Below are 56,095 nucleotides of genomic sequence, written 5' to 3'. Positions count from 1 at the left end.
TTTTCAGGCGGACGCTCGTACCAACTGAGCTACCTAGCCGCGGCGCCGATTCCCTCGGCGACGCACGCGGTCCTGACGGGATTTGAACCCGCGGCCTCCACCTTGACAGGGTGGCGAGCACTCCTAACTGCTCCACAGGACCTTGTTCAGTTGTCACGCCCGGCCTCGCGGCCCTGCGTGTCGCTGCGGTTCTCATTCTGCCAGACGCCCGGCAGTGCTCTGACCGCTTCGTACCCCCAACGGGATTCGAACCCGCGCTACCGCCTTGAAAGGGCGGCGTCCTGGGCCGCTAGACGATGGGGGCCCGTGTAGACAGCCCAAGCATAGGGGAGATTCCCACCAACGCCAAAGCGAATGCCCGAGTCAGCCCAAACCCTCCGGGACCTGCGACGACGCGGGGCCTACGACGACTCCTCCGTCGGGGTCGCACGCTCGTCCTCGCCCTCTTCCGGCTCACCGATCCGCCGGTCGGGGTCCGCCTCGATGTGCCGCTCGACCTGCGCCGACGTGAGCCCGATACCCCCGAGATCGATGTCGTCGCGGGCCTGGAGGCGGCCGGTCTCCGCGTCGAAGTACAGGACCGACGCCTGGTACGGCGTGGGACGACCGGAACCGTGATCCAGGCCACGTAGTCCCGCGCCGCCGGTGGACCCCTGGACGAGGAACCTGGTGCCCTGGTCGGTGAGTTCGGTGGAGCGCAGGTGCTCGTTCCCGGCCAGGACCAGCGGAACCACGCCGTCGAACGGCCGCGCCTGGGTGCGCGTGTGCAGGATCGCGACGTCCACGTCGTCCCCGCCGCCCCTGATCGACGCCGCCTGCTCCTCGCCGAGAGCGGCCACCCCCGCGGCGTCCGGGTTGAGCCGGGTGGCGTCCGGAGTGAACCGGGGGTCGCCCGCCCCGTAGAAGGTGAGGCCGCCGACCTCCTCGACGTCACCGTCCAGCACCACCGCGTTGGACTGGGCCGCCACCGCCCGCTGGGTTCCCATGGAGTCGTGCTGGCCGCGCACCCACACGTAGGGCACGTCCAGCTTCCCGATCTCGTCGGCGAAGACGTCCTCCGCCGCGCTGCCGCGATCGGTGAGGTCGCCGGAGTCCACGATCACGTCGACCCCGTACTGCTCCCGCAGCGTGCTGATGATGCTCCACGACGCCGGGTTGAGCTGGATGTCGGACACGTGCAGCACCCGGATGACGGACTCGTCGTCGTCGTACACCGGCAGCGAGGACGTGGCCTCGTAGATCATCGACACGTTGCCGACCAGCCCGGCGAGCTGTTCCTGGTACTCGCTGAACCTGCTGACGACGTCGTCGGCGCTGCCCACCACCTGCGGGGCGCCCGCGATGAGCCCGGTGTAGCGCGGCTCGGCGATGGCGCTCGGGTTGAAGGTGAGCCCCGCCAGGCCGCCGAAGCCCACCAGGACGAGCAGCGAGGTGGCCCCGCTCGCCAGGGCGCGCCAGGTGCTCCGGAACAGCAGCAGGCCCATCAGGGCCGCGCCGAGGGTCGCCACGAGCAGGGAGCGCAGCAGGAGGGCGGTCACACCGCTCGTGAGGTCGGCGCCGATCCCCGCGGCCATGCGGTTGATGGCGTCGGGGTCGGCGAACATCTCCTCGGCCGCCGAGAGCCGGATGTCGGTGATGGTCGCCTCGAGCCTCAGGGGCGCCGTGTGGGTGTCGAAGGCCAGCTGGCCCAGCGGGGCGACGTTGACGACGGTCTCACCGTGCCACTGGGGGCTCAGGGCGAAGGTGACGTCGGCCGGTCCGATCGGCGTGACCACCTGACCGCCCAGGGCCAGCCCGAGCCAGCCCCCGACCAGTCCCGCGACGACGACGCAGCTCCACCGCCACACACGTCCGGCACGCCACCGGCGAAGGGTCATTCGGGACCGTTCGAGGGCCCCCCGGTAGTCGTAAGCGCGGATCTCTCCCCAAGACAACACACCCCCATCATGCCGTTGACTGGAGCCGTTCCCAATGTTTCCTCCCGTCCAGAGTGTTATGTCTCTTCCTCGCCGCCCCGGGAAGGCAGCACAATGGCAGGCGTGGTTGAACTGACACGCAGGGACTTCGAGGAACTGGTGGCCGACGCCCTGGACCAGATCCCGCCGGAGCTGGCCCGACTCATGGACAACGTGGTGATCACGGTCGCGGAGGAGTCCCCGGAGGGCCTGCTCGGCCTGTACGAGGGGATTCCGCTGACCGAGCGCGGCGACTCCTACTTCGGGGTGCTCCCGGACCAGATCTTCATCTACCGGCGCAACATCTGCGCGATGTGCGAGACCCCCGACCAGGTGGTGGAGGAGGTGCTCGTCACCGTCATCCACGAGATCGCGCACCACTTCGGGATCGACGACGCCCGGCTCACCGAACTCGGTTGGGGCTGACCCGGCCGTTGGGGCTGACCCGGCCGGAAGTGCTCACCCAGAGCGATATTCCGAGGGAATAGAGGTCCGAAGATCCCATAAATTCTGGCATCTGGGGACATGATTCCCATTCGTGACACCATTTCGGCGAGTAACGACCCCCCTCCCCGCCCAGCACCCCCGGAGGACACACGAAGCTCTCCCTCAACGGCACCCACCTGGGAAAACAATCCGGACAGCAACCTTCGGGGGCGATACCGAATCACACCGGGAGACATTACTCGGAGCAACGAATCAGACACGAATTCACCCAACCCGCTTGCCAGTGCGACCCTCTTCCGGAACCGTTGGTCATGGGAGCACGACACAGCGTGATTCACCCCTGTGACAGTAAGGGAGTGCCTGGTGGGCAATCCGAGCCTCGACAAGGCCGCCGACGGCGGGGATCACGGATCTCCGAAGGCGCGGGACGACAAATGGCGGAGCAGTTACCGCGACGTCATGGCGATAGCCGAGTTCCGTTCCATGTGGTTGGCCCACGCCCTGTCGGTGATCGGCGCCAACCTGCTGAACATCACTTCCAGCGTCCTCGTCTACCAACTGACGGACTCGGCCTTCGCCGCCGGGGTCACGCTGGCCGTGATGTTCCTGCCGCCGATCATCGCCGGTCCGCTGTTCTCCGGACTCGCGGACATCCTGCCGCGCCGCCAGGTGATGGTGGCCTGCGACGTGATCCGGGCCGTGGTCATCGTCATCGTCGGAATCCCCGGCATGCCGGTCTGGGCGGTCTGGGCGCTGCTGTTCCTCTCGATCCTGCCGTCGATCCCGTTCTCGGCGGCCCGTGCGGCCCTGCTCAGCCAGATCGTCCAGGGCGAGCGCTACGTGGCCAGCACCGCGATCATCCAGCTGACCGCGCAGGTCGGGATGCTCCTCGGTCTGATCGCGGGCGGTGTGATCGTCACCTTCGTCAGCCCCAACATCACCCTGATGTCCACGGGCGTGCTCTTCGTCCTGTCGGCGCTGATCGTACGCCTCGGTGTGAAGGCCCGCCCCGCTCCCGCGCGTGAGGAGAGCGGCGAGAAGCGACCCGGACTCCTGGTGATGACCAGGGACGGCGCCAAGCTCGTCTTCAGCGACCCCAAGCTGCGCGTGCTGGCCCTGCTCGCCTGGCTCGCGGGCCTGTACTCGATCCCCTACGGGCTGGCCAACCCCATGGCCGCCGAAGCGGGCGCCGGGCCCGCCGCGGCCGGGTTCATCATGGCGGGCCAGTCGATCGGGGCGCTCGTGGGCGGTTTCGTCCTCACCCGACTGATCGCCCCGCCGACCCGCACCCGTCTCCTCGGCCCGCTGGCGATCCTCACCTGCGTGCCGCTGCTGCTCTGGGTGCTCCAGATGCCGCTGTGGATGATGATCGCCGCCCTGACCCTCTGTGGGGCGGCCGGTTCCTACCAGTTCGTGGCCAACGCGGCCTTCGTCCTCTGCGTGCCCAAGGAGGGCCGCGGGCTGGCCTTCGGCCTGGTCGCCTCGGGGCTCCAGGCCGCGCAGGGAATCGGCATCCTGCTGTCCAGCTACTTCGTCGAGCTCACCAGCACCAGCACGGTGATCGTCGGTGCCGGTCTGCTCGCCCTGCTCTCCGCGATCGCCCTCTCCGTCCCGTGGGCACGGATGTCCCGGGAGGTCGCCGAGCGAATGGAGGCGACCGAGTCGGAGTCGGCCTCCTAGGGCCGGTGAGCGCCGAGCACGCCCTGGCGCTCGGCGCGGTGCTCCGCGGGCTGGTCACAGGACTGGTCGGTCTCTCGATCATCCCGTGGGGCACACAGCTCGCGCCGCTGCCAACCGGGATGTGCGCGCAGGGTCCACATCAGTTGTCACTCGACTTTCCCTGGAAGTTACGGATGATCTGCTCCAGCAGCGAACGCTGCTCGCTCTCGGCCGGCATGAGCAGCCAGGCCAGGATGTAGATCGGGATACCGGCCATGCCCAGCAGGGCCAGGACCACGAAGACGATCCGGATGATCGTGGAGTCCACACCGGTGTAGGCGGCGATGCCCCCGCAAACGCCGGTCAGGAAGCGGTCGGTCTCGCTGCGCTGGAGTCTCTTGCTGGCGAAGTTCTCGTTCATACCTCCACCTTGCCCGCTGACGACGACGATTCCCATCGGGGAGAGCCCTGGGCGGTCCCTGATCTCCGTCCCCGAAGGTCCGACGGCGTCGAACCCCGGGACGTTCCTGAGACGTGGCGCACATCAGCCCCGGCGTTCGGGGGCGAAGACCTCTCCCAACGTCCGGAAGGCCTGGCCGAGGTGGGCGCGCAGTTCGTCGATGCCCTCCTCCGCCTGTTCCGGGACCATCTTCATGGACTGGCGCATGGAGGACATGGCGGCGGCCGCCGCCACCTGGGATCGGGTGTCGTCGGCGGGGACCCCCGCGCGCTCGGCGATCGCGGCGGCCACACTCCGCTCGACGTCGTGGAAGCGCCCCAGCAGACCGGGGAGGAGGTGGGGTTCCCGGTCGATGAGCTGCCTGCGCAGAGCGATCTCGGCACGCTGCTTGCCGAGGTCGCCCGAGACCACGAGGGAGGCCATCAGGAGGGAGCCGAGGTCGTCGGTGAACACACCGGTGGGACCACCGGCCACGAACGCCGCGTGCGCCTCCTCGTCCAGGGACACGGGGACGTCGTCGAGGAGCGCGTCCTCCTTGGTCGCGAAGTAGTTGAAGAAGGTCCGGGGCGAGACGTCGGCCTCGGCCGAGATCGCCTCCACGGTCACGTTCTCCAGACCGCGCTCCAGGGTGAGCCGCACGGCGGCCTCCCGCAGAGCCCGGCGCGTGGCCAGCTTCTTGCGTTCTCGCAGCCCCATAGGTCCTCCCTTGCACGGACAACTATTACAGCCCGCGCAATATTTCTCCATGTGTACTTTTGCACGCTTCCGACCCCTTCAGGGTCGCCCCCTCCGGGTTCCCTCAGGGACACGGCCCGCCAGCGCCCGGTGATCATCTCACTCCCCCGCGACCTTCGAACCTGGCCCGTCACCCCCGAGAGCGGTCCCGCATGTGCGCGCTGACAGGCGAATCCACTGCTCCGCAACTCCTGTGGTATCCGGTAGGATGTCGTCTTGTGTGACGTTCCCCCAGTTCACCTGGGCACGCCACGGGGCCTTAGCTCAACTGGCAGAGCAGCGGACTTTTAATCCGCGGGTTCAGGGTTCGATCCCCTGGGGCCCTACCACCCTTCACCTGGAACAACGCCCGCCGAACCCCGGCGGGGCGTTGCCGTGGTGGGACCCGGACGGGACGCGCGTGGGCCCCCTCCGCTTCCTTCGACGTCGGAGCGCGCGGTGCCGACCGGGCGCCGACCGGGCCTCTCTCAGCACCAACGCCGCCGCCTCATGGGCGACCTCGGGCAGGACACGCGTGTACGTGCCCGCGGTCAACACGACCTGCCCCAGCATCGCCCGCATCGTCTTCAGGCACACCCCGCCTCCCAAGCGAACGCGGCCCGCGCCCGCCGCAGATCACGCAGCCGCACCGACGGCAGTCCGCTCTCCGGCCTTCCGGAACACGCGGCTCAGCCGGTCCGGAGCCGGGCAGCCTGCCTTCATACGGGCGGACACCAGGTCCGGGTCCGCACGCCCCGTTCCCGGCTGCCCACTCTGGCGCCCCTCCAGCGGCGGACGGCCGCGGCGGGGCGGGCGTTCAGCGCGAGCAGCACGGCACTTTCTGTTTCCGCACCATTTTTCTGGCACTCCGCGATGCACCGGATATCGGGAGAATAGAATTTTCTGTGCTACTGTCTACGAAGTTGCAGTAGTGGCCCCCGTGGAACCTCGCGTTCCTGGGAGATCACCGCAGTGACGGGAAAATCGTCACCTGCGGTTTTCTTCATTTTCGAGCGAGAGGTGCCACCATGGCCACCGGTACAGTCAAGTGGTTCAACGGCGAAAAGGGCTTCGGCTTCATCGAGCAGGACGGCGGCGGCCCGGACGTCTTCGCCCACTACTCGAACATCCAGGCCACGGGCTACCGTGAGCTGGCCGAAGGCCAGGCCGTGCAGTTCGATGCCGTCGCCGGGGCCAAGGGCCCCCAGGCTGAGAACATCACCCTGCGCTAAGCCTGATCCGGGGAGAGCACACTCTCCCCCGCGACGGGGTCCGCCCTCCAGGGGGCCGGACCCCGTCTTTTTGTTTCTCCGCCTGATTTCTGGGCTTCGTTTTTCCAAATAGCTTGCTTTACTCGCCCCGGAAATTCTCCAGTCGGGCGTGCAGGTTTCATTCATCCGGTGTACCCGGTTTTCCCTGTGAGGCCGTGAGGCCTCCCGCCCGGCGAACTCCGACGGCGAAAGGCCATTCATGAGCCATCCCCACCCCACCAGCAACCGTGCGCGACCGGCCCGGAGCTACGGTCGACAGCGCCCGGGCGGCGCCTCGCGCCCTCGTAACGCGGGCCCCTCCGGGGAGTTCGCGCTCCCCGTCACCGTGACTCCGGCGCTCCCGCCTGCGGACTCCTTCGCGGCATTGGACATGCCGTCGGCCCTGAAGCGGACTCTGGACCGCCAGGGACTGACGACCCCGTCCGAGATCCAGGCTGCGACCCTGCCCAACTCCCTGGCCGGACGCGACGTACTGGGCCGCAGCCGGACGGGTTCCGGCAAGACCCTGGCCTTCGGCCTGCCCCTGCTCGCAGGCCTCGACGGGCGCCCCGCGGAACCGCGGCGCCCCCTGGCCGTGGTCCTGGCCCCCACCCGGGAGCTGGCACAGCAGGTCGCTGAGTCCCTGGAGCCCTACTCGCGTTCGGTGGGGGTGCGCATCACCACCGTCGTGGGCGGCATGCCCATCCGCCGACAGGCGCGCGCCCTACAGCAGGGAACGCACGTGGTCGTGGCCACCCCGGGGCGGCTGCGCGACCTGATGGAGCGCGACGACTGTGTGCTGGACCGGGTGGAGACCACCGTCCTGGACGAGGCCGACCAGATGACCGACATGGGCTTCATGCCCCAGGTCACCGCGATCCTCCAGGAGGTACCGAAGGGTGGGCGGCGCATGTTGTTCTCCGCCACCCTGGACCGGAACGTGGACCAGCTGGTCCGACGTTTCCTCAACGACCCGGTGGTCCACTCGGTCGACCTGTCCGAGGGCGCCGTCTCCACCATGGAGCACCACCTCGTGCACGTCTCGCCCGGCGAGAAGAGGTCCGTCGCCACCAGGATCGCCGCTCGACAGGGCCGGGTGATCATGTTTCTCGACACCAAGCGCGCGGTGGACCGTATGGCCGAACACCTGCTGGCCAACGGGGTGCTCGCCGCGCCCCTGCACGGCGGACGCAGCCAACCCCAGCGCACCCGTACCCTCGACCAGTTCAAACGGGGCGACGTGACGGCGCTGATCGCGACCAACGTCGCGGCGCGCGGCATCCACGTGGACGGGTTGGACCTGGTCGTCAACATCGACCCGCCGACCGACCACAAGGACTACCTGCACCGGGGCGGGCGCACCGCCCGGGCCGGTGAGTCCGGCAACGTGGTCACGCTGGTGATGCCCGCCCAGCGCCGCGACATGACCCGCCTGGTCGCCAGGGCACGGATCGAACCGCGCACCCTGGGCGCCGGAGCGGACACCCCGGAGCTGGCCGAGGTGACCGGGGCCCGCGAACCTTCGGGACTGCCGGTGACCGTGCGGTCCGCCAGGCCACAGGAGCGCGCCCGCACGCAGGCACCCCACGGACGTCGCCGCCCGCGCCGCTGACCCGGGTTCCCCTCCGGAGCTCTCCCCCTCTCTCCGGAGGGAACAGCTGAACCGACCTGGAGGCGTCGGCCGGTCCCGGGACGGGGCAGGTGCGTGTCCTTCTTCTCCTGAACGCACGTCGAGGGCCCCAGCGCCGTACGGCGCTGGGGCCCGAGAGTTCAATACCACCTACCGGCCGCTGCCGGTCTTCCGCATCCCGAGGTCAAGCTGGGCCGGGATCGCGGGGATCGCGGTTGTGTGACCGTGGACCACCTTCTTCCGAACCGGGGCCTGCGGTACCCGAGCGGAACATCTCCTCGCCCAGGCGATCCTGATGGCATCTACTCCTCTCGTTCTCACTTCGTGCACTGCTTTCGACTGCGGTCCTACCGGCCCCCGGCGCCTTGACGCACGTGCGCACCGTCGAGCCGTCCTTCCCTCCACCGGCGTATCCGGTGGTCCAGCCCTTGTGTCTCAGTGGCTACAACAGAAAACGTAGCACCACCAGACAGCCATGTCTACTCTGACCACTGCAAGTTTTCGCCCGTCTGAGGGGAAGACTAGTTCCCGTAGCGAAGACCGACCCACAACCGGAATCCGTGCATCAGAAGTGGCGGAGCGGGTTCTGACCGCGCCCGGTAGCATGACCGCGCCCAGGCCGACCGGAACGAATCACCACACAACTGGACCAAGCGAGCGGTATCCCGTGGACCTTCCCTCCGCGGGTTCGGGGTTCGACCCGCTCGGGCCTGGGGTTTTCGCGTCCGTGGACCCGGTGGAGGAGCTGCCCGTTGCTGAGTAGCGAGCTCGCCGCGCTGGCCGGCGTCACCGTCCGCACGCTGCGCCACTACCACCAGATCGGGCTGCTGCCCGAGCCACCGCGGTCGAGCGGGGGCCACCGGCGCTACGACGTGGGTCACCTCGTCCGGCTCCTGCGCATCACGAGAATGACGTCGCTGGGTGTTCAGCTGTCCGTACTGCCCTCGGTGCTGGACGATCCGGAGGCCGCGGAGGACCTCTTGGACGAGCTCGACCACCAGGCCGCGGAGGACATCGAACGGCTCACCCGACGCCGGGCCGACATCGCGGCGCTCCGACGCAGCGGCACCCCGCCGGACCTGCCCCCGGAACTCTCGGCGTGGCTCCCCTCCCCTGAGGCGGGGACGCCGGCGAACATGGCCCGGCACGAACACGAACAACTGGTCCTGGCCGCACACCTGCTCGGCCCGGCGGCGTTCGGCGCCCTGTTCGGCGGCCCGTCCGTGCCCGCGAACGTCACGGCGCGCTTCTACTCCCTCGACCCCGATGCCCCGGACGACGAGGTCTCGTCCCTGGTCAACGAACTCCTCGCGCACGTCAGACCGGTCGTGGCCGGTCTGACCGGACTGCCCCCGATCGACGCGCGGGGCTCGGCGCTGTTGGACCAGCTGAACGCGCGGAACCTCCATCCCTCGCAGCAGCGCGTGCTGCGTCAGCTCCAGCGGCGGCTGGAGCAGGACGACCCCTGAGCGTGTCCCACGTCACCCTGGTTCGGCCTTGAGTCGGACGCGACGTCGGGGTCTGGACTGGGTGGTGCCCGCACCCACCGACCGTAGGGATTCGCCATGACCGCATCATCGAGACCGCTCGCCGTCGAGGAGTTCTTCGGCCCCCCGACCCGGAGTCGCGCCCTACTGTCGCCGGAGGGCACGAGGGTCGCCTACCTCGCCCCGTGGCGGGAGCGGCTCAACGTGTTCGTCCGTGACCTGGACTCGGACTGGGACGACCCCGACGCTCCGGAGGTCCGGCGCGTCACCTCGGACACCCGGCGCAACGTCGAGAGCTTCTTCTGGAGCGTCGACGGCCGCTACCTGTTGTTCCAGCAGGACAACGACGGCGACGAGAACTGGCACCTGCACCGCGCTGACATGACCCGGCCCGAGGAGGCCCCGGTCGACCTGACTCCCTATGAGGGCGTACGGCTGATCGGCACGCAACTCCCGCCCGGGCGCCCCGGTACGGCCTACGTCCAGCTCAACATGCGCCGTTCCGACCTGGTCGACCTCTTCGAACTCGACCTGGCGACCGGCGGGCTGACCGGAGTCGCGGAGAACCCCGGCGACGTCCTGAACTGGCTGCGCGCCCCGAACCGGTTGCTCGCCTTCACCTTGGAGGAGGGGGGCGACCACGTGCTCTCGGAGTGGGCCGGGGCTGACCGGCTCCCGATCGCGCGGTTCTCCGGCACCGACGCCCCCTTCGGGCTCCTGCCCGCCGCGCTCACCCCCGACGGCGAAGGACTGTGGACCGGTTCCGCGCGCGGATCGGACCGCACCCGCCTGGTCCGGGTCGACCTGGACACAGGCGAGGAGACCGGGGTGGACAGCCACCCCGTGTTCGACCTGGACACCCCGCGTCCCGAGGCCGACCCGCGCTTCCCGTCCTCGCTCATCCTGCACCCGGGCACCGGGGATCTCCTCGGCGCGCGCTACCTCGGCGCCCGTCAGGAGATCCACGCGCTCGACCCGCACTTCGCCGGGGTGCTGCCCCGACTTGAGGAGCTGTCCGACGGCGACCTCGCCCACGTGTCCTGCGACACCACGGCCCAGCGCTGGGTGGCGGACTTCACCCACGACCGCGACCCCGGCGTCACCTGGTTCTACGACCACGGAACAGGGCGGGCGCGGCGCCTCTTCCGACCGTTCCCGCACCTCGACCCGGACCAGCTCGCCCCGGTCACCCCGATCACGCTGTCGGCCCGCGACGGCCTGTCGCTGCCCTGCCACCTCACCCTGCCGACCGGGGTCGAGCCGCGCGGCCTGCCCACCGTGCTGTTGGTGCACGGCGGCCCGTGGTACCGGGACAGCTGGGGCTATGACCCCGAGGTCCAGTTCCTGGCCAACCGCGGCTACGCGGTGCTACAGGTCGACTTCCGCGGCTCCACCGGTTACGGCAAGGCCCACACCCAGGCCGCGATCGGGCAGTTCGCCGGACGCATGCACGACGACCTGATCGACGCGCTCGACTGGGTGGTCGGACAGGGCCACGCCGACCCGGACCGGGTCGCCGTCTATGGCTGCTCCTATGGCGGCTACTCGGCGCTCGTCGGAGCCGCGTTCACCCCCGACCGGTTCGCCGCCGCGGTCAGCTACACCGGGATGTCGGATCTGGTCGACCTGGTCCGGTCGGTCGTCCCGTTCGCCCGCCGTGGTGTCGAGAACAGCTACCTGCGCTACATCGGCGATCCGGACGACCCCCGCCAGGAGGCCGAGATGCTCGCCCGCTCGCCCATCAGCAGGGTCGACGACATCACGGCGCCCGTGCTGTTGTTCCACGGCGCCAACGACGTCCGTGTCGACCGCCGCCACTCCGACCGCATCGTCGACGCGCTCCGCTCCCGGGGCGCCGAGGTCGAGTACCTGCTGAACGAGACCGAGGGCCACTGGTTCGTCAACACGGACAGCAACGTCGAGCTGTACGGCGTGCTCGAGCGCTTCCTGGCCCGTCACCTGGGCGGACGGTCCTCGACCGCGTAGGGCGAAGCCGACGGCCCGGGGCGGTTCGCCCCGGGCCGTCCTCCGGTTCGCGGGGTCAGCTCTGGGCGGCGAAGCGCAGCACGGCGCCGATGCCCTCGTCCAGCTCCGCGGCGTCCGTCGGAACCAGCTCCAGCCCGGCCCCCGTCGTGACCACGGCCCGGAGGACGGCCGACCTCGCGGGCTCGGTGCGCGACCCGCTCACACCCATGTCGCGCAGCTCCCGTTCGGTGAGGGCGACCTGCTCGCCGGACTCGCCGATGTGGAGCTCGCGGTCGGCTCCGGGGAGTTCGTCGTTCCACAGCAGCGTCTCCACCTGTCCGCGCTGGAGCGCGTGCAGGACCGTCGCCATTCCCTCCACGGCCGTGCCGTCCGCTCGTCCGCGACCGAAGGCGCCCACCGCCTCACGCACGTGTTCGGCTGCCCTGGCGTCCAGCTTCTCGTCCAGTTCCTCCTCAAGGGGCGAGTTCTCCGCGCCGGCGGAACGCGCGCCGGCCTCCAGGTACTCCACCCGTTCCCTCAGCTTCCCCGGGAAACGCTCGGCGATGGCGCCGCGCACCTGGACCTCACCGGCGAGCGCGATCACCTCGGCGCCGCTGGCCGCCGCTCTCTCCGCGACCGTGTCGGCCACCAGGTTGGCGTTCTGTCCCACCTGCTCGTCGACCGCGCGCTGCATCTGGTTGTGGTGGTAGCCGCCCTCACGGACCTTGTGCACGGGCTTGTCGTCGCCCTCCACCCGCGTGACCTCGGTCCTTCCGTCCGCGTACTCGACGGTCAGGTCGGCGCCGACGCTGTCGGCGACGACCAGCACGTGGGGCACCCTGCGGGGCTCGGCCACCATGTACGGGAGCGGGTCGGGCAGGTCCCCGACGCTCGTCTGGAAGTCCTGTGGCGGTCGGGCCACCGTGGAGTCGAAGACGACCTCGTCACCGGCCGCGTACACCACCTGGCCGTGGGCGCCGGGGACTCCCCTCGTGCGTCCGACCACGCTGTCCATCGCGGCGACGGTCTCCTCGGGAGCGCCCTTCTCCAGCAACGCGGTGCGCGCCTGTCCCCAGCGCACCCGGATCGCGTGGTCGGCGTCCTCCGTGTCCCGGGACGTGTTGATGAACAACGACGCCATGGGCGAGGGGCGGTCGTAGAGGGGCTGTAGAAAGGTCAGGTCCATACTGTTTCCTCCGCTCGCTCGGGGGATTTGCCGTCTGTTTTCTGAGCCCTTCCCACACAGATCGGGTGCAATCATCCGGCGCCCCGGAGCCGGATGTGCGCCATGCCACCCGAGATTGTTTTCGCCAATCATGAATAAGGGCGGCGAAAAGTGGCAGTAATCAAGTGAGAGACCGGCAGCGACGCCACCGATCCCCACAAGGAGGAGGGCTTCATGGGCCAGTCAGAGAAACTCAGGGGCAGGGCGACCCACGCGACGGGCAAGGTCAAGGAGCTGGCCGGAAGGGCGACCGGCAACAACCGGCTGCGCAACCGGGGCCGCTTCGAAATGTTCAAGGGACGCGCCCTCACCCGCACCGAGGGGTGGAAGGAATCCGTCCGCGGCACCCTCAGGAGTCTGCGCTCCAAAGGGCGCTGAGGACCCGACCGCCTGAAACGGCAGAACACTCCTCACGTATTCGTCCGGCCCTTCCCGCGAGGGAAGGGCCGACGCGTGTCTCAGGGGCGGCGGGTCGAGAGGACGCAGAACTCGTTCCCCTCCGGGTCGGCGAGCACGACCCAGCTCTGGTCTCCCTGGCCCACGTCCACGTGCCGGGCACCCAGGTCGAGCAGCCGCCGGACCTCCTCGCCCTGCTCCCTGTCGGTGGGGTTGACGTCGACGTGCGCCCTGTTCTTGACGGTCTTGCCCTCGGGCACGAGCGCGAACGTCAGCATCGGGGGCACCGGACCCGCCCCCGCGTCACCGGGGGGACCGATCGCGACGAACCCCTCCTCCTGCTCCTCGGCCTTCACCTCGTAGTCGAGGACCGCGCACCAGAACCGGGCGAGCGCGTGCGGATCGGCGCAGTCGAACGCGAGCTCGGTGAACTTGCTGGCCATGTTCAGGACCTCCCGGTCACGTGGTGCGGGGCGGTTCCGCCCTCGCGGACATCCTGCCACCCCCCGCCCCAGGAGTCTCTTGACTTGTCGTTGGTCCAGTTCAGGCTACAGTTATCGAACACGCATTCGATCGCAGTGCCTTCCCCTCTGACTGTGAGCACACGCAGAGAGGGGAGGACCGGTGTTCACGCACCTGCGCGCCGCCTCGTCGTTCTCCTTCCGGCACGGCACCGCCCCTCCCGCCGCGCTGGTCGAACGTGCCGCGCTCGACGGCCAACCGGTGGTGGCCCTCACCGACCGGGACGGGCTCTTCGGTGTCGCCGAGCACATCAGGACCTGCGAACAGGCCGGAGTGCGCCCCGCCCTGGGTGTCGACCTCGCCCTCGCCTCCCCCGAGGGCGGCCGGGTCGTGCTGCTGGCCCGGGGAGCGCGGGGCTGGGCGAGCCTGTGCCGTCTGGTCACCGCCGTCCACCGCGCCCCCGCGCCCGTGGCGGTGCTCCCCGAGCAGCTGGCCGCCCACCACGAGGGCCTGGTGCTCCTGTTGGGGCCCGACTCCGACGTGGGCCGCGCCGTGGCCCAGGACCGGCCCCTGCACGCCCGTGCCCTGCTGACCGCCTGGCGGAGGGTCGGTGTGGAGATCGCCCTGGCCCCGCACGACCACGGCGCCTCCGGTCAGCGCCGCACCGCACGGGACATGGTGCGCCTGGCCGACGAGGAACACCTCCTGGCGGTGCTGACCAACGCCGTGCGCTACCCCTCCCCCGACGCCGCGGGGGTGGCCCTCGCCCTGGACCGCATCCGCCAGCACGCCCCCGGCGGCTACCGCCCCGCGCCGCGCACCGAGCGCGCCCACCTGGCCACCGGCGAGGAGATGTTCCAGGTCGCCGTGGGTGTGTGCGGCGGTGACCGCACGCGCGCCCGGCGCCTGATCTCGCACACCCTCGCCCTGGGCAGTTCCTGCGCGCTGGACCCCGTCGCCGACCTGGGATGGGGCCGTCTGCACCTGCCCGACCGCCCCGAGGCCACCGCCGACCTGCGCGGCCGTGTCACCGGGGGCGCCGCCCTACTGGGGTTGGAGGGGGACCGCCTCGTGGACGAACGGGTCCGGTACGAACTGGAGGTCATCGCCCGCCTGGGGCTGGAGAGCTACTTCCTGACCGTGGCCGACGCCGCCCAGGCCATCCGGGACAAGCGGATCCGCTGCTCCGCCCGGGGTTCGGCCGTGGGCAGCCTCGTCGTGCACCTGCTGGGCATCTCCGCGATCAACCCCCTGGAGCACGGTCTGCTGTTCGAACGGTTCTGCACCCCGAGCCGCCCCGGCCTGCCCGACATCGACCTGGACGTGGAGTCCGACCGGCGGTTGGAGGCCTACGACGCGGTCATCGCCTCCCACCCCGGGGCCAGCGCGACGGTGGCCATGATGGAGACCTACCGTGCCCGCAGCGCCCTGCGGGACGCCGGGGCCGCGCTGTCGCTGCCCTCGGTGGAGGTGGACCGCATCGCCTCGGTCTTCCCCCGGGTACGGGCCTCCCGCATCAGCGAGACCGCGCGCGAACTCCCGGAGCTGCGGAACCTGGACGGCCTGGACAGCGAACACGTGCGCAGGCTCTTCTCGCTCGCGGAGCGGCTGTCGGGCCTGCCCCGGCACGTGGCGATGCACCCGTGCGGGCTGGTGCTCTCGGACCACGCCATGGGCGACCGGGTCCCCACCCAGCCCTCCGGCGCCGGGTACCCGATGGTCCAGGCGGACAAGGAGGACGTGGAACACCTCGGGCTGCTCAAACTCGACGTCCTCGGGGTGCGGATGCAGTCGGCCCTGGCGCACACCCTGGACGAGATCGACCGCACCTCGGGGCGGCCACCGGACCTGGAGGCCCTGCCGGACGGTGACCCCGCCACCGCGCACATGGTCGCGGCCTCGAACACCCTGGGCTGCTTCCAGATCGAGTCCCCGGGGCAGAGGGAGCTGGTGTCCCGGCTGCGCCCGGACGGGGTCCCCGACCTGATCGCCGACATCTCCCTGTTCCGGCCCGGACCCATGGGCACCGACATGGTCTCGGCCTACCTCGGGGCCAGGGAGGGTGTCGAGACGCCCCGGCTGCCCCACCCCGACCTCGCACCGGTGCTGGCCGAGACCGGTGGGGCCCTGCTCTTCCACGAACAGCTCCTGCACGCCATCGACACCATGACCGGGTGCGGGCTGGACCGCGCCGAGGCCATGCGGCGCGCCCTGGGCACCGAGGAGGGGCGCCGTGAGGTGGAGACGCAGGTGCGTTCCCTCATGTCCGAGCGCGGGCACGACGCCCGGACCGTCGAGGAGACCTGGCGGCTGGTGGCCGCGTTCGGCAACTTCGGTTTCTGCAAGGCCCACGCGGCCGCGTTCGCCCTGCCCACGTACCAGAGCGCGTGGCTCAAACGGCACTTCCCCGCCGCGTTCTTCGCCGGGGTGATGACCCACGACCCCGGCATGTACCCGCGCCGGGTGCTCCTCAACGACGCCCGCCGCATGGGGGTGCGGGTGCTCGGCCTGGACCTGAACGCCTCCCAGCGGCACTGGGGCGTGGAGCGGGACGGGGAGGGGCGCTGGGGCCTGCGCCCGGCCCTGGCCGACCTGGGCGCCCTCACCGAGGCCGAACTCGACCGCCTGCTGGCCCGGCGTCCCTTCACCGGGCTGCGGGACCTGCTCGCGCGGGGGCCGCTGTCCCGCGAGGCGTTGGACAACCTCGTCCTGGCCGGGGGGCTGGACGCCCTCGCCGGCGTCACCGGCGCCCCCGGGGCCCCGGACCGGCGCGACGTCCTCGTGCACGCGCACTCCCTGACCCAGGCGCACCACCGGCGCGCGGACTCCCCCGGACAGCTCTCCCTGGACGAGACGCCCGAGACGGTGCCCGCCGGGGTGGCCGCCCCGATGTCCCACGCCGAACGCGTCGCCGAGGAGGTGCGGTCCCTCGGCTACGAGCTCTCCGGGCACCGGCTGGACGAGTACGCGGAGCACTTCGCCAGGCTGGCCTCCACCAGGAACCTGGTCCTGGCCCAGGACCTGCACCGCTTCCCGGACGGCGCGCGGGTCCTGGTGGCGGGGGTGCGGGTCTGCACCCAGACCCCGCCCACCCGCTCGGGCAGGCGCGTGGTCTTCACCAGCATCGAGGACCGCAGCGGGGTCATCGAGGTGGTCCTGTTCTCCGAGGCCCAGCGGCGCTCCGCCAGCGCGGTGTTCGGGTCGGAGCTGCTCGCCGTACACGGACAGGTCCGGCGGGCCGCGCCGGGGGCGCTGCCCACCATCACCGCCACCCGCGCCCTGCCCCTCTCGGAACTCTGACCGCGGGCGCGTCCGGTCAGGCCCGTGCCCCGGCGTCGTCGGTGGCGGGGCGCATCCGCCGGGTGGAGCGGCGGAACGCCCACACGACCGCGACGGCGGCCAGCGCCGTCAGCGGGAAGCCCGTCACCGTGTCGGCGATCGCGAGCCCGGTCGTGGAGTCGGCGACGTAGAGCCACTGCCGCACGGCGAACCGGCCGGCGAACATGAGCGTCAGCCCGAGGGTGGCGAGGTCGTGCACGAGCAGCGTGGGCCGGTCCTCGCGCCAGGCGTTGGCGCCCCCGTGGACGGCGTTCCAGATGACCCCGGTCAGCGGTCGGCGGAGGACCAGCGAGACGAACAGGACGACCGCCCCGGCCAGGGACGCCCAGATGCCGATCAGGAAGAAGTCGTTGGCCGATCCGGTCGCGGCGGCCACACCCCCGGCCGCGGCGATGCCGAAGACCCCGCCCAGCGCGGCCATCAGCTTCTCGCCGCGCCACATCCGGAACACGGCCAGCGCCACGGCGACGGCGACCGCGCCCCCGATCGCGGCCGTCAGGGAGACGAAGGGGACAGCCAGCGCGAAGACCACGACCGGCAGGACGGAGTACAGCATCCCAATCGGGCCGCCGATCCCGTTCAGCATCTCCTGCTTGATGTCGACGGGCGGTTCGGTGGGGGTGTTCGCCCCGGCGGTGCCGGAGGTGGTCTCGACGGTGGGGTCGGTGGCGAGCGGTGCCATGTGGTTCCTCTCGTTGGTGTCCGGAAGGCCGGTTACCGGGGGGCGTGGGCCCCGGGGGTTCGGTCCCGACCAGCTCGTCCACACTCAGGATTCACCGTTTTCCGGATGACCGACAGTGACGGAGTGTCATGAGTTGACGCCACGAATGTCATGGGTGGGAGGTGACACGGCGCGGCCCCGGTCCGCCCCGGGCTCACTCCGGGTCGGTGAGGAGGTCCGTGTGCGCCGAGGCGTTGCCCAGGGAGCGGAGCAGCTCCCCGACCAGCCGGTCGGTGGCGCTGCCGGGCTTCTCCAGTTCCAACTGCGGCACCCGGGTGACCTGCTCGTAGCGCTCGGCGTCGTACTCCGAGCCCGGTGAGGAGCCGCGCTCCCCGTTCCACGAGGACACCCCGTGGGTGTTGGTGACCGCCACTCCCACGTCCCAGCTGCCCCCGTATCCGGCGTCCTCGGACAGGCTCGCGACCAGGTCCAGGAAGGCCCGGACCCGGAAGGCCAGGGTGCCGTCGAAGAACAGGTACCGGCCCTCCAGCCGGTCCGCCGCCCGCCCGCAGTACAGGGACACCTCGCCGCGTTCACGGACGACGAAGCGCAGGTCCCGTTCCTCCAGCACCACCACCGACGACGTGGACAGCTGGCTCGCGATCCCCACGCCGCCCGCGGTGCGAAAGCCCGAGACGAGCTCCCCGAAGACCGGTGACACCCGCGCGGCCGTACCGGCCCGCTCCCGGGTCCGCCGCGAGACCCCGTCGCGCACCAGGTCGAACAGCAGCGGCCGGGCGTCCTCGGCGGCGGTCCAGGCCTTGAACATGCCGGGGATGCGCCGTGAGGGCAGCGCGACCACGTGCAGGTGCGCCAACGCGCCCTCCGGGAACGGGTCCTTCTCCACCTGTTCGCGCAGCGCGGTGCGCACCACGTCCAGCGAGGTGTCCCTGGCCCGGATGAGCCGTTCCACCTCGGTGTCGGGCAGGCGCCGCTTCTCCCGGTCGCCGCGCCCGTAGTACGCGCCGCCCGCCATGTGCGGGGCGAGCGGGGAGGCGGGTACCTCGATGAGCAGGTACCCGTGGCCGGGCAGCTCGCTCTCCAGCCACTCNGGCCCCCCCCCCCCCCAGCCACTCCACCGACACCTGGAGCGGCGGGTCGCAGGAGGAGGCGGCGATCCGGGCCGGGGTCTCCAGGATCTGGTCGACCCACTCGACCGGGGCCAGCTCGAACCGTCCCTCGGCCTTGACCTCCCGCACGCCGACCACGATCAGCCCGCCGTCGATCGCGAAGGACGCCATGTCCTTGGCCTGGTCCTTGGAACCGCGCAGCTGCTGTTTGGCCTCGCGTTTGGGGGTCTCGGTGAACGCGCCCTCGTTCAGGGCCGCCTCGAGTTCGGCTTCGCTGGAGGGACGCCATGTCGGGGGCAGGACTCGATCCATGTCGGCATCATGCCCACTCTCACCGGGAACCCCGCACGACTTCGCGAATCAGGTCCGAGGAGGTCCCTCCTCGGCCGGTCAGCTCCCCCTGACGACGGCGGTGTCGGCGGTGTCGGCGGAGTCGGCGGAGTCGGTGAGGGCGGCGAGGAGCCGCTCGGACACCGCCCACCGCTGGGACGAGGGGCCGAAGGTCTCGGCCCGGTGCCACAGCACCAGCCGCCTGACCTCCTCGCGCTCCTCCGGGGTGGGGTCGGAAGCCATCTCGGTCATGACGCCCATGCTGTGGTTCTGCTCGAACGCGCTCGACGCGCCGTCGAAGGCCTCCCTCCCCGGATCCGGTGTTCGAAGAAGGGGAAGAGCATGAGCACCGCGCCGACGACCAGCAGGGCCACCGTCCCCAGCCCGTTGTCGCTGACGAACACCGCGACGGCGCCCGCCACGAACCCGACGATTCCCAGGGCGGACGCGCCCAGCGCACCCAGCGGGACAGTCGCGGGGACAGGGGTTCTGCGGGCACGGGACACCTGCTCTCTCCCGGCCGGGGGGACGTCCCGCACGCGGTGGGGCCGGTCCGGTCGGGGCCGTTCGGGACCCGCGCCGTTAGGGTGGCAGGCATGACCGAAGACCGTCGGCGGGCGCCGCTGAGCAGCGAACTCGCGCAACGGGTGGTCGACCTCATCGCACCGACCATCAGCCACAACATCAACGTGATGGACGAGCACGGCACGATCATCGCGTGTATGGACCCCTCACGGGTCGGCAGTCTCCACCACGGGGCCCAGCGGGTCATCGCCGAGCGGCGCAGCGTGCTGGTGACGGTCCCCGAGCCGGGGACCTCCGACCGCCCCGGCGCCAACGAACCGCTGGTGATCGACGGCGAGCTGCGCGGGGTCGTCGGGGTCACCGGCAACCCCCGGGAGGTCGAGGACCTGGCCCGGGTGGTCGCGCTCACCGTCCAGCTGCTCATCGCCCAGGAGTACGAGCAGGACGCGGTGAGCAGGCGGCACACCGAGGGCCGCGACCTCGTGGCGGCGCTGAGCTCGGGCACGACGCGCTCGGACGACGCCCGGGCGCGACTGACCGCCTCCGGGCTCCCGGCGCCGTGGTCGCTGGCCCTGTGGGCGTCCGCCTCGCCGCGGCCGGGTGGCGGGGTCGCTCCCCCGCAGCTGGCGGAGGCCGCCGCCGCCAAGGTGAACGCCAACAGCGGACGCAGGGCGGCCGTCCTGCACGGGGCGCTCTGGATCATCGGCACCGGCCGACTCCCGGCCGCCGACTCCCTGGGGCTGCCCACGGACAGCCGCCACACGCGCACACCGCCCACCGACGACGTGGACACGCTGATGGCACACGCCGAGGAGTCGCGCGCGCTGTGCCGGTACGCGGGACTGATCCCCAGCATCGAACGCCCCGGCCCGTGGTCGCGGGAGATCGCCGTGTCCGTGGCCCACCTGTCCCGGCGGACCCTCACCCGCATGACCGCCCGGACGGCGCCCATCAGCGCGGCGCAGCGCCGGACCGTCGCCGCGATGGCCTCGTCCGTGTCCATGCGCGAGGCCGCCGACTCCGTCTTCGTGCACCGGAACACACTGCTCCAGCGCGTGGACCGGGTCCGGGAGGCGACCGGCCTCGACGTCCGGAGGCCGGAGGACCTCACCACAGTGCACATGTGCCTGTACGCGGAGGCGGCACTGGGCGTTTCGCCCATAGTTCCGGGATAAAGCCGCAGGAAGACTGGGCGCTACACCGTCGTAATGCACCGAACCGAATTCTATGATCTCGCTCATGTCCACCGAGTTGCATGCGCATGACGAGAGCGTTGACGCGCCCCCCACCGTCCGGGTCGTGGTGATCCCCGACTCCTTCAAGGGGAGCGCCTCCGCCGTCGAGGTCGCCGAGGCCATGGCCCACGGGGCCCGCGACGCCTACGCCGACCGCGGCCTGCCCGTGTCCGTCGACACCCTGCCCTTCGCCGACGGCGGCGAGGGAACCCTCGACGCCCTGCTCGGCGCCTGGGGCACCGAACCCCTCACGGTGGACACCACCGACGCCCTCGGCCGCCCCACCCGGGCCCGCTTCGGTATCTCGCCGGACGGCGCCACGGGCGTCATCGAGGCCGCCGAGGCCAACGGTCTGCCCGGCGTCGCCGACGTCCCACTCCAGGCGCGCACCGCCAGCAGCCGCGGGGTCGGACGCCTGGTCACCGAGCTCCTGGACCGGGGCGTGGCGGAGATCCTGCTGTGCATCGGCGGTTCGGCCTCCACTGACGGCGGCACCGGCATGCTCAGCGCGCTCGGAGTGCGCTTCCTCGCCGAGGACGGCTCAGAACTCCCCGACGGGGGCGGCCGCCTCGGGGACCTCGCCTCCCTCGACCTGGACCACCTGGACCCGCGCGCCCGTTCCGTCCGCTGGCGGGTGGCGTGCGACGTCACCAACCCGCTGGTCGGCCCTCGGGGCGCCGCCGCCGTCTTCGGCCCGCAGAAGGGCGCCGACCCCGAGGACGTGCGCGTCCTCGACGCGGGCCTGGACCGGCTGGCCGACGTCCTCGACAAGAGCACCGGCGCCGACCTGCGCGACGTGCCCGGCATGGGCGCGGCGGGCGGCATGCCCGTCACGCTCACGGCCCTGCTCGGGGCCGAGGTCCTGCCAGGTTCACGGATGGTCGCCGAGGTCCTGGGCGCCGAGGAGCTGCTCTCCCGCGCCGACCTCGTGCTCACCGGCGAGGGCCGCTTCGACAGCCAGTCCCTGGGTGGGAAGGTCGTCGACGCGGTCCGCCGCCTCACCCCCGAAAACGTGCCCGTCGTGGTGATCGCCGGAAGTGTGTCCGTCGGCCCCGACGAGCTCCGCCGCTCCGGGATCACGGCGGCGTTCTCCATCGCCCAGGGCCCCCGGACCCTGGACGAGTTGCGGGACGAGGCCGTCTCCGCCATCACCTGGACAGCGTTCAACTGCTGTCGGATCCTCCCTCACCATCCAGGCCGGACCGACCCGGCGCCGGCCAGCCCTAAGGAACGACTTCCGTGATCAACCTCGCCATCCTCATCGTGCTCGTGGTGGGCATCGTGCTCGCCACCGCCCGGTGGAAGATCAGCCCCTTCCTCGCACTCATGGGCGCCGCCGTCCTGGGTGCCTTCATGTACCAGCTGCCGCTGGCCGAGATCGTTCCGACCATCACCGAGTCGTTCGGTGGCACCCTCGGCAACATCGGTCTGGTCATCCTCTTCGGCACGATGATCGGCGTGATCCTGGAGCGCTCCGGCGCCGCGATCGCGATGGCCGAGGGCCTGATCAGGATCCTCGGCACCCGGTTCCCGAACCTGACGATGTCCCTCATCGGCTACATCGTCTCCATCCCGGTGTTCTGTGACTCCGGGTACGTCATCCTGAACTCGCTGCGCAAGGCCATCACCGTGCGTACCGGGGTGTCCGCCCTGGCCACCTCGATCGCGCTGATGACCGGTCTGTACGCCACGCACACCCTGGTCCCGCCGACCCCGGGCCCGCTGGCCGCCGCCGAGAACCTCGGTGTCACCAACAACCTCGGCATGATCATCGCCATCGGTCTGCCGGTCGCCGCCGTGGCCGCCATCGCCGGCCTGATCTTCGCGAGCCTGCACTCCCGCAAGGAGTTCACGCCGCTGCCCGCCGAGACCGAGACCGACATCTCCGGGCAGTCCTACGAGGAGCTGCGCGCGAGCTACGGCCGCCTGCCCAACGGCTTCCTGGCCTCCTTCCCGATCCTGCTCCCGCTGGTGCTCATCTGCGTCGGCTCGGTCGTGAAGCTGCCGTCGCAGCCCATCGGCGACGGGACGCTGTTCGAGGTCATCGCGTTCATCGGCACGCCGGTCATCGCGCTCGCCCTCGGCCTGCTCTCCTCCGTGCTGCTGCTGCGCGGCCACGGCAAGCTCGCACGGTTCAACGAGCAGATCCACGACTCGGTCCGCCTCGCCGGTCCGATCCTGCTCATCACGGGTGCGGGTGCCGCCTTCGGTGGCGTGCTGGCCGCGTCCCCGCTGACCGAGTTCCTGTCGGAGAACCTGAGCAACCTGGGTCTCGGCCTCGCGGTGCCGTTCCTGATCGCGGCGGCGCTCAAGACCGCGCAGGGTTCCTCGACGGTGGCGATCGTGAGCACCTCCGCGATGCTCGCCCCCATGCTCGGTTCGCTGGGCCTGGACTCGACGGAGGGCATGGTCCTCTCGGTGCTGGCGATCGGTGCCGGCGCGATGGTCGTCTCGCACGCCAACGACTCCTACTTCTGGGTCGTCTCGCAGCTGAGCCGCATCCCGGTCGCGACCGCGTACCGGACGCTCACCCTGGCCACCGCCATCGAGGGTGTCGCCGCGTTCGTCACCATCTGGGTGATCAGCCTGTTCCTGCTGTAGACCGCCACGGGCGGAGCTGACCGGGTGCAGGCGGTCAGACCGCGAGGGGCCCGGGAGGACGGGAGACACCGTCCTCCCGGGCCCTGTGCGCGCCACCGAGGGGAAAAGGAGTGTGTCCCCGGTGACGGGTGTGACAGGTTGGGCGCATGCCTGACTATCGCCGCGACCTTCTGCGCGACCAGTACGACCTGACCTGGGCGCTCTTCGAGTACCACCTGGAGCGCCTCGAACCCGAGGACTTCCTCTGGGAGCCCGCCGAACTCTGCTGGACGCTGCGCCGTGGCCCCGGCGGCGTGTGGACCCCCGACTGGGCCGACAGCGAGCCCGACCCCGTACCGGTACCCACCATCGCCTGGCTGACCTGGCACATCGGCTGGTGGTGGACGGTCACCCTCGACCACACCCTGGGGCGCACCCCGCAGGACCGCGCCGAGATCCGGTGGCCGGGCGAGGAGGGGGCAGCGGACTGGCTGCGCGGCATGGGCCTGGACTGGGTCGAGGCGCTGTCCGAGATGGACCTGGACCGGCCCGCCTCCTTCCCCTGGCAGGGAGCGGACGGCAAGACCAACGCGCACACCGCCGCGTGGGTCAACAGCGAGCTGATGAAGAACGTGTCCGAGGTGGGCCAGCTCCGCCTGCTCCGGGCCGCCTCGCGCCGCTAGCGGACCGCCGGAGCCTCCCCGATGACGGTGTCCGCCGAGCTCAGGGGAGGACGCCCGACCGGGCCCACGGTTGGGGCCCCGCGCCGCCGGGTAGCCCCACAGGTGTCCGAGCAGGTCGGAGTGGCCGCTCCTCCGAGGCGGAGGCGCGGCGGTCTCGGGGGGACGAACAATGGGTGTCGAACGCGGTCTCGACGGACTCCGGAGGGTCCTGGACGGGCTCGGGTTTCCCGTGACCCGGGACGAGGCGGTCGCGGCGGCCCTGGACGCGGGCGCCGACGAGGAGATGGTGAGCGCCCTGAGGTCCATGCCGGACGCCGAGTACAACGAGCCCAAGGAGATCCTGGGCGCCGTGCCGCTGCCCGAGCGCGAGCCGGGCTCGCACACCGAGTCGGCGCGGGCGCGGGAGCGCGGGCAGCACTGAGCATGGAGGGCGCCGCCCCCTCGCGGGGTGGCCCCGCAGGAAACCGCAGGTCAAGGGCACGTCACACTGAGGTCAAACTCTCAAAGGGGACACCCGCACACATATCCGACAGAGGTTAGGTTAGGCTCTCCTTCATTCCTAACCCTGGAGGAGAACCACCATGAAGTCCCCCGGCCGCCCCGTCACGGCACTCTCGCTCATCCTGGCGTCCTCGCTGGTCATCGCGGGTTGCTCCGCGGGGACCCAGGACGCCGACGACTCCTCCGCCGCCGGGGGCGCCACGGTCGAGATCGAGGACAACAACGGCACCCAGACAGTGAACTCCCCCGCCGCGTCCGTGGTCGCCCTCGACAACCGGACCTTCGAGACCCTCTCCGACTGGGACGTGGAGCTGTCCGCCGCCGCCGTGTCGCTCATGCCCGACACCATCGGCTACACGCGGGACGACTCCATCATCGACATCGGCACGCACAACGAGCCCGACCTCGAGGCGATCGTCGCCGCCGAGCCGGACCTCGTCGTCAACGGCCAGCGGTTCACCCAGTACCAGGACGACATCACCTCGCTGGTCCCCGACGCCGCCGTCCTGGACCTCGACCCGCGCGAGGACGAGCCCTTCGACGCCGAGCTCAGGCGCCAGGTCACCGTGCTCGGCGAGGTCTTCGACAAGCAGGACGAGGCCGCCCAGCTCGTCGACGACCTCGACGCCGCCATCGAGCGGGTCCAGGACGCCTACGACGAGGACGACACCGTCATGGCCGTCACCACCTCCGGCGGCGAGATCGGCTACCTGGCGCCCGGCGTCGGCCGCACCCTCGGTCCGGCCTTCGACATCCTCGGCCTCACCCCGGCCCTCGAGGTCGACGGCGCCAGCGACGACCACCAGGGCGACGACATCTCCGTCGAGGCCGTCGCCGACTCGAACCCCGACTGGATCCTCGTGATGGACCGCGACGCCGCCGTCGCCGCCGACGAGGCCGGTTACGAGACCGCCGAGAACATCCTCTCCAGCTCCGAGGCGCTCTCCGGAGTGACCGCCGTCAAGGACGAGCAGATCATCCACATGCCCGTGGACACCTACACCAACGAGGGCATCCAGACCTACACCGAGTTCTTCGACGCGTTCGCCGACGCGCTGGAGGCCAGGGCTTGATCCCGCTCGACCCCGGGGCACGCGCCGACGCGAGTGTCGGCGCGTGCCCCCGTGTGAGGCACCGTCGCACCGGGGGTGACCGGGCGTGACTCCCGCGACCCCGGCCCCGTCGCGCGCACGGAACAAGGGGCGGCTGTTCGACTGGAAGCTGCTCGTCGGCGTCGCCGTCGTGGGCGCCCTCCTCGCGCTGTCCCTGGCCACCGGTGTGTACGACGTCCGAGGCGCCGACGACGGCGGCGAGATGTTCGCGATCACCCGGATCCCGCGCACCGTCGGCCTCGTCCTCGCGGGCGCCGCCATGGCCATGTCCGGTCTGGTCATGCAGCTGCTGACCCAGAACCGCTTCGTGGAGCCGACCACCACCGGCACCACCGAGTGGGCCGGTCTGGGCCTGCTCACCGTGATGATCCTGATGCCGGGCGCGAGCATCGGCACCCGCATGGCCGGGGCCGTGCTGGCGGCGTTCGTCGGCACGATGGTGTTCTTCCTGTTCCTGCGCCGCGTCACCCTGCGCTCGTCCCTGATCGTCCCGATCGTGGGCATCATGCTCGGAGCCGTCGTCAGCTCGGTGTCGACCTTCGTCGCGCTCCGGACCGACATGCTCCAGAACCTGGGCGTGTGGTTCGCGGGCAGTTTCACGTCGGTTCTGCGCGGTCAGTACGAGCCCTTGTGGATCGTGGCCGTCGTGGCCGTCGCGGTGTTCGTCGTCGCCGACCGCTTCACCGTCGCCGGTCTGGGCGAGGAGATCTCCACCAACGTCGGCCTGAACTACAACCGGGTCATCCTGCTGGGAACCACCCTCATCGCGGTGGCGACCGGCGTGGTGACCGTGGTGGTGGGGAACCTGCCGTTCCTCGGGCTCATCGTCCCCAACGTCGTCTCGATGTTCCGGGGCGACGACCTGCGGGGGAACCTGCCGTGGGTGTGCCTGCTCGGGATCGGCATCGTCACGGTGTGCGACCTGGTCGGTCGGACCATCATCATGCCCTTCGAGGTGCCCGTGTCCCTCATCCTCGGGGTCGTCGGCGCCTTCGTGTTCATCCTTCTCCTGTTGAGGCAGCGTCGCCGTGGCTGAGTCGACCGTTCTCCGGGAGCGCACCTCCCGGACCCTGCCCACACCGCGCGCCCGCCTCCGCTACCGGATCATCGTCTCCGTCCTCGTGGTCCTCGCCGTCGGCTTCACCTTCGGCCTGCTGGCCTGGGACAACCCGATGCCGGTCGGCTCGGACGGGTTCTGGCGCATCGCCGAGATGCGCGCCACCAACGTGGTGGTCATGGCCGTGGTGGCGATCTGCCAGGCCATCGCCACGGTGAGCTTCCAGACCGTGACCAACAACCGGATCATCACCCCGTCGATCATGGGGTTCGAGGCGCTGTACGTCGCGGTCCAGACCTCGGCCGTGTACTTCCTCGGCGTCGCGGGCGTCCTCGCCGTCAAGGGCCTGCCGCAGTTCGTGCTCCAGATCGCGCTGATGGTCGGCTTCGCGATGCTGCTGTACGGCTGGCTGCTGTCCGGCCGGTACGGCAACCTCCAGGTGATGCTGCTGATCGGCATCATCATCGGCGGCGGCCTGGCGTCGGTCTCCACCTTCATGCAGCGCCTGCTCACCCCCAGCGAGTTCGATGTGCTGGCCGCGCGGCTGTTCGGCAACGTCTCCAACGCCGACGCCTCGTACCTGCCGGTCGCGATCCCGCTGTGCCTGGTGGCCGCGACCCTGCTGGTGCTGAGTTCGCGACGCCTGAACATCGTGGCGCTGGGCCGGGACGCGAGCACCGGGCTCGGCCTGAACCACCGGCGCGAGACCATGCGGGTGCTCTTCCTGGTGTCGGTGCTCATGGCGGTCTCCACCGCCCTCGTGGGGCCGATGACCTTCCTCGGCTTCCTCGTCGCGACCCTGGCCTACCAGTTCGCCGACACGTACGACCACCGGTACGTGTTCCCTGTCGCCGCGCTGACCTGCTTCGTCGTGCTCAGTGGCGCCTACTTCGTCATGCGGAACATCTTCTACGCCAACGGGGTGGTCTCGATCATCATCGAGTTCGTCGGCGGCCTGGTGTTCCTGTTCGTCATCCTCAGAAAGGGCCGACTGTGATCACCCTCGAAGGTGTGCGCAAGGACTACGGCGGCGAGGTCACGATCGGCCCCGTGGACCTGGAGATCCCCCGGGGCGGCGTGACCGCCCTGGTGGGCCCGAACGGCGCCGGGAAGTCGACCCTGCTGACCATGGTGGGGCGCCTGCTCGGCCTCGACGCGGGCACCATCGAGGTCGCCGGGTACGACGTGACGAGGACGCCCTCCAAGGACCTGGCCAAGGTCGTGTCGGTGCTGCGCCAGGAGAACCACTTCGTCACCCGGCTGACGGTGCGCCAGCTCGTCGCGTTCGGCCGCTTCCCCCACTCCAGGGGGCGCCTCACGGCCGCCGACGAGGAGTTCGTCAGCCGCTCGATCGACTTCCTGGACCTCACCGACCTGGAGCACCGTTACCTCGACCAGCTGTCGGGGGGCCAGCGCCAGCGCGCCTACGTGGCGATGGTGCTGTGCCAGGACACCGAGTACGTGCTGCTCGACGAGCCGCTGAACAACCTGGACATGCGCCATTCGGTGCAGATGATGAAGCACCTGCGCCGTGCCGCGGCCGAGCTCGACCGGACGATCGTGATCGTGCTGCACGACATCAACTTCGCGGGCCACTACGCGGACCACATCTGCGCGGTCAAGGACGGCACGGTCGTGGAGTTCGGCCCGCCGGAGCGGATCATGACCGACGAGGTCCTCACGAAGGTGTTCGACACCCCGGTGACCGTCATCGAGGGACCCAACGGTCCGCTCGCGGTCTACTACTGAACCGTGTCCGATACTGGGGAGGTGAGCACCCCTCCGGCCGAAGTGACCGTCACCCCCGACCTCGTCCGCGAACTCCTGCGGGAACAGCACCCCGACCTCGCGGAACTGCCCGTCACCGCCGTCTCCCACGGCTGGGACAACTCCCTGTTCACCTTGGGGGAGAGCCTGTGCGCGCGCATGCCCAGGCGGGAGGCGGCGGCCCGGCTCGTGGTGAACGAGCAGCGGTGGCTGCCCCGGATCGCCGAGCGCGCGGGGGTCCCCGTCCCGGTTCCACTGCGGGTGGGCCGCCCCGGCCACGGCTACCCCTGGCACTGGTCGGTCAACCCGTGGTTCGAGGGCCGCACCCTCGCCGAGATCCCGGTGGGCGAGCGCTCCGACCTGGTCGGACCCCTCGCTCTCTTCCTGTCACGGCTGCACGTGCCCGCACCCGGCGACGCCCCGCACAACCCGGTCCGCGGCGTGCCCCTGCGTGAGCGCGACTCCAGGGCGCGCGAACGCCTGGCCGCCAGTGCCGACCCGCGCGCCCCGAAGCTGCTCGCCCTGTGGGAGGAGCTGCTCCCGACTCCCGAGTGGAACGGTCCGGCGCTCTGGCTGCACGGCGACCCGCACCCCGCCAACCTCCTGGTCGGCTCGGCCGAACACACCCGCGCCGAGGGGCGCCTCGACCTCGTCGCGGTCCTGGACTTCGGCGACCTCACCTCCGGTGACCCCGCCTCCGACCTCGCCGTCGCCTGGCTGGCCTTCGGCCCCGGGGACCGCGCGCGCCTGCGCGCCGACCTGGACCACCTCAGCGGAGTCGACGCCCACACCTGGGACCGGGCCCGCGCCTGGGCGCTCCTGTACTCGACCCTGCTGTGCGCCAGCGCTCCCGAACACCCGCTCCTGGGCGCCATCGGGGAGCACGCGGTCACCCAGCTGCTGGACGCGTAGGGCGCCCACCGGCCCCGGGTCGGAGCCTGGTCAGAGCGGGTCCGGCGGAGGCGCACAATGGTCCGAAACCCACCCGGACCCGACAGGTGATGATCGTGAGCAGACCAGGACCGACCGTGAAGTCCCTGATGGAGGCGTTGGAGGGCCCGGTCCACGGGCTGGTCTCGGCGCCCCGGGGGCTGGACGCCCTGGCGCACTCCGTGGTGGTGGCCCACCCCGACGACCCGGTACCCCCGGGTTCCCTGATCGTCGCCCCGACCGGTGGCGCCGAGGCCGTCGCCCTCGCCGAGCGGGCCGTGCGCGGCGGAGCGGGCGCCGTCGCCGTGCCCGGAACCCCGGACGACGGGCTGCGCGACCTCGACCTCGCCGTGCTCTCCGTGGATCCCGCCCTGGCCGCCACCTAGTTCGCGGCCCTCGCCCGGAGACCGCGCTGGACTCCTTCGACCCCGAGGACCGGCACAGGGACCTGTTCTCCCTCGCCCAGACCGTCGCGCCCCTGACCGGCGGGATCGTGAGCATCGAGGACGGCGCGAACCGGGTGCTGGCCTACTCGGCCTCCCACGAGGGCGCAAACGAACTGCGCCAGCAGACCATCCTCGGCCGCGACTGTCCCTCGTCTGAGCTTCACGGCGGTGCTCTCGATCGTCGCGGTGTCCTTCGCTCACCGGATCTCCGACGTGGAGGACCGTCACCTGCGCGGCAGGAAGGACTCCGAGGTCCGACGGTCCGGCGGAAGGGCGGCGCCCTTCCGCCGGCGCCGCCCTTCCGCCGGAATGTCACACCCGGGTGTGAGCATGGGGTCCTGACTTCCCTCCAGAGGAGATCCCATGTCCTTTCAGGCCTACCTGGACACCATCGAGGACCGGACCGGGCTGGTGCCGCGCGCCCTCGTCGACATCGCCAAGGAGAAGGGGTACGACGACCCCTCGGTGAAGGCGGGCACCATCATCGCGTGGCTGGCCGCCGACTACGGCCTGGGCCGGGGCCACGCGATGGCCCTGGTGCACGTGATCAGGAAGGGGCCGACCATCGACGCCAAACACGTGGGCGCCTCCGGCAGCCACCGGGACGCCTCCACCGAACTCTGGCTCGACGGGAAGGCGACCAACCCGAACAGGACCTGACCCGGTCAGGGCTCGTCGACCACGTCCACCGTCCCGGCGGTGCCGTCGACCCGCAGCAGGTCACCGGTGCGGATTCTGGTGGTGGCGTCCCGTACGCAGATCACCGCGGGTATCCCGTACTCGCGGGCCACCGTGGGACCGTGCGCGATCGGCGAACCGGTCTCCGAGACCAGCCCGGCTGCGGTCATGAACAGCGGGGTCCAGCCCGGGTCGGTCGTGGGGGCCACGAGGATCTCGCCGGGTTCGATCCGGGCGCCGACCGGGTCGAGGACGACGCGAGCCCGTCCCTCGGCCCTGCCCGGCGCGGCGGGCGCCCCGGGCAGGCCGCCCCGCGCCACGGCCGGAGGTGGCAGCGCGGCCTCCACGTCGGTGCCGTCGGTCAACAGTGTCCCCGGCACCGAGCGCCTGCGCAGTTCTCGCAGGTGGAAGCGGCGGCGCTCGGCCACCAGGCCCCGCTGGTCGGTGCCTTCGCGCGCGGCGGCGCGGATCTCGTGCACCCGCAGGAAGAAGACGTCGTCGGCCCCGGCCAGCAGACCCTGGGCGACCAGGTCCTCCCCCGCGAGGAGGAGTTGGCGGCGCATCTCCGCGAACGGCACCAACCAGGCGAACTTCGCGTACTCCCGCATCCCCCGAGCTCGCGCGAGCGGCGCATGAGGAAGGCGGCGACCGCGCCGCGCACCGGGCGTTCGCGTACGGCCCGGGACCCGAGCTCNACCGGAGCTGGGGGAGCCTGGTCACGGCGGCGGCACCGGCCCGCTCGAACCTGCGGTCCGGTGCCAGGTCCGGGTCCTCCAGGCGCAGGTAGTTGGCGACCGATCCGAACACCGGGGCGGGGTCCTCGCTCCACCGGGGCACGCCGATGTCCACCTCGCCCGCCGCCCGGTGTCCGTAGGAGTCCAGGAAGGCATCCACTCCGACGTCCGGCAGCTCGCCGCGCAGGTACCGGGCGGCGAGCTCCTCCGAAGGCGTGCTGGCGAACAGGTCCCCGTGAGCGCGGGCGCGCTCGGCGATCCCCCACAGGTCCAGGTCCATCTCCGTGGTGACGTTGTGCGGCAGCCCGCCCAGCACGGTGTCGGTCTCCTCCTTGGTGGCCACTCCGTGGAGCAGGGCCGCCGGAGCCGTGGCGGTGACGATCCCGGCGAAGACCGGACCGATCACCTCCCGCAGGTCGCGGCCGAGCATGGCGTCGAAGGCGCTTCCGGTGACCCAGTCCAGCCGTCGCGCCGGGCTCGCCTCCGCTCCCGGCCCGCGCAGCGCGCGCAGCCGGGCCACGGCCGCCTGGGCGCGGGCCCGGGCCGCTCGGGGCCGGGCCAGCGCGTACCCGACGCCGACCAGGGAGGGAAGGGCGACGGCGGCGATCCGCAGGGCCGTGGAGGCGGAGAACGGCAGTCCGGGACGGGGGGCGAAACGCGGGTCGCCGAGCACGTGCTCCACCGCCGCTCGCACCCGTGGTCCGTACACCTCCATGCCCGCGGGCAGTCTCCGACGGAGCGGAGCGCTGCGCAGGAAGGCGGACAGGTCGACGTACAGACGGCTTCCGACGTCGACCATCAGGGGATCGGGATCGGCGGCGTCGGTGGCGGACCCTCTCCCCGACCACCAGCGGGTCCACACCCGCTGGAGCATGGACAGGCCGAGCGGGGTGAAGGGTCTGAGCATGCCCTGCATGTGCCCGATCTCCATGTAGAAGCGGGGCTGGTCGGGCAGGTCCTGCGGGGGCAGGGGGAAGAGGGCGGTGACGGGCCGGGACTGGAGCAACCACAGGGTGCCGTCGCGGTCGTGGGACCACTCGACGTCCTGCGGGGATCCGAAGAGCGCCTGGAGGCGTCGCCCGGTCGCGGCCAGTTCGAGGACCTGCCCCCGGGTGAGGCAGCCCTCGGACAGGTCGGGGGCGCGTCCGTCGTCGACCGCGTAGTGGTCGGGTTCGACCGAGCCGTCCACGACCGCTGCGCCCGATCCGCGAACGGCGTCGACCACGGTCCGGGCCCGGGACCCGGTGAGCGGATCGGCGGTGAACATGACCCCGGCGGTGGCGGCGTCGACCATCCGCTGCACCACGACCGCCATGCGCACGCCCGCCCGGTCGATGCCGTTGGCCCGCCGGTAGGAGACGGCGCGTTCGTTGTCGAGGGAGTCCCAGCAGCGCCGGACCGCGTCCACGACGGCGTCCGCGCCCTCGACGTCGAGGTAGGTGTCCTGTTGTCCGGCGAAGCTGGCGTCGGGCAGGTCCTCGGTGGTCGCGCTGGAGCGCACCGCGACCCTGCCCCCGCCCAGGGCCGCGTAGGCCCGGGCGACCCGCTCGGCGGGCACCGTTCCCGAGGCGTACGCGGCGGTCGTGACGCAGAACCCGGCGGGCACCCGCTCGCCGGCCGCCGCCATCGCGCCGAGGTTGGCGGCCTTGCCTCCCACGAGCGCGCCCGTGCCCCGGCGGATCTCGTCCAGTGCGACGACGTCGTCCTGTTGGCCCATGCGATGAGTCTTCCCCGAGCGGGCGTGGCCCACCCCGGACCCGCAGGTCAGGCTGCCTGTCGAACCAGTTCGCGGACCTGCTCGGGGAACTCGTAGGGGGCCAGGTGGCCCGCCTTGTCCAGCACGTGCAGGTCGGTGTCCAGGAACCGGCGGGCCGGGCCGTGCAGGCGGGCCGGTGAGAAGAAAACGTCGTCCGAACCTGTGGCCACCGTGACGTTGTGCCCCTGCCAGGCCAGCAGCGACTCCGTGGGGAGCGGCCCCGGGGCCAGGCTGGTCCGGCAGTGCTTGCCGACCATCGTCATCCACGAGGCGAAGGGGTGGACGGGGTGGCGGAAGTCGGGGCCGCTCATGAAGTTGAGCAGCCGCGTGCTCTTGTCGTCGCGCGGCCCGATCATCCAGGGCAGGGTCACCCGCATCAGCTCGGGCGGGGTGGCGGCGCTGGTCAGCCCGGCCGGGTTCACCAGCACCAGACCCCTGACCATTTCGCGGGGGCTGGAGGCCAGCGCGACCGCCGCGCCCAGGGAGTGCCCGAGCACCACCGCGGGCCGGTCCACCAGTTCGGGCAGCAGCTCGTCCAACCATCTGCCGTAGGCCTCGGCGCGGTGACCCCGGGGGCGCACCCCACAGCTGAGCCCGGGTTGCCCGGGCAGGTCCACGAGGTAGACGTCCCGCTCCGCCGTCATGTCGGAGGCGGGTGAGGCGCTGAGCGCGCTGTTGAAGTTGGTGCCGCTGAGGACCACCACCGGGGTCCCGGGGCCGCCGGGTATGCGAAAGGCGCGGGTCGGGCCGATCGACGTGGTGATCTCCGGGAGGAAGACCAGGTCCGGGTACTCGTCGAGCCGCTCGCGGCACCATCCTCGGACGGTCCGCTCAGCGAGTTCGGAACGGTAGACGCGAGCTCCGTGAAGAGTGGTCTCCGACATGGACGCACCTGGTTTCGGGTAGGGGTCAGCGCTTCGCCGACCAGTCTTCCCGGCACACCTGACCGGCACTCTACGCGCGTTTCCCCAGTTCGACCAACCGCCGGTCACCCTCAGCGACCGAACCAGCGACCACGGGCATGTTACCTGTTCAGGCACTATGTTGGCCGGAGCGCCCCGTGCCCGTTGGTACCTTCTGCCCCCGGTGAAACATGGCCGGAACTGGACATATGATCCACCATCGACGAACATGGGCGCGGCGCCACTCGCGCCACAGGTGTGCCGGGAAGACTGGTCGGCGTCCCTACGACCCATGTCCGGAGCACGCCGTATGACCACGACCAGCGTGAAGCCTGCGCGCGAGCTGCGCAGAAGCCGCTTCGGTGAGCGCCACAAGCTCCCGGTCGGAAACCCCCGCCCGCACGGCACCAACGGCTACACCACCTCGTGGGGCACCAACGCGCACGGCGAACTCAGTTCCTGCCCGCCGGGACCCGGCTGACCGCGTCCCTGCCGACGCGCCCCGAATCCGCTCCTCATCCGTGTCGCCGCGCGCACCGCACCGGCCCGCCCCCGGGTCCGCCGTGCCTCCACCGCGCGGCTCAACGCCGTGAAAGGACAGTGGCTTGGTGCTGCTGCTTCTGATGATCGTGCTCGCGCTGACCGTCGCGATCACACCCTTACTGGACAGACTGCTGGGCCGTAACGCGGGCTGGCCCGTCTCCGCCGTGTTCCTCGGCCTGGCTCTGCTGGTGGCCGCCCAGGCGCCGCAGGTTCTGGGCTCCGGGGTGCCCCTGGAGTTCTCCCGGCCCTGGATGCCGCAGATCGGGGTCTCGTTCCACCTGCGCATGGACGGCCTCGGCTGGCTGTTCACCATGCTGGTGACCGGTATCGGGGCGCTGATCATGGCGTACTCGACCCGGTACTTCCCGCCCGGCCGCCGTCTCGGCTTCTACTTCCTGATGTCCCTCTTCGCCCTGGCGATGACGGGTCTGGTCCTGGCCGACGACGTGGTGCTGCTCTTCGTGTTCTGGGAGCTCACCACCATCGCGTCGTTCTACCTGATCGGCCTGTCCGGGGTGTCGGCCAGCCGTCCGGCGATCCGCACGTTCCTCCTCACCGCCATGGGCGGTCTCGCACTGCTCGCGGCGGTCGTGCTGCTCATCGTGCGCACCGGCACCACGCAGCTGAGCGCGATCCTGGCCGACACGTCCTGGACCCAGGACACCGGGTTCGCGTCGCTGGTGGCCGTGCTGGTCGCCGTCGCCGTGTTCACGAAGTCGGCGCAGTTCCCGTTCCACTACTGGCTGCCGGACGCCATGGCGGCGAGCACGCCGGTCAGCGCCTACCTGCACGCGGCCGCGATGGTCAAGGCCGGTATCTACCTGGCCATGCGGTTCACGCCCGCCTTCGGTGAGCTGATGGTGTGGAACACCCTCCTCATCACCCTGGGTCTGACCACGGCGGTGATCGGCGCGGTCTTCGCCCTGCAACAGCACGACCTCAAGAGGCTCGCCGCCTTCTCCACCGTGAGCCAGCTCGGCTTCCTGGTGGCGGTGATCGGTGTGGGCACCCCCGCCGCCCTGGTCGCGGCGGCCGTGCACACGGTGGCGCACGCCCTCTTCAAGTCCGCGCTGTTCATGGTGGTCGGCCTGGTCGACCACCAGACCGGCACCCGCGACCTGCGTCAGCTGGGCGGTCTGCGTCGGCGGATGCCGGTGACCGCGACCGTCGCCGCGCTGTCCGCGCTGTCCATGGCGGGCATTCCGCCGCTGCTCGGGTTCATCAGCAAGGAGAACCTCTTCGAGTCGCTGCTGCACGCGCCCGGCCCAGCCTGGTTCGGCCCGGTGGCCGGTGCCGTCGCGGTCGCGGCGGCCGCGTTCACCTTCGCGTACTCGTTCCGGTTCGTGTACGGGGCCTTCTGGGGCGAGCCACGGGGCGACGCCCGGGAGCGCACCGCGACCGAGGCGAGCTCCGGCTTCTGGCTCCCCGCGATCCTCGCCTCGCTGGGCGGCGTGCTCCTCGGCCTGACCGTCCCGGCCCTGGATCCGCTGGTCAACGAGGTGGCCCTGAACGCCACCCACCAGGAGGCCGACGCGCACCTGCTGCTGTGGCACGGGTTCAACGCCGCCCTCGGCATGTCCGCGCTGGCGATCGGCCTGGGCGCCCTGCTGTCCTGGCGGAGCCGTTCCGGTGAGGCGCTGGCCGGGCGCGACCTCGTCCCGGTGACGGGTGTGCGGGTCTTCGAGGCCCTGTACGACGGGATCATCCGAGCGGGCAGGCGCACCGGCGACCTCACCCGCAGCGACTCCCCCGCTTTCCACCTGGGGGTGCCGATGGTGCTGATCATCGCGCTGACCCTGGTCACCGTGGTGTTCCGGTTGGACCTGCCGCCGCTGGCCGGGCAGACCTCGATGGGCCTGGACTGGCTCCTCGTGGGTCTGATGGTCGTGGCCGTCGGCGCCGCCGTGGTCACCCGCTCCCGGATGGCGGGGCTGGCCCTGGTCGGCGTCGCCGGGTTCACCGTCGCCCTGTGGCTGTTCTTCCTGGGCGCCTTCGACGTGGCCCTCACCCAGCTGCTGGTGGAGATCCTGACCGTGGTCGTCGCGGTGCTGGTCCTGCGCCGCCTGCCGCGCCGCTTCCACAAGGTGCGGAGGCGTCGCACCGTCCTGACCGCCGCGATCGCGATCGGCGCCGGTCTGGCCGCCGGTCTGGCCGCCTACGCCCTCACCGGTCGGCGCGAGTTGTCGCCCGTGGCCGACTACCTCCTGGCGCACGCCCCGGAGGACACCGGCGGCACCAACGTGGTCAACACGATCCTGGTCGACTACCGCGCGCTGGACACCCTGGGCGAACTCACCGTGCTCGGTGTGGCGGGCCTGATCATCATCGCGGTGATCCGGTCCAGCGACCTGCTCCCGGTGCACTCCTCGCGCCGGGTGGTCGTGGGGACGGCCAACGCCGCACACGACCCCACCGACAACACGGTCCTGATGCGCACGGTGGGCCGCTTCCTGATGCCGCTGCTGGTCGTCTGGTCGCTGTACCTGCTGTTCCGCGGCCACAACGAACCCGGCGGCGGGTTCATCGCCGGTCTCGTGGGCGGTGCGGGCTTCGCGCTGACCTACCTGTCGGCGGCCAGCGACAGGGCGGCACGCATCCGCCTGGCCTACCCCGTGATCATCGGGGCCGGTGTGCTGGTCGCCGCGTTCTCCGGGTTCCTCGGCTACCTGGAGGGCTCGTTCCTCAAGCCGCTGCACGCGGAGATCCCGCTGGCCTGGGGCGACTACTTCCACTTCACCACGGCGTTCGTCTTCGACGTCGGCGTCTACCTCGCGGTGGTGGGCGTCCTGCTCACCGCGCTCAACGAGCTGGGACTCGAACGCGGCAGTCCGGGCACACGCGGTTCGGACGACGGTTCGGACACCGGCGCACACGACCTGGACGGCTCCACCACGGGAGGCAAGCGATGACCCTCGCCATCACCATCGGCGTCATGGTCGCCGGGGGCGTCTACCTGATGCTCCAGCGCGGCATGGTGCGTATCGTCCTGGGCCTCATCCTGGTGGGCCACGCCGTCAACCTGCTGATCATGTCGGCCGGTGGCGTGTACCGCCGTGACCTGCCCCTGCTCCAGTTCGGCACCGCGCCCACGGCGGCCGATCCGCTGCCCCAGGCGTTCGTGCTCACCGCGATCGTGATCGCCTTCTCCATCGCGATCTACATGCTCACCCTCGCCGCCTCCGGCAGCGACGACGACACCGAGGACGCCTCATGAACGCGGCGCTGCTGCCTCTCTTCGTCGCGGTGCCGCTGGTCGGCGCCGGACTGCTGACCGTCCTGCGCGGCCCCCTGTGGCTGCGCCGGATCCTGCTGCTCCTGCCCACCACGGTGTCGCTGCTCGGTGCCTCCGGACTGGTCTGGCTCACCCGGGACGGCGCCGTGTTCGCCCACAACGTGGGCCTGTGGCAGGACGGGGTCGCCATCCCGTTCGTCGCCGACGTCCTCAGCGCGCTCATGCTGTGGACCACCTCGCTGCTGGCCCTGGTGTGCTCGGCGTTCGCGATCGCCACCGGGGACGACCGGCGGTCGTTCTTCTCCCCGCTGGTCCTGGTGCTGACGGCCGGTGTGTCCGGCGCTCTGCTCACCGGCGACATCTTCAACATGTTCGTGTTCATCGAGGTCATGCTGCTGCCCTCGTACGGGCTGCTGGCGATGCTCGGTGCCATGGGCAGGCTGCGGGCCGGACGGATCTACGTCACGGTCAACCTGCTCACCTCCACGATCTTCCTCGCGGGTGTGGCGCTGGTCTACGCCGCCGCCGGGACCGTGCACATGGGCGAGCTGGCCGGGGCCGCGAAGGACGACCCGGTGGTCGCGGTCGGCATGGGCGTGGTCATCCTCGCCCTGTCGATCAAGGCCGCCGTCGTCCCAGTGCACGGCTGGCTGGCCCGCACCTACCCGGCCGCCTCCCCGGCGATCACCGCCCTGTTCTCCGGCCTGCACACCAAGGTGGCGATCTACGCGATCTACCGCCTGTACGCGCTGGTCTTCGACGGGGACGCGAAGTTCCTGTGGATCGGCGTGGTGGCCTTCACCCTCACCATGCTGATCGGCGTGATGGGCGCGGTCGGCGAGGGCACCACCCGTTCGATCCTGGTGTTCCACATGATCAGCCAGATCGGGTACATCCTGCTCGGGGTCGCCCTGTTCACCGAACTCGGGCTCATGGCGGGCATCTTCTACCTGATCCACCACATGATCGTGAAGGCGTCGCTCTTCCTGTCCACCGGCGCGATCGAGCACACCTACGGCACGGGCGCGCTGGACCGGCTCGGCGGGATCGCCAGGCGGGAGCCGCTCCTGGCCCTGGTGTTCATGGGGGCCGCCCTGTCCCTGGCGGGCCTGCCGCCGTTCTCCGGGTTCGTCGCCAAGCTGACCCTGGTCGTGGCGGCCGTGGACGACGCCCAGTGGACCGCCATGGCGGTGATGATCGCGGTCAGCCTGATCACCCTCATGTCGATGCTGAAGATCTGGGGCGGAGTGTTCTGGGGCAGGGCCCCGGACGAGGACGCCCCGGCACCCGTCGAGGCGGGCTCCGACGGTGCGGTCGCCACCGCGACGCGCACCACACCGAAGATCCGGACCGCGCTGATCGTGCCGGGCCTGATCCTGACAGCCACGACCCTGGGCATCGGCCTGGGCGCGCAGGTCCTGCTCGACCTCAGCGCGCAGGCCGCGGCCGGGCTCCTGGACACTTCCGGATACGTCGAGGCGGTGCTGGGACGATGATCCACCCGATGTGGGCACCCCGTGTGCTCTGCTTCCCCTTCTACGCGGGCGCCGAGATCGTGAAGACCTCCCTCCAGGTGATGTGGGACATCCTCACCCCGGGCAGTTCCGCTACCCCGGCCTTCGTGGAGGTCCCGGTCCGCTGCCGGACCGACTTCGAGTTCACCCTGCTGGCCAACCTGATCTCCCTGACTCCGGGGACGGTCACGGTGGCCGTGCGCCGGGACCCCGCCACCCTCTGGGTGCACGGGCTGTACGTGGAGGACCGCGCGTCCTTCCAGCAGGACATCCACGCGATGGAGGACCGCGTCCTGGGGGTCACCCGCCCGTCGGGGCCTCCGGAGAGCGTCCCGGCCGAGGGGGAACGGAACTGATGCAGCTCATCGACATCGGCCTGGCGGCCATCGTGCTGGCCATGGCCATCGCCGCCTACCGCATCCTGACCGGGCCGTCGGCCGCCGACCGGGGCGCCGCCTCCGACGTCGTCTTCTTCGGCTTCGTGGGGTTGGTCGCCATGCTCGGCTTCCGGCTGGACACCGAGCTGGTCGTGGACATCGTCCTGGTGTGCGCGCTGATCGGCTTCCTGGCCGCCCTGTCCCTGGCCCGCCTGATCACCGGAGGTAAGCGATGAACGCGCTGGACGTCGCCGGGATCGTCTGCATGGTCGCGGGCGCCCTGGTGTTCCTGGTCGGGGCGGTCGGACTGCTCCGCCTCCAGGACTTCTACGCCCGGCTCAGCGGCGTGGGGATCGCGGGCGGGCTCGGGACGGCGCTGGTGCTGCTCGGCCTGCTCCTGCACTACCCGACCGTGGAGAACGCGGTCAAGATCGGACTGGCGCTGCTGATCCAGCTGGCCACGGCGGCGGTCGGCGGCAACGCCATCGCCCGCGCTGGCTACCTGACCGGCGTGAAACCCACCGAGAACACGGCGTTCGACGATCTCGCCGCCACGGAGCGGGACGCCTAGCGCTCCCCCGGAGGGCCCCGTCTCCCCCGCGATCGGGCGGCGGGGCCCTCCGCCGTACGGTGCGCAGTGCCACAGTCGCGATTTCCGCCAGCTGGGAGGCCGTGTGCTAGGTTCGTGAAGTTGCGGTCGTGGTGTCCGTTGGACTTCTTCGGATCAGATCACCACGGTGCCGTTCCCAGAGCCGGTCTTCTGGCAGTCGTTCTCCGACAGGCACCGGTTCACCCGCCACGACCCCCAGTTCTTCACGTGGGCCGTGGATATCGAAGTATTTTCCCCCACGCATCTTCGGTGTCACTCGCCGAAGCACTGCTGTGGACTTCCGACCCGGCCTATGTCGTCGGCGAAAGGTCATCTGTGAACCATCCCCGTGCCAACGCACGTCGTGATCGCTCCTCCAACAACACCGGCTACGGTTCCCGTGGCGGATCCGGCTCGTACGGCCGCCCGCGCCCCCGTCGTTCCTTCGACGGTCCCCGGCGCGGCGGCGGCCAGGGCGGCGGCTCGCGCTTCTCCGGCGGCGAGTTCGCCCTTCCCCAGACCGTCGTTCCCGGGCTGGACCCGGTGGACGACTTCCAGGCGCTGGAGATGCCCGCCGCGCTGAAGGAGACGCTGACCCGCCAGGGTCTGACCACGCCCTCCACGATCCAGGCGGCCACCCTGCCGAACTCGCTGGCCGGCCGGGACGTCCTGGGCCGCAGCCAGACCGGTTCGGGCAAGACGCTCGCCTTCGGTCTGGCCCTGCTGGCCCGTCTCGACGGCCGCAAGGCCGAGGAGCGGCACCCGATGGCCGTGGTGCTGGCGCCGACCCGTGAGCTCGCCCAGCAGGTCACCGACTCCCTCACGCCCTACGCCCGTTCGGTGCGGGTGCGCATGGCGACCGTGGTGGGCGGCATGCCCATCCACCGCCAGGCCCGCTCCCTGCGTCAGGGCGTGGAGCTGGTCGTGGCCACCCCGGGTCGTCTGCGCGACCTGATGGAGCGCGGCGACTGCGTCCTGGACCAGGTCGAGGCCGTGGTGCTCGACGAGGCCGACCAGATGACCGACATGGGCTTCATGCCGCAGGTCACCGCGATCCTGGAGCAGGTTCCCGCCGACGGGCAGCGTCTGCTGTTCTCGGCCACCCTGGACCGGAACGTGGACCAGCTGGTGCGCCGCTTCCTCAAGGACCCGGTCGTCCACTCGGTCGACCCGTCCGAGGGCGCGGTCTCGACCATGGAGCACCACCTCCTGCACGTGTCCCACGCGGACAAGCAGGCCACCGCCACCGCGATCGCCGCCCGTGACGGCCAGGTCATCATGTTCCTGGACACCAAGCACGCGGTGGACCGGATGGCGCAGCACCTGCTGGCCAGCGGCGTCCGGGCGGCCCCGCTGCACGGCGGACGCTCCCAGCCGCAGCGCACCCGCACCCTCAAGCAGTTCAAGGAGGGCACGGTGACCGCGCTGATCGCCACGAACGTGGCCGCGCGCGGCATCCACGTGGACGGGCTGGACCTGGTCGTGAACATCGACCCGCCCACCGATCACAAGGACTACCTGCACCGCGGCGGCCGTACCGCCCGCGCGGGCGAGTCCGGCAACGTGGTCACGCTCGTGACGCCCAACCAGCGCCGCGACATGAGCCGCCTGATGTACCGCGCTCGGATCGAGCCGCAGATCGCCCAGGTGGACCACGCCGAGGACCCGGAGCTGGCCCGCGTGACCGGCGCCCGCGTCCCGTCCGGCGTTCCGGTCAGCCTGCCCGCAGAGCCGCGTCGTGAGAACCGCCCGCGCGGCCCGCGCGGCCAGGGTGGTCCGCGTGGCGGCGGTTACGGCGGTCCGCGCTCGGGTGGGTCCTCCCGCCCGCGCCGTCCCCGTCGCGCCCCGCAGGACTAGGCACCGACCTCCGCGAGCCCCGTCACGTCCGTGGCGGGGCTCCGTCGTGTCATCCGCGCGAGCACGGGAGCAGAGCGCCCTCCCGGGTGGTGCCCTTGTGGGCGCGGGTGTCCGGTGCCTAGACTCCCTGCGCGACCGACCGTGCAAATGTCGGACAACCAGGAGGCCACCGTGACGTCCATGACCCAGCCCACCCGGGCCGAACCCCTGGTCGTGCAGGTCAGCAGGCAGTTCAGGGACCGCATCTCCGCCGGGGACTGGGCTGTCCACAGCCGCATCCCCGGCGAGAAGAGCCTCGCCGAGGAGCTCGGGGTCAGCCGGGGCACCGTCCGCGAGGCCCTGCGCGCCCTCACCGCCGCGGGGCTCCTGGAGCCGCGGGTGGGTGACGGCACCTACGTCCGGGCCAGCGACGAGCTCACCGGTCTGCTCCGGCAGGGCGGCGGCACCGAGTTCGAACACGTCCTGGACGTCCGCGCCGTTCTGGAGGTCGCCGCCGCCGAACGCGCCGCCCGCCACCGCACCGACGCCCACCTGGACGCCATGCGCGAGGCCGTCGCCGCCCGTGTCGAGGCCGAGCGCGCCGACGACGTGAACGCCTACGTGGCCGCCGACTCCCGCTTCCACCGCGCCGTGGTGGAGGCCGCCCACAACCCGCTGCTCACCCGCCTCTACGACGCGCTCCGGGAGAACGTGGTGGAGTCCATCCGGCGCACCACCTCCCTGCCCGAGGCGCAGGGCCTCAACGACCTGCACGAGGGCCTGCTCGCCGCGATCGAGGACGGCTCCCCCGAACACGCCCGCGCCATCGCCACGGAGCTCGCCGACGAACTCGGGTTCATCAGCGCCGTCGTCGAGGACGGGGAGCAGTGAGCGCCCCCACCACACGGGCCCCCGCCCGCACCTGGCCGCGCGCCGCCCTGGCCATGGGCTCGGTCCTGGTGATCGCGTCCTGCCTGCGACCCGCACTGACCTCGGTCGGCCCCGTCCTGGGGTCCGTGGGCGCCACCACCGGGCTGTCCGACAGCGCCCTGGGCGTGCTCACCGCGCTCCCCCTGCTCGGCTTCGCCCTCTTCTCCTCGATCGTGCACGGCCCCGCCGCCCGATGGGGCGTGGACCGGGTGGTCCTGGCCGCGCTGGCCCTCCTGGCCACCGGAATCCTGGTCCGGTCCCTCCCGACCCTGGCGACCCTGTGGCTGGGCACCGCCATGGTCGGAGCCGCGATCGCCTTCGGGAACGTGCTGGTCCCGGTGATCCTGCGGCGCGACCACCCGAGGCGGATCGCCCTGTTCACCGGGGTGTCCTCCTCGGTGATGACCGGGTTCGCCGCCCTGGGCGCCGGTCTGTCCGTTCCGCTCGCGGCGCTCGCGGGCGGCTGGCGGGCCTCGCTGGCCCTGTGGGCCGTCCCGGTGGCGCTCGCGCTGCTGGTCTGGGCCGCACGGATGCGCTGGGTGCCCTCCCCCGTGCCCGTCACCGCCTCGGCCGACACCCCCGCCGAACCCACCGGCTCGGTGTGGCGTTCGTCGACCGCGTGGCTGGTCACCGCGTTCATGGGGCTCCAGTCCACCGCCTACTTCACGCTGATCAACTGGCTGCCGAGCGTGGAGGCCGCACGCGGCGTGAGCCCTCAGACCGCCGGGTGGCACCTGTTCGCGTTCCAGATCACCGGTGTGGTGGCCGGACTGGCGATCACCACTCTGATGGGGCGGCGCGCGGAGCAGCGCCCCGCCTGCCTGGCGGTGAGCCTGCTCATCGTGGTGGCCATGGCCGGTCTCCTGTGGGTCCCGGCCTGGGGTCCGCTGTGGATCATGGTGGCGGGCGCGGGCACGGGGAGTTCGATCGTGGTGGCCCTGTCCCTGATCGGCCTGCGCGGCCGTACCCAGACGGAGACCACCCGGCTGTCCGGCATGGCGCAGTCCATGGGCTATCTGCTCGCCGCGTGCGGCCCGGTCGCGGCCGGGGTGCTGATCCAGCTCACCGGCTCGACGGACCTGGTCCTGGTGCTGGTGGGCGGCCTGGCGCTGGTCCAGACCGTGGTCGCGCTCTGGGCGGGACGCGACCGAGGGATCTGAACCGGCGCGGCCGCCCCGCTACCCCAGGGACTCCAGGGACTCCAGGTAGGCGAGCCAGCCGCCGTGGTGGGTGATGTCCTCGCCTCCCACCGCGGCTGCCGGTTCGCAGCCGAAACCCACCACGGTGCGGCCGTCCGCGAGGGTGACCGCGCCGAGTGTCATCGGTGCGGGCAGCGCGGCGAGGAAGGCGCCCAACCCGGCCGGGGAGATCTCCCAGACCTCGCAGCGCAGCGCCGACCCCCCGCTGTCCACCCGCAGCAGACCCGGTTTGGGCGGGGTCGTGCGCAGGGCGACCATCCGGTGGTCCCCGCTGGTCGTGGTGGCCTCCACGAACCGCGCGCCGAGGTCGGTGAGCTGGTGGTTGAGCGGCTGTCCGCGCAGGTGCGCGCCGAACACGGCCAGCTCCAGCCCGTTGGCGGGCAGGGCCGGGCCGGGCTCGGCCCCGGTGAGGAGCCCGGCCAGGTCCAGGGCCACCTGGTCGTCGAAGGCGTCGGTGACCACCGTGACCCCGAACGGGTGTCCGTCGGCGGTACCGGCGGGGACCGCGACGGCGGCGAGGTCGAGGAGGTTGACGAAGTTGGTGTAGGTCCCCAGCCGGGAGTTGGTGCCCACCGGGTCGGCGGCCACCTCGTCCAGCGTCGGGTGGCCGACCGTGGTCGGTACCAGGAGGCCGTCGAACCCGCTCAGGAGCGCCCGCGCGGTCGCCCTGTACCCGGCCAGCCGGTGCTGGTCGGCGGCGAGACGGCTGGCCGGGAGGTCCGCGGCGGCCAGGATGATCCCTGCGACCGTGGGGTCGGAGCGCCCGTCCCCGCGGTGCGCCTCCAGGAACTCCCCCACGGCGGCGTGGCGTTCGGCGACGATCGCCCCGTCGTACAGCAGCCGCGCGGCCTCCAGCAGCGGGGCGATGTCGACCCGCTCCACAACCGCTCCCGCTTCGGCGAACCGGTCCACGGCCCGTTGGAAGGTGTCCCGTTCCGCTTCGCTGAGCGGGGCCAGTCCCTCTTCGGTGGGGACCGCGATCCGGGCGGGGTCGCGCGGGGCCAGCCGGACGTCGGCGGGCCAGCCGCGGCTGGCCGGGTCCCTCGGATCTGGCCCGGTGACCACGGCCAGGGCGCGCTGGCCGGTGGCCAGGTCCGGTGCGAACACGGTGACGGTGTCGTAGGGCCTCGCGGCGGGCACGACCCCCGTGTTGGGGACCAGGCCGAGGGTGGGCTTGAGGCCGACGATCCCGTGCAGCGCCGCGGGCACCCGGCCGGACCCGGCGGTGTCGGTGCCGAGGGCGACGTCGACGATCCCCAGGGCCACCGCCACGGCCGATCCCGAACTCGACCCACCGGAGATCCGGGCGGGGTCGAGGGCGTTGCGGACGGCGCCGTAGGGGCTTCGTGTCCCCACGAGCCCGGTGGCGAACTGGTCCATGTTGGTCTTGCCCAGCACCAGCGCACCGGCCGCCACCAGGCGTTCCACGGCGGTCGCGCTCACGTCGGGCGTGCGCGCGAACCCCGGGTGCGCGGCCGTGGTGGGCAGGCCCGCGACGTCGATGTTGTCCTTGACCGCCACGAGCGTCCCGGCCAACGGAATCCGCTCGGCCTCCGGTGTCCCGGCGGCCGCGGCCAGTCGCTCCTCCAGCGCCCCGGCCTCCGCCACCACCTCCTCCTCGGGTCGCAGGGTGATCCAGACCTCCGGCCGGTCGGCCTCGGCGATCCGTCGGTAGGCGGCGCGTACGCGCTCGGTGGGGGTGGGCATCAGGCGGTCCCTTCCTCGGCGATGACGGCCACGGCTCGGCCCGGATCCAGTCTCTGTCCGGGGCCGACCAGGACCTCGGTGACGGTTCCGGTGACGGGCGCCCGGACCACCACCTCCAGCTTCATGGCCTCCAGGCGCACGACGGGCTGTCCCTCCTCCACGGTCTCCCCCGGTTCCACGTCCACCTTCCACACACTCGCGGACAGGGGCGCCTCCACGAGGGTCGATCCGGGCGGTGGGGTCAGCTCCTCGTGTGCGACCGGCTCGGGGTCGGGGCGGTCCTCGAACTCCCCCGCCGCCTCCCACCGCAGCCGTTCCTCCTCGAAGGCCGCCCCGCGTCGGCTCTCGAACTCCCGGATGGACTCCGCGTTCTCGGCCAGGAAGCGTTCGTGGTCGGCGAGCACGAACTCGCCCTGGGTGATCCGGAGTTCGTGGCGCCCGGCGAGCAGGTCCGCACGGATGTCCAGGAGTTCCCCGGCCTCCACCGGGTACCAGGTGATCCGGTCGAAGAACCGCAGCAGCCAGGGGGTGCCCGGTTCGAACTGCCCGTACTGGCGCAGCCCGGACCAGATCGGCACGGTGCGGCCGATCAGCTGGTAGCCGCCGGGGCTCTCCATGCCGTACACGCACAGGTACGCGCCGCCGATCCCCACTCCGGCCTCGGGGGTCCAGGTCCGCGCGGGACTGTACTTGGTGGTGACCAGGCGGTGTCGCGGGTCCAGCGGGGTCGCGGCGGGCGCGCCCAGGTACACGTCGCCCAGACCGAGCACCAGGTAGGAGGCGTCGAAGACGATCTCCCGCACGCGCTCCACGGAGTCCAGGCCGTTGACCCGGCGGATGAACTCGATGTTGTCGGGGTTCCAGGGGGCGTCGTCGCGCACGCCGGTGCCGTAGCGCGCGATGGCCTCGTGGATGGAGGGGTCGTCGAAGGACATCGGCAGGCGCAGGGTGCGGCTGGGCACCCGCAGACGGGAGGTGGGCGGCAGCCCCGCCTCGATCTCCAGGAGCACCCCCAGCAGCGTGCGCAGCGGCAGCACCTCCGGGTCGGTGTGCAGGTGCAGGGAGCGCACACCGGGCGTGGTGTCCACGATCCCCGCGGGCGCGTGCCGGTCCAGGGCGGCCATGAGGGCGTGTACGCGCATGCGCAGGCCGAGGTCGAGCACCATCGGGCCGTACTCGACCAGGAGGTTGTCGTGGCCGCCGCGGCGGTAGGTGACCTCGGGGGTGCCCTCACCGGCGGGGACGCGGGCCAGGACGCCGTCGTCGCCGTCCGCACCGGTGTGGCGCAGGAGCGGCGCGGCGGTCGGCTCCGTGTGCAGCCGCTCGGCGGCGACCTCGGTGACGGGGCGGAACCGCACGGTGTCGCCGGGGCGCAGCTGGCCGATCTTCCACCGGGAGCCGGAGACCACGGTGACCGGGCAGACGAACCCGCCGAGGCTGGGGCCGTCCGGACCGAGGAGCACCGGGGTGTCTCCGGAGAGGTTGACGGCGCCCACGGAGTAGGCGGTGTCGTGCACGTTGGAGGGGTGCAGCCCGGCCTGGCCGCCGTCCGGGCGGGCCCAGGTCTGCTTGGGTCCGGACAGGCGGACGCCGTTGCGGGCGGACTGCGGATGGACCCGCCAGGAAGTGGCGAGGAAGTCGGCCAGACCCTCGCGGGTGAGGAACTCGGGGGCGGCGTGCGGGCCCTCGGAGACCTCCACGTCCCAGTGCGTGCCGTCACGGGGCGGCTCCCCGGCGGCGGTGTCCGGGAACCGGGGGCGTCTCCCCTCGGGCACGGGGGAGGCCGGGGCCTGGTCGGCGCCGGGCGGGGCCACGCGGAGCACGTCGCCCGGGCGCAGCTCCCGGCCCGCGTGCCCGCCGTACTCACCGGCGGTGAACGTGGCCGCGCTGCCCAGGTACTCGGGAACGTCCAGACCGCCCCGGAAGAGCACGTAGGTGCGCATGCCCGGCCCCGGGGCCGCCCCGACGTCCAGCAGGCCCCCAGGGGGCACCTCGACCGGCTCCCACCGGGGTACGGGAGCTCCGTCCACGGTGACGTCGGCGGGTGCCCCGGTCACGCACACGGTGGTGGCGTGGGTGAAACGCAGCGACGGTCCCTCCATCGTGCACTCCAGGCCCGGGGCGCCCTCCGGGTTGCCCAGAGCGGTGTTGCCCAGGCGCAGCGAGAGGTCGTCCATGGCCCCCGACGGAGGAACACCCACCTGCCAGTACCCGGTGCGCCCCGGAAAGTCCTGGACGGTGGTGAGGGTGCCCGCGCGCTCCACCTCGACCCGGGGTTCGGGGTCGCCGACCGTCGCGCACGTGGCAGTGGTGTGCGTGGCCGCGCGCACGTCCTCGTGGTCGCTCAGAGCGCGCAGCAGGCCGAGGTTGGTCTGGACGCCGTCGATCCGCACCCCGGCCAGGGCACGGCCCAGCCGGTCCAGCGCGTCCTCGCGGTCACTTCCGCGCACGATCACCTTGGCGAGCATGGGGTCGTAGTCGCTGGTCACCCGCTGCCCCGCCTCCACCCAGCCGTCCACGCGGACGTCGGCGGGGGCCTCCACCCGGGTGAGCAGCCCGGCACTGGGCCGGAAGTCGTGCGCCGGGTCCTCCGCGTACACGCGGGCCTCGACAGCGTGGCCGGTGCGGGCCGGACCCTCGGGCGGGATCCCCGCGAGCACGTCCTCACCGAGCGCCAGGCGCAGCATCCACGCGACCAGGTCCACCCCGGCGATCTCCTCCGTCACCGGGTGCTCCACCTGGAGGCGGGTGTTGACCTCCAGGAAGGAGGCCTCACCGCGCTCGACGTCATAGACGAACTCGACCGTTCCGGCGCTGCGGTAGGACACCCCAGCGCAGAGCGTGCGGGCGGTGCGGTGGAGTTCGGCCCGCAGGGCGTCGGGGAGGTCGGGGGCGGGTGCCTCCTCCACCACCTTCTGGTTGCGGCGTTGCAGCGAGCAGTCGCGGTCCCCCAGGGTGACCACGCCGCCGTGGCCGTCGCCGAAGACCTGCACCTCCACGTGGCGGGCCCGGGAGACGAACCGCTCGACGAACACCCCGCCACCGCCGAAGTGGGTCCGCGCGAGGCGGCTGACCTGGTCGAAGGCGGAGTGCAGCGCCTCTTCGTCGAAACAGGGTCGCAGTCCGATCCCCCCGCCGCCCGAGGTGGACTTGAGGATGACCGGATAGCCGATCTCCTCGGCGGCGGCCACGGCCCGCTCGACGTCGGGGAGGGGCTCGCTGCCCGGCACCATCGGGAGCCCTGCGGCGGCTGCGGCCTTGCGGGCGGTGTGCTTGTCGCCGAACTCCTCCAGGTGGCGGGGCTCGGGTCCGACGAACACGAGCCCGGCCGCCTCGACCGCGTGCGCGAACTCCGCGCTTTCGGACAGGAAACCGTAGCCGGGGTGGACGGCCCCGGCGCCGGTGGCGACGGCGGCGGCCAGGACGCGCTCGATGTTCAGGTAGCTCTCGGCGGCGGGCGCCGGGCCGAGGCGCACGGCCTCGTCGGCCATGCGGGTGTGCGGCGCTCCCGCGTCGGCGTCGGAGTACACGGCGACGGTGCGCAGGCCGAGCGCGCGGGCGGAGCGGATGACGCGGCAGGCGATCTCACCGCGGTTGGCGACGAGCACGGAGTCGAACACGGGGGCTCTCCCTCTGGTCGGAGGCTGGGAGTGGCGGTCAGAACTGGTCGGCGCTCAGCACCATCCGGGTCAGGGCCTGTCCGGCCCGTTCGAGGACGACCTCCATGGACGCGCCCACGTGCTCGTGCAGGGCGCGGTGGGCCGCGTCGAGGCGGTCGGCGAGCAGCAGCTCGACGATCTCGACGTGCTCGGCGACGGTGGAGGCGATCCGGTCCTCGGTGCGGAAGTCGTGCATGCGCACCCGCCGGATGCGCTGGTTGACCGAGACCAGGGATTCGGTGAGGGCGCCGTTGCCCGAGGCCCGGGACAGCGCGGTGTGGAAGGCCTCGTCGAGCAGGACGAACGAGGGGTCGGGGTCGGGAGGAGCGGCGCGCAGCCCCTCCCAGCGCTCCAGTTCAGCGGTCAGGACGCCCCTGTCGTGCCGGAGGGCGGGGTCCTCGATGACCCGGGCGATGCCGCGCAGTTCGAGGACGACCCTCAGTTCGTAGAGGTCGCGCAGCTCGGGGAGGTTGGGGACGCGGACGTAGTAGCCGTTGTCGCGGCGTTCGACCAGACCGTCGGAGTGCAGGCGCGCCAGGGACTCACGGACGGGGGTGCGGGAGACCCCGAAGCGCTCGGCGAGCCGCACCTCGCCCAGGCGGGTGTGCGGCGTGAGGCGGCCGCTCAGGACCTCCTCGCGGATCGCGGCGTGGACGCGGTCGCGGCGGGAGGGAGTCGCGGCCCCCGCGTCGACAGCCCGTGTATACAGCGGTGTGTCCATGGGCCCCGACGCTAGGAAGCCCCTGTTTCAGGGAGACTGTCGCGCGGTGAAACCCGGATTGCGCCGTGTTTCGTACCCGTGAAACCGCTGGGACACGAGAAGAGCGCCCCTCCCGGCTCCCGTCGAACGGTGACGGGGTCGGAAGGGGCGCTTCTGGGAGTTCCGGGACGGTGTCCTCGCGGAGGTCGGAACCACCGCCCCGGGGAGGGGCCGCCCGCTCTCTACTTCGGGCGGCCCGTGGATGGCGCTAGAACACCTGCACTCCGAGGGCCCAGCTGAAGAGGGCGTACATGGAGAACATGATGAGCACGAGTGCGGTCATGTTGAACCACAGGCCCGCACGGAGCATCTCGGTGATCTTGACGTAGCCGGAGCCGAAGGCGATCGCGTTGGGCGGCGTGGCCACCGGCAGCATGAAGGACATGGAGGCCGCGAGGACAGCCGGGATGACCAGCGCCAGGACGTCGACGTCCATGCCGACCGCGACACCGCCCATGATCGGGAGGAACGTGGCGGCGGTGGCCGTGTTGCTGGTGAGCTCGGTGAGGCAGAGGACCAGGACGACGACCGCGAGGATGAGCGCCCACATGGGCACGCCCTCGAGGATGGCGACGCGGGTACCGATCCACGCGCTCAGGCCGCTGGAGGTGAACTGGGCGGAGATCGCGATACCGCCACCGAACAGCAGCAGGATGCCCCAGGGCAGCTTGAGCGCGGAGTCCCAGTCGAGCAGACGGTTGTTGCGGTCCGCGGGGATGATGAAGAGCAGGACCGCGACGACCATCGCGACCATGGCGTCCGAGACGCTGCCGATCCACGGGATGACCGAGGCGATCGCGTCGTTCTTCGCCAGCATCGGCGCGAAGATCCAGGACATGGCGGCGAAGGCGAAGACCGCGAGCACGAGCTTCTCGGCGCGCTTCATCGGGCCCATCTTGGCCAGCTCGCCCCGGATGAGCTCCTGGGCACCCTCGAGGCGCTTGACCTCCGGCGGGTAGATGACCTTGGCCAGCAGGAACCAGGCGATCAGCAGGAAGATGATGGCGAGCGGAACACCGGCCACCATCCACTCACCGAAGCCGATGTGGATGTCGTGGTTCTCGGCGAGGTAGCCGACCATCAGGACGTTCGGCGGGGTGCTGATCAGCGTCGAGACGGAGCCGATGGACGCGGAGTAGGCGATCGCCAGCATCAGGGCGGTGGCGAAGTTGGCGTCGGTCTTGCCGTTGCGCAGCTGGGTGACCAGGCCGATCACCGAGAGGCCGACCGGGAGCATCATCACGGCGACGGCGGTGTTGGACACCCACATGCCGATGACGAAGGTCGCGGCGATGAACCCGCCGATGAGGCCGACCGTGTTGGAGCCGACCTTCGAGACGATCAGCAGCGCGATCCTGCGGTGCAGGTCCCACTTCTGCATGGCCAGGGCCAGCATGAAGCCGCCCATGAAGAGGAAGATGACGTCGGACCCGTAGGACGGGGAGACGTCGCCGACACCGACGCCGTCGATGAGCAGCGGGAAGAGGATCAGCGGCAGCAGCGAGGTGGCCGGGATCGGGATGGGCTCGGTGGCCCACCAGATCGCGATCCAGGCGGTGACGGCGGCGACGATGCCACCGTTCACCGACATGACCGTCTCGGTGTCGCCGTCGCCGAGCGGCAGCGCCATCTCCGGCAGCAGGAAGAAGACCAGCAGGCCGACCAGGGGACCCGCGAAGAACCCGATCACCCGGCTCCGCGTGGTGCGTTCCCCGGGTGTGCCCTTGGTCTTCGCCGGAGTCTCGTCCGGTTTCTTGTCGGCGGTGTCCATCGCCATGGTGCCTCCTGCTTGCTGGTCGGCGGCTGTCCGCGACTCCCCTCCCGGTCGACCGCTGTGTTGCCAGCCGGTTTCTCGGGGGTTACTTCCTCTTGATGAAGAGATGATTGTTACGACTCGCGAGTGTGTGCAACGCAACTGCACAAGAGTTGGGATTCCTCTGACATTGGGCCACTCTGGGTGTGTGTCCTGGGGCACAAAGTGACGCAAAGTACACGCGCGCGATCGCCGTCCCACCCGCCTAAGCTGCGTGTATGCATCCGAGGGAAACTGACCGTCGCACCGTGCTCCTGAGCCTGGCGGGCGCCGTCACCGTAGCGGCAGTGACCGGTTGCACACGTGCGCCCGACCCCGCCCCGCCCCGGCTCATCGTGGCCACCGGCCCCCCGGGGGCCGTCTACCGGGAGATCGGCGGGGAACTCGCGCTCCTCCTCGACGAACGCCTGGCGCACAACAAGGTGATCCCGGTGGAGACCCGCGCCTCACACGACAACCTGTACCTGCTGGAGGACGGCGGAGCCCACCTCGGCCTGGCCAACCTCGACTCGGTCCTGGCCACGGAGATCGAGAAGCAGGACCTCGTCAGCGCGGTGGGACGGCTCTACGACAGCTTCGTGCACCTGGTGGTCACCGCCGGGTCCCCCGTGCGCGGGCTGACCGACCTCGACGGGCTCCGGGTGTCCATAGGCGCCTCGGACTCCGGGACCGAGTTCACCACCGAGCAGATCCTCAGCGAGATCGGCGTGAGACCGGAGACGCTCCGGCTCGACCAGGCCACCTCGGCCGAGGCCCTCGCGTCGGGCGAGATCGACGCCATGTTCTCGCTGACCGGGCTGCCCACCCCGGCCATCGCCGACCTCGCGGAACGCGCCCCGCTGCGCTTGGTCGACCTCGCCGACGTCGCCGACCACATGGTCACCGTGTACCCGGAGGCCTACTTCCCGGCGACCATCCCGGCCACCACCTACGCGGGGATACCGGCCTGCCCCACGATGTCCATCCCGAACCTGCTCCTGTGCCGACAGGACCTGCCCGAGGACCTCGTGTACGTGGTGACGGACACGGTGTACACGGGGGCGTCCCGGCTGGCAGAGCAGCGCCCCGAGGCCGCGCAGATCAACGTGCGGACCGGCATCTCCACGGGGGTCGTGCCCCTGCACGCCGGGGCCGAGCGGTGGTACCGGGACAACAAGCCCGCGTCCGAGGGTGCCGAGGTCCAGGTGAGCCCGTCCGAGTCGACCGACTGACGGTCACTCGTCCTCGGGAGGGGCCGCCGGAGGCAGGGTGATGACCACGCCGAACCCGCGCCGTCCCTGGTCCGCGAGGCCGTCGCCCAGGTTGAGGCGCCCGCCGGACTCACGGACCAGGTCCGCGACGATCGGCAGGCCCAGCCCGGTGCCCTCGGTGTTCTGGTGGGTCGGGGAGCGCCAGAAGCGGTCCAGGGCGGCCTCGCGTTCCTCCTTAGGCAGGCCCACACCGTTGTCCAGCACCCCGATCCGCACCTGCTCTCCGTCCTCGGCGCGCACCTCGACCCGGGTGCCACCGGACAGCCGCAGAGCGTTGCTGACCAGCTCATCGAGGATGCTGCCCAGCCCGCCCGCCGGAGCGTGCGCCCACAGGTGGTCGGGCAGGTCCGTGGTGACCTCGATCCCACGGGACTCCCCCAGGGCGTTCCAGCGCGCCACCCGGGTGTCCACCACCCCGGTCACCTCCACCACCTCGGTGCCGGTCACGCTTTCCAGCCGCGTGGCGGCCAGGAGGGAGTTCAGCATGCGGTGCATGACGGTGGCCTCGTCGATCGCGATCGCGTGCGCCTCGCGGGCGTCGGCGCCCTTCAGGTAGGGGGCCAGGTTCTCCACCGAGAGCCGCAGGCTGGCCAGGGGGTTGCGGAGCTGGTGGGAGGCCTCGGAGACGAAGGAGCGCTGCCGCTCCAGAGCGCGGCGCACCACCCCCACCATGGTGTTGAAGGAGTCGGTGAGCCGCCGCAGCTCCGGCGGTCCGCTCTCCGCGTCCACGTGGACGTCCAGGTCTCCGGAGGTCACCTTGGTGGTCGCCGCGTCCAGCCGGTGGATGGGCTGGAGGACCCAGCGGGACAGCGGAAGTGAGGCCGTCACCAACAGCGCCAGCGGCACCACGCTGAACAGGGCCATCCACCCCCACGTGGTGAGGATGTCCTCGCCCAGGACGTCGGTGGGCGAGACCAGCACCACCGCACCGGCCACCTCGCTGTCCCGGCCGATGGGTTCGGCGATCACCAGCGGGTCCGAGCGCCAGGGCCACACCGTGGTCGGCGGTTCGGGGCGTTCGCCCGCCAGGGCCACGGTGATCACGGAGTCCATGCCCACGTCCGCGACCAGCTCACGCATCCGGGCCCGTTCCCCCGAGCCCGCGACGACGTCGCCGTCGGGGGCGACCAGCACCACGGGAATGCCATAGAGCTGCTCGTACCGGGACATCTCCTGGGTGAGGGCGTTGCTCCGCTCAGCCTGGAGGGCGGTTCCCGCCAACGAGGCGAAGCGACCCGCGTCGCCCAGGCGGTCGACGTACACGGCCTGGGTCTGCTGCTGTGCGATGACCGTCGCGATCGGCACCAGGACCGCGCCGACCAGCACGAAGGCGATCGGGAGCAGGATGGTCAGGAGACGCCGGAGCACGGATCAGGCCTCGTCGAGCATGTAGCCCACACCGCGCACCGTGCGGATGCGCGGGGTGGCGCCGATCTTGGCGCGCAGAGAGGCGATGTGCGTGTCAAGGGTGCGGGAGGAGGCCTCCCAGGCGGCGCCCCACACCTGATCGAGGATCTGGTCCCGGGCGACCACGCGCGGGGAGCGTTCCACCAGCAGACGCAGCAGGTCGAACTCCTTGCGGGTCAGCGGCAGGGGTTCGGCTCCCATGTGCGCCTCCCGCAGGTTCGCGTCGAGGGTCAGCTCACCGACCCGCAGCGGGGGGTCGACCCGTTCGGGCTCGGCCCGGGCCGTCCGGGTGCGGCGCAGCACCGCGTCGATTCGCGCCAGGAGTTCGGCGACCCCGAAGGGCTTGACCACGTAGTCGTCGGCGCCCGCGCGCAGGCCCCGGACACGGTCGCGTTCCTCGCCCCGGGCCGTGACGGCGATGATCGCGGTCTGCGGTCGTTCCCGGAGCCGCCGCAGGAGGTCGATCCCGTCCGCGTCGGGCAGGCCGAGGTCGAGCAGGACCACGTCGGCCGAGGGGGCCGACAGGGCTCGCTCGGCCGTGGCCACCCGCTGTACGTCGAAGGAGGCTGCCCGGAGCGCGGTGACCAGCCCGCGAGCCACCCGGTCATCGTCCTCGACCACGAGAATACGCATGGCTAGCCATAGTAGGCAGAGACCGAGGTGGTCGCCCCACCGGCACGCGTTCAGCCCCGCCCGCGGTCACTCGAGTGCGCCCGCGAGGTCCCCGGGATGAACGTTGATCTCCTCGCTGGCTGCTCGCCTGGTGTGGTGAGTGACCATCTCCAGATCAGCGGGGGCAGCGGGGGCAGCGGAGGCCAGCGCCTGCTCTTGGGGATCTCCTCCAAGTGCCGGAGGGGCAGCCCTCCTCGGCTCGCACGCGGGGTGCCTTCTCTTCCCACCCACTGGACCCTCCTCTTCGGCCTCGCCGGAACTGGAAAGGCATCAGTGAAGGCGGGTACCCACTTCGGTGCGCAACGGGTTGCGTGTCGCGGCTGGTCATTCGCTGGGACGGAACAGCATCAGCGAGGGCGGGGGCTGGGTCGGGGTTGGGGGCGGTGGTGGTCCGCAGGTGGGGAAGGTGCTGCCCGTCCCTGCCCTGGGCGGGGGGCTGGACGGCGCTATTGGGTGTGGGCATGACGGGCGTGGGCATGACGGGGTTCCTCCCGGACCGGTGGTAGGGGCGTGAGGACGTGCGGAGGTAGGGGGCAGGGGCCGGGGGTCATTCGCGAGGTGGGCGGGGAGCCGGTACCCGACCCGGCGGGG

At 71.4% G+C, this 56,095-nt stretch carries 48 protein-coding genes, 3 tRNA genes and 1 pseudogene; 32 read left to right on the top strand and 20 right to left on the bottom strand.

The window, feature by feature from the left end; genetic code table 11:
- Positions 1-67 precede the first annotated feature (67 nt).
- The 3 genes from D452_RS0103380 to D452_RS0103370 all read right to left on the bottom strand — a co-directional run bounded on the left by D452_RS0103380 (position 68) and on the right by D452_RS0103370 (position 1,877).
- Positions 68-142: transfer RNA gene (locus D452_RS0103380), tRNA-Asp, on the bottom strand.
- An 89-nt stretch (positions 143-231) separates the two neighbouring features.
- A tRNA-Glu gene (locus D452_RS0103375) sits at positions 232-304 on the bottom strand.
- A gap of 97 nt (positions 305-401) precedes the next feature.
- Positions 402-1,877: a metallophosphoesterase family protein gene (locus D452_RS0103370; protein ID WP_017542742.1), complete on the bottom strand. Its 1,476-nt coding sequence runs from the start codon at positions 1,875-1,877 to the stop codon at positions 402-404.
- 153 nt (positions 1,878-2,030) lie between these two features.
- Between D452_RS0103370 and D452_RS0103365 the strand changes: the two genes are divergently transcribed.
- Together D452_RS0103365 and D452_RS0103360 are read left to right on the top strand one after the other, a co-directional pair.
- On the top strand, positions 2,031-2,381 hold the full coding sequence (locus D452_RS0103365; RefSeq protein ID WP_017542741.1) for a metallopeptidase family protein: 351 nt from the start codon (positions 2,031-2,033) through the stop codon (positions 2,379-2,381).
- Positions 2,382-2,765: 384 nt separating this feature from the next.
- Complete coding sequence (locus tag D452_RS0103360; protein WP_017542740.1) at positions 2,766-4,082, top strand: MFS transporter; 1,317 nt, start codon at positions 2,766-2,768, stop codon at positions 4,080-4,082.
- Positions 4,083-4,221: 139 nt separating this feature from the next.
- Here the strand turns inward: D452_RS0103360 and D452_RS0103355 are convergent, their stop codons facing one another.
- Both D452_RS0103355 and D452_RS0103350 read right to left on the bottom strand, forming a co-directional pair.
- Positions 4,222-4,482 carry a PspC domain-containing protein gene (locus D452_RS0103355; protein ID WP_017542739.1) on the bottom strand — a complete coding sequence of 87 codons (261 nt, stop codon included), beginning with the start codon at positions 4,480-4,482 and terminating at the stop codon, positions 4,222-4,224.
- Between the two features lie 123 nt (positions 4,483-4,605).
- Positions 4,606-5,217, bottom strand: coding sequence for a TetR/AcrR family transcriptional regulator (locus tag D452_RS0103350; RefSeq protein WP_017542738.1), 612 nt, complete (start codon positions 5,215-5,217; stop codon positions 4,606-4,608).
- A 292-nt stretch (positions 5,218-5,509) separates the two neighbouring features.
- Between D452_RS0103350 and D452_RS0103345 the strand changes: the two genes are divergently transcribed.
- The 5 genes from D452_RS0103345 to D452_RS0103325 all read left to right on the top strand — a co-directional run bounded on the left by D452_RS0103345 (position 5,510) and on the right by D452_RS0103325 (position 11,588).
- Positions 5,510-5,585, top strand: a tRNA-Lys gene (locus D452_RS0103345).
- Positions 5,586-6,263: 678 nt separating this feature from the next.
- On the top strand, positions 6,264-6,467 hold the full coding sequence (locus tag D452_RS0103340) for a cold-shock protein (RefSeq protein ID WP_017542737.1): 204 nt from the start codon (positions 6,264-6,266) through the stop codon (positions 6,465-6,467).
- A 238-nt stretch (positions 6,468-6,705) separates the two neighbouring features.
- Complete coding sequence (locus D452_RS0103335) at positions 6,706-8,097, top strand: DEAD/DEAH box helicase (protein WP_026128925.1); 1,392 nt, start codon at positions 6,706-6,708, stop codon at positions 8,095-8,097.
- A 770-nt stretch (positions 8,098-8,867) separates the two neighbouring features.
- Entirely contained in the window at positions 8,868-9,584 is a 717-nt protein-coding gene (locus D452_RS0103330; RefSeq protein ID WP_017542735.1) for a MerR family transcriptional regulator, read from the top strand.
- A 96-nt stretch (positions 9,585-9,680) separates the two neighbouring features.
- Complete coding sequence (locus D452_RS0103325) at positions 9,681-11,588, top strand: alpha/beta hydrolase family protein (RefSeq protein WP_017542734.1); 1,908 nt, start codon at positions 9,681-9,683, stop codon at positions 11,586-11,588.
- Positions 11,589-11,643: 55 nt separating this feature from the next.
- On the opposite strand, the gene D452_RS0103320 is transcribed toward D452_RS0103325, so the two are convergent.
- Positions 11,644-12,753, bottom strand: a complete 1,110-nt coding sequence (locus tag D452_RS0103320) for a baeRF2 domain-containing protein (protein ID WP_017542733.1) — start codon at positions 12,751-12,753, stop codon at positions 11,644-11,646.
- Positions 12,754-12,966: 213 nt separating this feature from the next.
- Between D452_RS0103320 and D452_RS0103315 the strand changes: the two genes are divergently transcribed.
- The gene (locus D452_RS0103315) at positions 12,967-13,170 is read left to right on the top strand and encodes a CsbD family protein (RefSeq protein WP_017542732.1); all 204 of its coding nucleotides are present in this window, start codon (positions 12,967-12,969) and stop codon (positions 13,168-13,170) included.
- An 80-nt stretch (positions 13,171-13,250) separates the two neighbouring features.
- On the opposite strand, the gene D452_RS0103310 is transcribed toward D452_RS0103315, so the two are convergent.
- Complete coding sequence (locus tag D452_RS0103310) at positions 13,251-13,631, bottom strand: VOC family protein (RefSeq protein WP_017542731.1); 381 nt, start codon at positions 13,629-13,631, stop codon at positions 13,251-13,253.
- Positions 13,632-13,812: 181 nt separating this feature from the next.
- On the opposite strand from D452_RS0103310, the gene dnaE reads away from it, so the two are divergent.
- Entirely contained in the window at positions 13,813-16,950 is a 3,138-nt protein-coding gene (gene dnaE / locus D452_RS0103305; protein WP_017542730.1) for a DNA polymerase III subunit alpha, read from the top strand.
- Positions 16,951-16,966: 16 nt separating this feature from the next.
- Here dnaE and D452_RS0103300 read toward each other — a convergent pair whose 3' ends face one another.
- The 4 genes from D452_RS0103300 to D452_RS0103285 all read right to left on the bottom strand — a co-directional run bounded on the left by D452_RS0103300 (position 16,967) and on the right by D452_RS0103285 (position 19,616).
- Complete coding sequence (locus D452_RS0103300; protein ID WP_017542729.1) at positions 16,967-17,671, bottom strand: DUF3159 domain-containing protein; 705 nt, start codon at positions 17,669-17,671, stop codon at positions 16,967-16,969.
- 193 nt (positions 17,672-17,864) lie between these two features.
- Positions 17,865-18,686, bottom strand: coding sequence for a hypothetical protein (locus D452_RS27625; protein WP_017542728.1), 822 nt, complete (start codon positions 18,684-18,686; stop codon positions 17,865-17,867).
- Between the two features lie 484 nt (positions 18,687-19,170).
- Positions 19,171-19,362, bottom strand: coding sequence for a hypothetical protein (locus D452_RS0103290; protein WP_152498516.1), 192 nt, complete (start codon positions 19,360-19,362; stop codon positions 19,171-19,173).
- The gene (locus tag D452_RS0103285; RefSeq protein WP_040693036.1) at positions 19,359-19,616 is read right to left on the bottom strand and encodes a hypothetical protein; all 258 of its coding nucleotides are present in this window, start codon (positions 19,614-19,616) and stop codon (positions 19,359-19,361) included. Before D452_RS0103285 ends, D452_RS0103290 begins: the two co-directional genes overlap by 4 nt.
- Positions 19,617-19,706: 90 nt before the next feature.
- On the opposite strand from D452_RS0103285, the gene D452_RS0103280 reads away from it, so the two are divergent.
- The 12 genes from D452_RS0103280 (at position 19,707) to D452_RS0103220 (ending at position 30,606) form a co-directional block, all read left to right on the top strand.
- Entirely contained in the window at positions 19,707-20,810 is a 1,104-nt protein-coding gene (locus D452_RS0103280) for a CdaR family transcriptional regulator (RefSeq protein WP_017542725.1), read from the top strand.
- A 52-nt stretch (positions 20,811-20,862) separates the two neighbouring features.
- Positions 20,863-22,113 (top strand): glycerate kinase, encoded by a 1,251-nt coding sequence (locus D452_RS0103275; RefSeq protein ID WP_017542724.1) that lies wholly within the window; start codon positions 20,863-20,865, stop codon positions 22,111-22,113.
- The gene (locus tag D452_RS0103270; protein WP_017542723.1) at positions 22,110-23,471 is read left to right on the top strand and encodes a GntP family permease; all 1,362 of its coding nucleotides are present in this window, start codon (positions 22,110-22,112) and stop codon (positions 23,469-23,471) included. The genes D452_RS0103275 and D452_RS0103270 overlap by 4 nt, the downstream gene beginning before the upstream one ends.
- Positions 23,472-23,617: 146 nt before the next feature.
- On the top strand, positions 23,618-24,133 hold the full coding sequence (locus D452_RS0103265) for a DinB family protein (protein WP_017542722.1): 516 nt from the start codon (positions 23,618-23,620) through the stop codon (positions 24,131-24,133).
- Between the two features lie 169 nt (positions 24,134-24,302).
- Positions 24,303-24,554 (top strand): DUF2795 domain-containing protein, encoded by a 252-nt coding sequence (locus D452_RS0103260; protein WP_017542721.1) that lies wholly within the window; start codon positions 24,303-24,305, stop codon positions 24,552-24,554.
- Positions 24,555-24,714: 160 nt separating this feature from the next.
- On the top strand, positions 24,715-25,707 hold the full coding sequence (locus tag D452_RS0103255) for a siderophore ABC transporter substrate-binding protein (RefSeq protein WP_017542720.1): 993 nt from the start codon (positions 24,715-24,717) through the stop codon (positions 25,705-25,707).
- A gap of 85 nt (positions 25,708-25,792) precedes the next feature.
- Complete coding sequence (locus D452_RS0103250) at positions 25,793-26,782, top strand: ABC transporter permease (protein WP_017542719.1); 990 nt, start codon at positions 25,793-25,795, stop codon at positions 26,780-26,782.
- Positions 26,775-27,800 (top strand): iron chelate uptake ABC transporter family permease subunit, encoded by a 1,026-nt coding sequence (locus tag D452_RS0103245; protein ID WP_017542718.1) that lies wholly within the window; start codon positions 26,775-26,777, stop codon positions 27,798-27,800. The genes D452_RS0103250 and D452_RS0103245 overlap by 8 nt, the downstream gene beginning before the upstream one ends.
- Positions 27,797-28,552, top strand: a complete 756-nt coding sequence (locus D452_RS0103240; protein WP_017542717.1) for an iron ABC transporter ATP-binding protein — start codon at positions 27,797-27,799, stop codon at positions 28,550-28,552. Before D452_RS0103245 ends, D452_RS0103240 begins: the two co-directional genes overlap by 4 nt.
- Positions 28,553-28,573: 21 nt before the next feature.
- On the top strand, positions 28,574-29,482 hold the full coding sequence (locus D452_RS0103235) for an aminoglycoside phosphotransferase family protein (RefSeq protein WP_040693033.1): 909 nt from the start codon (positions 28,574-28,576) through the stop codon (positions 29,480-29,482).
- Between the two features lie 95 nt (positions 29,483-29,577).
- Positions 29,578-29,886: a hypothetical protein gene (locus tag D452_RS0103230; protein ID WP_152498515.1), complete on the top strand. Its 309-nt coding sequence runs from the start codon at positions 29,578-29,580 to the stop codon at positions 29,884-29,886.
- A 423-nt stretch (positions 29,887-30,309) separates the two neighbouring features.
- Positions 30,310-30,606: a DUF4287 domain-containing protein gene (locus tag D452_RS0103220; RefSeq protein WP_017542713.1), complete on the top strand. Its 297-nt coding sequence runs from the start codon at positions 30,310-30,312 to the stop codon at positions 30,604-30,606.
- 5 nt (positions 30,607-30,611) lie between these two features.
- Here the strand turns inward: D452_RS0103220 and D452_RS31215 are convergent, their stop codons facing one another.
- The 3 genes and pseudogenes from D452_RS31215 to D452_RS0103210 form a co-directional block, all read right to left on the bottom strand.
- Complete coding sequence (locus D452_RS31215; RefSeq protein ID WP_239646314.1) at positions 30,612-30,794, bottom strand: PEP-utilizing enzyme; 183 nt, start codon at positions 30,792-30,794, stop codon at positions 30,612-30,614.
- A 1,603-nt stretch (positions 30,795-32,397) separates the two neighbouring features.
- A pseudogene (locus D452_RS31210) lies at positions 32,398-32,985 on the bottom strand (PEP/pyruvate-binding domain-containing protein); the annotation flags it as partial.
- Between the two features lie 137 nt (positions 32,986-33,122).
- Positions 33,123-33,998: an alpha/beta fold hydrolase gene (locus D452_RS0103210; RefSeq protein ID WP_017542712.1), complete on the bottom strand. Its 876-nt coding sequence runs from the start codon at positions 33,996-33,998 to the stop codon at positions 33,123-33,125.
- A gap of 328 nt (positions 33,999-34,326) precedes the next feature.
- Here D452_RS0103210 and D452_RS30805 point away from each other — a divergent pair, with 328 nt between their 5' ends.
- The 10 genes from D452_RS30805 to D452_RS0103160 all read left to right on the top strand — a co-directional run bounded on the left by D452_RS30805 (position 34,327) and on the right by D452_RS0103160 (position 44,197).
- Positions 34,327-34,497, top strand: coding sequence for a hypothetical protein (locus tag D452_RS30805; protein WP_017542711.1), 171 nt, complete (start codon positions 34,327-34,329; stop codon positions 34,495-34,497).
- A gap of 124 nt (positions 34,498-34,621) precedes the next feature.
- Positions 34,622-37,468: a DUF4040 family protein gene (locus D452_RS0103200; protein WP_017542710.1), complete on the top strand. Its 2,847-nt coding sequence runs from the start codon at positions 34,622-34,624 to the stop codon at positions 37,466-37,468.
- Positions 37,465-37,773: a sodium:proton antiporter gene (locus D452_RS0103195; protein ID WP_017542709.1), complete on the top strand. Its 309-nt coding sequence runs from the start codon at positions 37,465-37,467 to the stop codon at positions 37,771-37,773. Before D452_RS0103200 ends, D452_RS0103195 begins: the two co-directional genes overlap by 4 nt.
- A complete protein-coding gene (locus D452_RS0103190) occupies positions 37,770-39,287 on the top strand; it encodes a monovalent cation/H+ antiporter subunit D family protein (protein WP_017542708.1) in 1,518 nt (505 codons plus the stop codon). The genes D452_RS0103195 and D452_RS0103190 overlap by 4 nt, the downstream gene beginning before the upstream one ends.
- Positions 39,284-39,661 carry a Na+/H+ antiporter subunit E gene (locus tag D452_RS0103185; protein WP_017542707.1) on the top strand — a complete coding sequence of 126 codons (378 nt, stop codon included), beginning with the start codon at positions 39,284-39,286 and terminating at the stop codon, positions 39,659-39,661. The genes D452_RS0103190 and D452_RS0103185 overlap by 4 nt, the downstream gene beginning before the upstream one ends.
- Entirely contained in the window at positions 39,661-39,918 is a 258-nt protein-coding gene (locus D452_RS0103180; protein ID WP_017542706.1) for a monovalent cation/H+ antiporter complex subunit F, read from the top strand. Before D452_RS0103185 ends, D452_RS0103180 begins: the two co-directional genes overlap by 1 nt.
- Positions 39,915-40,253: a monovalent cation/H(+) antiporter subunit G gene (gene mnhG, locus D452_RS0103175; protein ID WP_017542705.1), complete on the top strand. Its 339-nt coding sequence runs from the start codon at positions 39,915-39,917 to the stop codon at positions 40,251-40,253. Before D452_RS0103180 ends, mnhG begins: the two co-directional genes overlap by 4 nt.
- 354 nt (positions 40,254-40,607) lie before the next feature.
- Complete coding sequence (locus D452_RS0103170) at positions 40,608-42,128, top strand: DEAD/DEAH box helicase (protein ID WP_017542704.1); 1,521 nt, start codon at positions 40,608-40,610, stop codon at positions 42,126-42,128.
- 180 nt (positions 42,129-42,308) lie between these two features.
- On the top strand, positions 42,309-42,998 hold the full coding sequence (locus D452_RS0103165) for a FadR/GntR family transcriptional regulator (RefSeq protein WP_040693043.1): 690 nt from the start codon (positions 42,309-42,311) through the stop codon (positions 42,996-42,998).
- Complete coding sequence (locus D452_RS0103160; RefSeq protein WP_017542702.1) at positions 42,995-44,197, top strand: CynX/NimT family MFS transporter; 1,203 nt, start codon at positions 42,995-42,997, stop codon at positions 44,195-44,197. Before D452_RS0103165 ends, D452_RS0103160 begins: the two co-directional genes overlap by 4 nt.
- 18 nt (positions 44,198-44,215) lie before the next feature.
- Here the strand turns inward: D452_RS0103160 and atzF are convergent, their stop codons facing one another.
- The 4 genes from atzF to D452_RS0103140 all read right to left on the bottom strand — a co-directional run bounded on the left by atzF (position 44,216) and on the right by D452_RS0103140 (position 52,139).
- The gene (gene atzF / locus D452_RS0103155; RefSeq protein ID WP_017542701.1) at positions 44,216-45,943 is read right to left on the bottom strand and encodes an allophanate hydrolase; all 1,728 of its coding nucleotides are present in this window, start codon (positions 45,941-45,943) and stop codon (positions 44,216-44,218) included.
- On the bottom strand, positions 45,943-49,563 hold the full coding sequence (uca, locus tag D452_RS0103150) for an urea carboxylase (protein WP_017542700.1): 3,621 nt from the start codon (positions 49,561-49,563) through the stop codon (positions 45,943-45,945). The genes atzF and uca overlap by 1 nt, the downstream gene beginning before the upstream one ends.
- 37 nt (positions 49,564-49,600) lie before the next feature.
- Positions 49,601-50,323, bottom strand: coding sequence for a GntR family transcriptional regulator (locus tag D452_RS0103145; RefSeq protein ID WP_017542699.1), 723 nt, complete (start codon positions 50,321-50,323; stop codon positions 49,601-49,603).
- A gap of 247 nt (positions 50,324-50,570) precedes the next feature.
- Positions 50,571-52,139 carry an SLC13 family permease gene (locus tag D452_RS0103140; protein WP_017542698.1) on the bottom strand — a complete coding sequence of 523 codons (1,569 nt, stop codon included), beginning with the start codon at positions 52,137-52,139 and terminating at the stop codon, positions 50,571-50,573.
- A 254-nt stretch (positions 52,140-52,393) separates the two neighbouring features.
- On the opposite strand from D452_RS0103140, the gene D452_RS0103135 reads away from it, so the two are divergent.
- The gene (locus D452_RS0103135; protein WP_051061240.1) at positions 52,394-53,386 is read left to right on the top strand and encodes a TAXI family TRAP transporter solute-binding subunit; all 993 of its coding nucleotides are present in this window, start codon (positions 52,394-52,396) and stop codon (positions 53,384-53,386) included.
- Positions 53,387-53,389: 3 nt separating this feature from the next.
- On the opposite strand, the gene D452_RS0103130 is transcribed toward D452_RS0103135, so the two are convergent.
- Positions 53,390-54,793 (bottom strand): sensor histidine kinase, encoded by a 1,404-nt coding sequence (locus tag D452_RS0103130; protein WP_017542696.1) that lies wholly within the window; start codon positions 54,791-54,793, stop codon positions 53,390-53,392.
- A 3-nt stretch (positions 54,794-54,796) separates the two neighbouring features.
- Complete coding sequence (locus D452_RS0103125) at positions 54,797-55,465, bottom strand: response regulator transcription factor (protein ID WP_017542695.1); 669 nt, start codon at positions 55,463-55,465, stop codon at positions 54,797-54,799.
- Positions 55,466-56,095 lie beyond the last annotated feature (630 nt).

It is taken from the genome of Nocardiopsis prasina DSM 43845 (assembly GCF_000341265.1).
Lineage (GTDB): Bacteria > Actinomycetota > Actinomycetes > Streptosporangiales > Streptosporangiaceae > Nocardiopsis > Nocardiopsis prasina.
This window is presented reverse-complemented; position numbering and strand designations above follow the sequence as displayed.

Coding starts and splice junctions, on each gene's coding strand:
- D452_RS30805 (WP_017542711.1), top strand. CDS start 34,327: ATGACCACGACCAGCGTGAAGCCTGCGCGCGAGCTGCGCAGAAGCCGC.
- D452_RS0103315 (WP_017542732.1), top strand. CDS start 12,967: ATGGGCCAGTCAGAGAAACTCAGGGGCAGGGCGACCCACGCGACGGGC.
- D452_RS0103350 (WP_017542738.1), bottom strand. CDS start 5,217: ATGGGGCTGCGAGAACGCAAGAAGCTGGCCACGCGCCGGGCTCTGCGG.
- D452_RS0103300 (WP_017542729.1), bottom strand. CDS start 17,671: ATGGCACCGCTCGCCACCGACCCCACCGTCGAGACCACCTCCGGCACC.
- D452_RS0103355 (WP_017542739.1), bottom strand. CDS start 4,482: ATGAACGAGAACTTCGCCAGCAAGAGACTCCAGCGCAGCGAGACCGAC.
- D452_RS0103210 (WP_017542712.1), bottom strand. CDS start 33,998: ATGTCGGAGACCACTCTTCACGGAGCTCGCGTCTACCGTTCCGAACTC.
- D452_RS27625 (WP_017542728.1), bottom strand. CDS start 18,686: ATGGCGGGCGGCGCGTACTACGGGCGCGGCGACCGGGAGAAGCGGCGC.
- D452_RS0103310 (WP_017542731.1), bottom strand. CDS start 13,631: ATGGCCAGCAAGTTCACCGAGCTCGCGTTCGACTGCGCCGATCCGCAC.
- D452_RS0103320 (WP_017542733.1), bottom strand. CDS start 12,753: ATGGACCTGACCTTTCTACAGCCCCTCTACGACCGCCCCTCGCCCATG.
- D452_RS0103275 (WP_017542724.1), top strand. CDS start 20,863: ATGATCTCGCTCATGTCCACCGAGTTGCATGCGCATGACGAGAGCGTT.
- D452_RS0103165 (WP_040693043.1), top strand. CDS start 42,309: ATGACCCAGCCCACCCGGGCCGAACCCCTGGTCGTGCAGGTCAGCAGG.
- D452_RS31215 (WP_239646314.1), bottom strand. CDS start 30,794: ATGACCGCAGCCGGGCTGGTCTCGGAGACCGGTTCGCCGATCGCGCAC.
- D452_RS0103125 (WP_017542695.1), bottom strand. CDS start 55,465: ATGCGTATTCTCGTGGTCGAGGACGATGACCGGGTGGCTCGCGGGCTG.
- D452_RS0103340 (WP_017542737.1), top strand. CDS start 6,264: ATGGCCACCGGTACAGTCAAGTGGTTCAACGGCGAAAAGGGCTTCGGC.
- D452_RS0103135 (WP_051061240.1), top strand. CDS start 52,394: ATGCATCCGAGGGAAACTGACCGTCGCACCGTGCTCCTGAGCCTGGCG.
- D452_RS0103190 (WP_017542708.1), top strand. CDS start 37,770: ATGAACGCGGCGCTGCTGCCTCTCTTCGTCGCGGTGCCGCTGGTCGGC.
- D452_RS0103290 (WP_152498516.1), bottom strand. CDS start 19,362: ATGACCGAGATGGCTTCCGACCCCACCCCGGAGGAGCGCGAGGAGGTC.
- D452_RS0103220 (WP_017542713.1), top strand. CDS start 30,310: ATGTCCTTTCAGGCCTACCTGGACACCATCGAGGACCGGACCGGGCTG.
- D452_RS0103370 (WP_017542742.1), bottom strand. CDS start 1,877: ATGACCCTTCGCCGGTGGCGTGCCGGACGTGTGTGGCGGTGGAGCTGC.
- atzF (WP_017542701.1), bottom strand. CDS start 45,943: ATGCCCACCCCCACCGAGCGCGTACGCGCCGCCTACCGACGGATCGCC.
- mnhG (WP_017542705.1), top strand. CDS start 39,915: ATGAACGCGCTGGACGTCGCCGGGATCGTCTGCATGGTCGCGGGCGCC.
- D452_RS0103265 (WP_017542722.1), top strand. CDS start 23,618: ATGCCTGACTATCGCCGCGACCTTCTGCGCGACCAGTACGACCTGACC.
- D452_RS0103140 (WP_017542698.1), bottom strand. CDS start 52,139: ATGGCGATGGACACCGCCGACAAGAAACCGGACGAGACTCCGGCGAAG.
- D452_RS0103180 (WP_017542706.1), top strand. CDS start 39,661: ATGCAGCTCATCGACATCGGCCTGGCGGCCATCGTGCTGGCCATGGCC.
- D452_RS0103260 (WP_017542721.1), top strand. CDS start 24,303: ATGGGTGTCGAACGCGGTCTCGACGGACTCCGGAGGGTCCTGGACGGG.
- D452_RS0103365 (WP_017542741.1), top strand. CDS start 2,031: ATGGCAGGCGTGGTTGAACTGACACGCAGGGACTTCGAGGAACTGGTG.
- D452_RS0103255 (WP_017542720.1), top strand. CDS start 24,715: ATGAAGTCCCCCGGCCGCCCCGTCACGGCACTCTCGCTCATCCTGGCG.
- D452_RS0103195 (WP_017542709.1), top strand. CDS start 37,465: ATGACCCTCGCCATCACCATCGGCGTCATGGTCGCCGGGGGCGTCTAC.
- D452_RS0103325 (WP_017542734.1), top strand. CDS start 9,681: ATGACCGCATCATCGAGACCGCTCGCCGTCGAGGAGTTCTTCGGCCCC.
- D452_RS0103280 (WP_017542725.1), top strand. CDS start 19,707: ATGACCGAAGACCGTCGGCGGGCGCCGCTGAGCAGCGAACTCGCGCAA.
- D452_RS0103335 (WP_026128925.1), top strand. CDS start 6,706: ATGAGCCATCCCCACCCCACCAGCAACCGTGCGCGACCGGCCCGGAGC.
- D452_RS0103145 (WP_017542699.1), bottom strand. CDS start 50,323: ATGGACACACCGCTGTATACACGGGCTGTCGACGCGGGGGCCGCGACT.
- D452_RS0103185 (WP_017542707.1), top strand. CDS start 39,284: ATGATCCACCCGATGTGGGCACCCCGTGTGCTCTGCTTCCCCTTCTAC.